Origin of the sequence: Haliea sp., assembly GCF_040222615.1 — a bacterium.
Classification (GTDB): Bacteria; Pseudomonadota; Gammaproteobacteria; order Pseudomonadales; family Halieaceae; genus Haliea.
Window position 1 is genome coordinate 1 of the sequence record NZ_JAVKCQ010000065.1, and the last position, 43,075, is coordinate 43,075.

General features: G+C 63.2%; 41 protein-coding genes. 21 read left to right on the forward strand and 20 right to left on the reverse strand.

Annotated elements, in window-relative coordinates; all coding sequences use genetic code 11:
- Positions 1 to 205 precede the first annotated feature (205 nt).
- The 6 genes from RJQ10_RS05595 to RJQ10_RS05620 are packed head-to-tail and all read left to right on the forward strand — an operon-like array spanning position 206 to position 6,279.
- Entirely contained in the window at positions 206 to 997 is a 792-nt protein-coding gene (locus RJQ10_RS05595; RefSeq protein WP_350144476.1) for an enoyl-CoA hydratase/isomerase family protein, read from the forward strand.
- Positions 998 to 1,000: 3 nt separating this feature from the next.
- Positions 1,001 to 3,004: an acetyl/propionyl/methylcrotonyl-CoA carboxylase subunit alpha gene (locus RJQ10_RS05600; protein ID WP_350144478.1), complete on the forward strand. Its 2,004-nt coding sequence runs from the start codon at positions 1,001 to 1,003 to the stop codon at positions 3,002 to 3,004.
- Entirely contained in the window at positions 3,001 to 3,912 is a 912-nt protein-coding gene (locus RJQ10_RS05605) for a hydroxymethylglutaryl-CoA lyase (protein WP_350144479.1), read from the forward strand. The genes RJQ10_RS05600 and RJQ10_RS05605 overlap by 4 nt, the downstream gene beginning before the upstream one ends.
- A 58-nt stretch (positions 3,913 to 3,970) precedes the next feature.
- A complete protein-coding gene (locus tag RJQ10_RS05610; protein ID WP_350144481.1) occupies positions 3,971 to 4,321 on the forward strand; it encodes a hypothetical protein in 351 nt (116 codons plus the stop codon).
- Between the two features lie 49 nt (positions 4,322 to 4,370).
- Positions 4,371 to 5,801, forward strand: a complete 1,431-nt coding sequence (locus RJQ10_RS05615; RefSeq protein ID WP_350144483.1) for an AlkA N-terminal domain-containing protein — start codon at positions 4,371 to 4,373, stop codon at positions 5,799 to 5,801.
- Positions 5,802 to 5,814: 13 nt separating this feature from the next.
- Complete coding sequence (locus RJQ10_RS05620; RefSeq protein ID WP_350144485.1) at positions 5,815 to 6,279, forward strand: methylated-DNA--[protein]-cysteine S-methyltransferase; 465 nt, start codon at positions 5,815 to 5,817, stop codon at positions 6,277 to 6,279.
- Between the two features lie 7 nt (positions 6,280 to 6,286).
- On the opposite strand, the gene RJQ10_RS05625 is transcribed toward RJQ10_RS05620, so the two are convergent.
- The 3 genes from RJQ10_RS05625 to RJQ10_RS05635 all read right to left on the reverse strand — a co-directional run bounded on the left by RJQ10_RS05625 (position 6,287) and on the right by RJQ10_RS05635 (position 8,459).
- Positions 6,287 to 7,225: an MBL fold metallo-hydrolase gene (locus RJQ10_RS05625; protein WP_350144487.1), complete on the reverse strand. Its 939-nt coding sequence runs from the start codon at positions 7,223 to 7,225 to the stop codon at positions 6,287 to 6,289.
- 16 nt (positions 7,226 to 7,241) lie between these two features.
- Positions 7,242 to 7,490: a YdcH family protein gene (locus tag RJQ10_RS05630; protein ID WP_350144489.1), complete on the reverse strand. Its 249-nt coding sequence runs from the start codon at positions 7,488 to 7,490 to the stop codon at positions 7,242 to 7,244.
- An 81-nt stretch (positions 7,491 to 7,571) separates the two neighbouring features.
- Positions 7,572 to 8,459 carry a 3'(2'),5'-bisphosphate nucleotidase CysQ family protein gene (locus tag RJQ10_RS05635; RefSeq protein WP_350144491.1) on the reverse strand — a complete coding sequence of 296 codons (888 nt, stop codon included), beginning with the start codon at positions 8,457 to 8,459 and terminating at the stop codon, positions 7,572 to 7,574.
- 230 nt (positions 8,460 to 8,689) lie between these two features.
- On the opposite strand from RJQ10_RS05635, the gene yrfG reads away from it, so the two are divergent.
- Together yrfG and RJQ10_RS05645 are read left to right on the forward strand one after the other, a co-directional pair.
- Positions 8,690 to 9,379 (forward strand): GMP/IMP nucleotidase, encoded by a 690-nt coding sequence (yrfG, locus tag RJQ10_RS05640; protein WP_350144493.1) that lies wholly within the window; start codon positions 8,690 to 8,692, stop codon positions 9,377 to 9,379.
- Positions 9,376 to 9,771, forward strand: a complete 396-nt coding sequence (locus tag RJQ10_RS05645) for an RNA-binding S4 domain-containing protein (protein ID WP_350144495.1) — start codon at positions 9,376 to 9,378, stop codon at positions 9,769 to 9,771. Before yrfG ends, RJQ10_RS05645 begins: the two co-directional genes overlap by 4 nt.
- A 9-nt stretch (positions 9,772 to 9,780) precedes the next feature.
- Here RJQ10_RS05645 and RJQ10_RS05650 read toward each other — a convergent pair whose 3' ends face one another.
- Positions 9,781 to 10,980 carry a GGDEF domain-containing protein gene (locus RJQ10_RS05650; RefSeq protein ID WP_350144497.1) on the reverse strand — a complete coding sequence of 400 codons (1,200 nt, stop codon included), beginning with the start codon at positions 10,978 to 10,980 and terminating at the stop codon, positions 9,781 to 9,783.
- A gap of 181 nt (positions 10,981 to 11,161) precedes the next feature.
- Here RJQ10_RS05650 and RJQ10_RS05655 point away from each other — a divergent pair, with 181 nt between their 5' ends.
- The 5 genes from RJQ10_RS05655 to RJQ10_RS05675 are packed head-to-tail and all read left to right on the forward strand — an operon-like array spanning position 11,162 to position 16,972.
- Entirely contained in the window at positions 11,162 to 11,899 is a 738-nt protein-coding gene (locus RJQ10_RS05655) for an SGNH/GDSL hydrolase family protein (RefSeq protein WP_350144499.1), read from the forward strand.
- 34 nt (positions 11,900 to 11,933) lie between these two features.
- On the forward strand, positions 11,934 to 13,892 hold the full coding sequence (gene dxs / locus RJQ10_RS05660) for a 1-deoxy-D-xylulose-5-phosphate synthase (RefSeq protein WP_350144501.1): 1,959 nt from the start codon (positions 11,934 to 11,936) through the stop codon (positions 13,890 to 13,892).
- 21 nt (positions 13,893 to 13,913) lie between these two features.
- Entirely contained in the window at positions 13,914 to 14,627 is a 714-nt protein-coding gene (locus RJQ10_RS05665) for a class I SAM-dependent methyltransferase (protein ID WP_350144503.1), read from the forward strand.
- Between the two features lie 9 nt (positions 14,628 to 14,636).
- Positions 14,637 to 15,803: a glycosyltransferase family 4 protein gene (locus RJQ10_RS05670; protein ID WP_350144505.1), complete on the forward strand. Its 1,167-nt coding sequence runs from the start codon at positions 14,637 to 14,639 to the stop codon at positions 15,801 to 15,803.
- The gene (locus tag RJQ10_RS05675; protein ID WP_350144507.1) at positions 15,800 to 16,972 is read left to right on the forward strand and encodes a CDP-glycerol glycerophosphotransferase family protein; all 1,173 of its coding nucleotides are present in this window, start codon (positions 15,800 to 15,802) and stop codon (positions 16,970 to 16,972) included. Before RJQ10_RS05670 ends, RJQ10_RS05675 begins: the two co-directional genes overlap by 4 nt.
- A 3-nt stretch (positions 16,973 to 16,975) precedes the next feature.
- On the opposite strand, the gene RJQ10_RS05680 is transcribed toward RJQ10_RS05675, so the two are convergent.
- The 5 genes from RJQ10_RS05680 to RJQ10_RS05700 form a co-directional block, all read right to left on the reverse strand.
- Positions 16,976 to 17,374, reverse strand: coding sequence for an FAD synthase family protein (locus tag RJQ10_RS05680; RefSeq protein ID WP_350144509.1), 399 nt, complete (start codon positions 17,372 to 17,374; stop codon positions 16,976 to 16,978).
- A 209-nt stretch (positions 17,375 to 17,583) separates the two neighbouring features.
- A complete protein-coding gene (locus tag RJQ10_RS05685; RefSeq protein WP_350144511.1) occupies positions 17,584 to 18,534 on the reverse strand; it encodes a glycosyltransferase family 2 protein in 951 nt (316 codons plus the stop codon).
- Between the two features lie 6 nt (positions 18,535 to 18,540).
- Positions 18,541 to 19,485 carry a hypothetical protein gene (locus RJQ10_RS05690; protein WP_350144513.1) on the reverse strand — a complete coding sequence of 315 codons (945 nt, stop codon included), beginning with the start codon at positions 19,483 to 19,485 and terminating at the stop codon, positions 18,541 to 18,543.
- Entirely contained in the window at positions 19,482 to 20,852 is a 1,371-nt protein-coding gene (locus tag RJQ10_RS05695) for an oligosaccharide flippase family protein (protein WP_350144515.1), read from the reverse strand. Before RJQ10_RS05695 ends, RJQ10_RS05690 begins: the two co-directional genes overlap by 4 nt.
- A gap of 10 nt (positions 20,853 to 20,862) precedes the next feature.
- Positions 20,863 to 22,017, reverse strand: a complete 1,155-nt coding sequence (locus tag RJQ10_RS05700; RefSeq protein WP_350144517.1) for a hypothetical protein — start codon at positions 22,015 to 22,017, stop codon at positions 20,863 to 20,865.
- Positions 22,018 to 23,564: 1,547 nt separating this feature from the next.
- Between RJQ10_RS05700 and RJQ10_RS05705 the strand changes: the two genes are divergently transcribed.
- From RJQ10_RS05705 to RJQ10_RS05730, 6 genes are all read left to right on the forward strand, one after another.
- Positions 23,565 to 25,763, forward strand: coding sequence for a molybdopterin-containing oxidoreductase family protein (locus RJQ10_RS05705; RefSeq protein WP_350144519.1), 2,199 nt, complete (start codon positions 23,565 to 23,567; stop codon positions 25,761 to 25,763).
- 373 nt (positions 25,764 to 26,136) lie between these two features.
- Positions 26,137 to 28,341, forward strand: coding sequence for a TonB-dependent receptor (locus tag RJQ10_RS05710; protein ID WP_350144521.1), 2,205 nt, complete (start codon positions 26,137 to 26,139; stop codon positions 28,339 to 28,341).
- Positions 28,338 to 29,288 (forward strand): Lrp/AsnC family transcriptional regulator, encoded by a 951-nt coding sequence (locus tag RJQ10_RS05715; protein ID WP_350144523.1) that lies wholly within the window; start codon positions 28,338 to 28,340, stop codon positions 29,286 to 29,288. The genes RJQ10_RS05710 and RJQ10_RS05715 overlap by 4 nt, the downstream gene beginning before the upstream one ends.
- Positions 29,289 to 29,406: 118 nt before the next feature.
- Positions 29,407 to 29,790: a CCDC90 family protein gene (locus RJQ10_RS05720; RefSeq protein ID WP_350144525.1), complete on the forward strand. Its 384-nt coding sequence runs from the start codon at positions 29,407 to 29,409 to the stop codon at positions 29,788 to 29,790.
- A 341-nt stretch (positions 29,791 to 30,131) separates the two neighbouring features.
- Complete coding sequence (locus RJQ10_RS05725; RefSeq protein WP_350144527.1) at positions 30,132 to 30,389, forward strand: exodeoxyribonuclease VII small subunit; 258 nt, start codon at positions 30,132 to 30,134, stop codon at positions 30,387 to 30,389.
- Positions 30,386 to 31,297: a polyprenyl synthetase family protein gene (locus RJQ10_RS05730; RefSeq protein WP_350144529.1), complete on the forward strand. Its 912-nt coding sequence runs from the start codon at positions 30,386 to 30,388 to the stop codon at positions 31,295 to 31,297. The genes RJQ10_RS05725 and RJQ10_RS05730 overlap by 4 nt, the downstream gene beginning before the upstream one ends.
- A gap of 6 nt (positions 31,298 to 31,303) precedes the next feature.
- Here RJQ10_RS05730 and ribA read toward each other — a convergent pair whose 3' ends face one another.
- The 10 genes from ribA to nrdR all read right to left on the reverse strand — a co-directional run bounded on the left by ribA (position 31,304) and on the right by nrdR (position 38,569).
- Positions 31,304 to 31,894: a GTP cyclohydrolase II gene (gene ribA, locus RJQ10_RS05735; protein ID WP_350144531.1), complete on the reverse strand. Its 591-nt coding sequence runs from the start codon at positions 31,892 to 31,894 to the stop codon at positions 31,304 to 31,306.
- A gap of 66 nt (positions 31,895 to 31,960) precedes the next feature.
- On the reverse strand, positions 31,961 to 32,617 hold the full coding sequence (locus tag RJQ10_RS05740; RefSeq protein WP_350144533.1) for a TIGR02281 family clan AA aspartic protease: 657 nt from the start codon (positions 32,615 to 32,617) through the stop codon (positions 31,961 to 31,963).
- Complete coding sequence (locus tag RJQ10_RS05745; RefSeq protein WP_350144535.1) at positions 32,614 to 33,156, reverse strand: phosphatidylglycerophosphatase A family protein; 543 nt, start codon at positions 33,154 to 33,156, stop codon at positions 32,614 to 32,616. The genes RJQ10_RS05740 and RJQ10_RS05745 overlap by 4 nt, the downstream gene beginning before the upstream one ends.
- Positions 33,157 to 33,221: 65 nt before the next feature.
- Complete coding sequence (gene thiL / locus RJQ10_RS05750; protein WP_350144537.1) at positions 33,222 to 34,142, reverse strand: thiamine-phosphate kinase; 921 nt, start codon at positions 34,140 to 34,142, stop codon at positions 33,222 to 33,224.
- Positions 34,142 to 34,594, reverse strand: coding sequence for a transcription antitermination factor NusB (nusB, locus tag RJQ10_RS05755; protein WP_350144539.1), 453 nt, complete (start codon positions 34,592 to 34,594; stop codon positions 34,142 to 34,144). Before nusB ends, thiL begins: the two co-directional genes overlap by 1 nt.
- Positions 34,595 to 34,602: 8 nt before the next feature.
- Entirely contained in the window at positions 34,603 to 35,079 is a 477-nt protein-coding gene (gene ribH, locus RJQ10_RS05760) for a 6,7-dimethyl-8-ribityllumazine synthase (protein ID WP_350144541.1), read from the reverse strand.
- A 30-nt stretch (positions 35,080 to 35,109) separates the two neighbouring features.
- On the reverse strand, positions 35,110 to 36,213 hold the full coding sequence (gene ribB / locus RJQ10_RS05765; protein WP_350144543.1) for a 3,4-dihydroxy-2-butanone-4-phosphate synthase: 1,104 nt from the start codon (positions 36,211 to 36,213) through the stop codon (positions 35,110 to 35,112).
- Between the two features lie 29 nt (positions 36,214 to 36,242).
- Positions 36,243 to 36,908: a riboflavin synthase gene (locus RJQ10_RS05770; RefSeq protein WP_350144545.1), complete on the reverse strand. Its 666-nt coding sequence runs from the start codon at positions 36,906 to 36,908 to the stop codon at positions 36,243 to 36,245.
- Positions 36,909 to 36,964: 56 nt separating this feature from the next.
- Positions 36,965 to 38,083 carry a bifunctional diaminohydroxyphosphoribosylaminopyrimidine deaminase/5-amino-6-(5-phosphoribosylamino)uracil reductase RibD gene (gene ribD, locus RJQ10_RS05775; RefSeq protein ID WP_350144546.1) on the reverse strand — a complete coding sequence of 373 codons (1,119 nt, stop codon included), beginning with the start codon at positions 38,081 to 38,083 and terminating at the stop codon, positions 36,965 to 36,967.
- 6 nt (positions 38,084 to 38,089) lie between these two features.
- The gene (gene nrdR, locus RJQ10_RS05780; RefSeq protein ID WP_304706962.1) at positions 38,090 to 38,569 is read right to left on the reverse strand and encodes a transcriptional regulator NrdR; all 480 of its coding nucleotides are present in this window, start codon (positions 38,567 to 38,569) and stop codon (positions 38,090 to 38,092) included.
- 181 nt (positions 38,570 to 38,750) lie between these two features.
- Between nrdR and RJQ10_RS05785 the strand changes: the two genes are divergently transcribed.
- The gene (locus RJQ10_RS05785) at positions 38,751 to 40,652 is read left to right on the forward strand and encodes a gamma-glutamyltransferase family protein (RefSeq protein WP_350144549.1); all 1,902 of its coding nucleotides are present in this window, start codon (positions 38,751 to 38,753) and stop codon (positions 40,650 to 40,652) included.
- A gap of 46 nt (positions 40,653 to 40,698) precedes the next feature.
- Here the strand turns inward: RJQ10_RS05785 and glyA are convergent, their stop codons facing one another.
- Positions 40,699 to 41,961: a serine hydroxymethyltransferase gene (gene glyA / locus RJQ10_RS05790; protein WP_350144551.1), complete on the reverse strand. Its 1,263-nt coding sequence runs from the start codon at positions 41,959 to 41,961 to the stop codon at positions 40,699 to 40,701.
- 187 nt (positions 41,962 to 42,148) lie between these two features.
- On the opposite strand from glyA, the gene RJQ10_RS05795 reads away from it, so the two are divergent.
- Positions 42,149 to 43,075 (forward strand): UDP-glucose dehydrogenase family protein (locus RJQ10_RS05795; RefSeq protein WP_350144553.1); only part of this gene is annotated, 927 nt, incomplete at its 3' end.

Below are 43,075 nucleotides of genomic sequence, written 5' to 3' on the forward strand. Positions count from 1 at the left end.
TGGTTCGCACGGGTGTGCGTATGGGGGGGGGGGGGGGGTAGGGCGTGGGGCCGGGGGGACCGTCGACGGCCATGGAAGGCCGTCGCCGAGCCTACATGGATGTACTTGTGGCGTGTCCCGCCTGCCCCTCTCCGTGCTCCCGGCGCCCGTGCAGCCCGTGAACGAGATCGCCAATTAGCTGAGCCAGATTTTGGAACTACTGACGATGAACAACGAACTAGTGACCACAGACATTGATCCCCGCGGCGTCGCCACGGTGACGATTGACAACCCGGACAAGCACAACGCCTTCGACGATGTGATCATCGCCAGGCTGCGATTGGCCTTCGATACGCTGGCCGAGCGCACGGATGTCCGTGCGGTGGTGCTGGCCTCGAATGGCAAGCACTTTTCCGCGGGCGCGGACCTGGAGTACATGAAGCGCATGGCGGGCTATGACTACGGCCACAACCTGCGCGATGCGGAGGCGCTGGCGGGCATGCTGAAGGCGCTGTTCGGACTGCCACAGCCCACCATTGCCCGGGTGCAGGGCGCTGCTTTCGGCGGCGCGGTGGGTCTGGTGAGTTGCTGCGACATGGCGGTGGCCACGCGGGGCGCCATGTTTGCCCTGTCGGAGGTCAGGATCGGGCTGGTGCCGGCGACGATCAGCCCCTATGTCATCCGCTCCATCGGCGAGCGGGCGGCGCGGCGCTATTTCCTGACTGCCGAGCGGTTTGACGCCCACCGGGCGCTGCAACTCGGTTTGATCAGCGAGATCGCCGACGAAGAGGCGCTGGACAGCGAAGTGGCACAGCTGCTGGATGCGATCCTCGGCAATGGCCCGGAGGCAGTGCGCGCGGCCAAGGACCTGATTGTCAACGTCGCCGGAGAGGACATCACGGCGGAGCTGGTGGAAGACACCTGCGCCCGCATCGCCCACATCCGGGTCTCTGAGGAGGGCCAGGAGGGCCTGGCGGCCTTCCTGGAAAAACGCACACCCAACTGGCTCGGGAGCTGAGGCATGTTCACCAAATTGCTGATTGCCAACCGCGGCGAAATCGCCTGTCGCATTATCCGCACGGCGCGCCGGCTGGGCATCGCCACGGTGGCGGTCTACTCCGACGCCGATCGCGATGCCCTGCATGTGCAACTGGCCGATGAGGCGGTACATATTGGCCCGGCGCCGGCGCGGGAGAGTTACCTGGTGGTCGATCACATCATCGACGCCGCGCGCAGCACCGGCGCACAGGCCATCCACCCCGGCTATGGCTTCCTGTCGGAAAACGCCGGTTTCGCCCGGGCCTGCGCCGACCACGGCATCTGCTTCGTGGGTCCACCCACCGGCGCCATCGAGGCCATGGGCTCGAAGTCCGCGGCCAAGGAGATCATGGGGGCGGCGGGGGTGCCGCTGGTGCCCGGATACCACGGCGCCGACCAGGATCCCGCCCTGCTGCAGGCGGAGGCGGACAGGATGGGCTACCCGGTGCTGCTCAAGGCCACCGCGGGCGGCGGCGGCAAAGGGATGCGCCAGGTGTGGTCCGCGGACGAGTTCGACGCCGCCCTGGCGGCGGCCCAGCGCGAGGCCAGCGCCAGCTTTGGTGACGCCACCATGCTGGTGGAAAAATACCTGACCAAGCCGCGCCACGTGGAGGTGCAGGTTTTTTGCGACAATCACGGCAACGGTATCTACCTGGCAGAACGGGACTGCTCGGTACAGCGCCGGCACCAGAAAGTGATCGAGGAGGCGCCAGCCCCGGGCATGACGCCAGCGCTGCGAGAGGCCATGGGCACCACAGCGCTGCAGGCGGCGCAGGCCATCGACTACCGCGGCGCGGGCACCGTGGAGTTCCTTCTCGACGAGGATGGCAGCTTCTATTTTATGGAGATGAATACCCGCCTGCAGGTGGAGCATCCGGTCACCGAGATGATCACTGGACAGGATCTGGTGGAGTGGCAGCTGCGGGTAGCCGCCGGCGAAACCCTGCCCCTGACCCAGGAACAACTGGTGCTGCGCGGACACGCGTTCGAGGCACGGGTGTACGCCGAGGACCCGGACAACGATTTCCTGCCGGTGACCGGCACCCTCGCCTATCTGCGCCCACCGGCGGAGTCCCCCCACGTGAGGGTGGACACCGGGGTCCAGCAGGGCGATGAGATCAGTGTGTTCTACGACCCGATGATCGCCAAGCTGATTGTTTGGGACGAATCCCGGGAACGGGCGCTGCAGCGCCTGGCCACGGCCCTGATGGACTACCGGATTGGCGGTACCGTTACCAACCTGGACTTCCTCTACAACCTGGCCACCGCCGGACCCTTCCAGCGCGCTGAGCTGGACACCGGCTTTATCGAACGCCACAGTGCGCTGATCTTCCATGAGCGGGAGCAGGATCTGCAGCGGGAGTTGCCGCTGGCGACGCTGGCCCTGCTCCTGTACCGGCAGCAGCAGGCTGCCCCGGGCAGCGACAGCGATCCCTGGTCCCCGTGGAACAGCGGCAACGCCTGGCGCCTGAACGAACCCCACGCCCACAACTTCGTGCTGCACTGTCACCAGCAGGACTTCCCGGTTGCCGTGACACAACAGCGGGACGGCAGCTACCACATCCGCAGCAATGGCCGCGAAGACGTCCTGCGCGGGCAGCTCGACAGCGACCTGCTGCAGGTGGAACATGCCGGCCACCGCCAGCGCGCGACCCTGGCCCCTACCGAGGATGGCTTTACCCTGTACCTGGCAGAAGGCGCCTGCCACTTCCGCGAGGTGCGCCCGGACACCGGTGAAACCGACAACAGCGGCGCCGGCAGCGGCCTGGTCGCCCCCATGAACGGTACGGTGGTCACCCTGCTGGTTGAACCCGGCACCCGGGTGGAGGCGAAAGCCCCGCTGTTGGTAATGGAGGCGATGAAAATGGAACATACCATCCGCGCACCCGCCGCCGGGGTGGTGGAACAGTTCTTTTTCGCCGCCGGTGACCTGGTGGACGGCGGCGCGGAGCTGCTGGCCTTCACCCCGGGGGAGGACACGGAATGACCCTGCCACAGCAGGTAACCCTGGTCGACGTCGGCCCCCGGGACGGGCTGCAGAACGAGCCCGGCCTCGTGGCCCTGCAGGACAAGCTGCGGCTGATCGACGACCTCGGCGCCGCCGGACTCCGGGTGATTGAGGCGGGCAGCTTCGTCAACCCGAAGTGGATCCCGCAAATGGCGGACAGCGAGGCAGTATTTGCCAATCTACAGCGCCGGCCCGGGGTTCGCTACAGCGCCCTGACACCCAACCTCAAGGGCTTCGAACGGGCGCTGGCGGCAGGCGCTGATGAAGTCGCGGTATTCGGCGCGGCCTCGGAGGCGTTTTCCCAGAAAAATATCAACTGCAGTATCGGCGAGAGCCTGCAGCGCTTCGAACCTGTAATGGCGGCGGCGCAGGCGGCAGGCCTGCCAGTGCGCGGCTACGTGTCCTGTGTGCTGGGCTGCCCCTATGAGGGTGATATCCCGCCGGCGGCGGTGCTCCAGGTCGCTGCTACGCTGCTGGAGATGGGCTGCTACGAAGTCTCCCTCGGCGACACCATCGGCACCGGCAACGCAGGCACTATGCAGCGCCTGTTGCAGACCCTGCTGGCGGACATTCCGGCGGCGCAACTCGCTCTGCACTGCCACGACACCTACGGCCAGGCGCTGGCCAATATCCTGGTCGGGTTACAGCACGGTATCGCCACGGTGGATGCCTCCGTCGCCGGCCTCGGTGGCTGCCCTTATGCCCGGGGAGCTTCGGGTAACGTCGCCACCGAGGACGTGCTGTACATGCTGGACGGCCTGGGGATAGCAACCGGCGTCGATCTGCAGACGCTGGTCGCCGCAGGCCAGCGTATCTCCGCCGCTCTGGGCCGCCCGAGTGGCTCCCGGGTGGCCCGGGCCCTGGGCGGGGCCGGGGAGAACGGCTGACATACCGGGGCGGTTCCCGGCGTGGTACAGTCCTGCCCGGGAAGATACGGAAACCTGCATGCCGCCTCCGCCAGTCACAGTCCAGCGCTACGCAGCGGCCACCATCGTCGCCACCAGCGGGCTGTTCCAGGTTGCCAGCCTGTGGCGTTTCCGGCTCAGTGAAGGGGTGCTGCTCACGGCCCTGATCGGCAGCGTCTACCTGCTCATCGCCATCGGCCTGTTTGGTCGGTCCCGTTTTACCCTGTTTCTCGCCGCGGGGGTCTGTGCGGCCTTCCCGGCCCAGCTTCTCGCCACCGGCCCACCCTGGCCGTGGCCGGCGGCGGACCTCCTGCGCTTTGCCTCGGATGTCGCCGTGGTCGCGCTGTGCGGCCGGGTGCTGTGGTCTGTGCGCAAGCTGCCCAGTATCTAGGGCCGATTCTGGCTAGCCACAGCGCCAGGGGCCGGCCTATAGTGCGGCTATGAAGAACAGCATCCTGCAGACAGAATCCATCCGCGACCTCGATCCCGAGGCCTGCCAGCGCGCCCGGATGGCCCGCGATGTGCGCTTCGACGGCGTTTTTTTCCTCGCCGTGCGCACCACCGGCATCTACTGCCGCCCGGTGTGCCCCGCCCGCCAGCCGGCGGAGCGCAACGTCGAGTATTTCCGCGCAGCCAGCCAGGCCGCGGCGGCCGGGTACCGGCCCTGCCTGCGCTGCCGGCCGGAAGCTGCTCCGGGAAGCCCCGCCTGGCTGGGGAGTTCGGTGACGGTCCAGCGCGCCCTGAAGCTGATCCACGCCGGCGCGCTCAACGAGGGCAGTCTCGCAGACCTGTGCGCAAGACTGGGCATAGGGGAACGCTACCTGCGCAAGTTGTTCCAGCGGGAGCTGGGCGTATCACCCGTCGCGGTCGCCCAGAACCAGCGCCTGCTGTTCGCCCGCCAGCTGCTGCAGGAGACCGCACTGCCGGTCGTCGACATCGCCTACGCCGCCGGATTCGGCAGCGTGCGGCGCTGCAACAGCGCGTTCCAGGACAGCTTTGGCAAGCCCCCCGGCGCCATGCGACGCCAGCGGCAGCACAGCTCCGCGAGCCCCCACATCCGCCTGCAGCTGCAGTATCGCCCTCCCTATGACTGGGACGGGGTACTGGACTTTTTTGCCCGCCATGCGGTGGAGGGGATCGAGATTGTCGAGGGCGAGAGCTACCGGCGCAGGATCCTGTGGCGGCAGCAAGCGGGGGAAATACGGGTCCGCCACCTGCCTGCGCGCCGGGCCCTTGAACTGGAACTGCGACTGCCGGATCTCGCCGGCATGATGCCGGTAGTGCAGAGGGTCCGGCGCATGTTCGACCTGGACGCCAATCCCGATGTGATAGCCACAGCGCTGGAGCGGGAGGCCGCGCTGGCAACCCTGCTGCAGCGGTTCCCCGGCATGCGCTCACCGGTGTGCTGGAGTGTTGCCGAGGCGACAGTGCGGGCCGTGGTCGGCCAGCAGGTCAGCATTGGGGCCGCGCGCACGGTGTGCTCGCGCCTGGCGGCCGCCGCAGCCCCGGGGAACGGGGAAGCACGCGTATTCCCGGCACCGGCGGCCATCACCGCGCTGGATGACTGCCACTTCCCCATGCCCGCTCGCCGGCGCGACACCCTGCGTGCGGCATGCGGCCTGCTCACCCGGGAGAGTGAGCCGGACGAAGAGCAGCTGCTGGCGTTGCCCGGAATCGGCCCCTGGACCGCGGCGATGGTCGGGATGCGGGGACACGGCCAGCCGGATGCCTTCCCGCCCCGCGATCTGGGACTGATGCGCGCCTGGGAGGCCCTGCCCCAGGCGACGGAATCGCTGCACACGGCCAGCGAACGCTGGCGACCCTGGCGGGCCTACGCTGCCAACCTGCTCTGGCGTAGCCTCGGCACCTGAAGGAGAAAACGATGTGAATACCCTGACGATCGACAGCCCCCTTGGGCCCCTGCAATTGCTCAGCGAGGAGAACCACCTGACCGCGATCAACTTCCCGGGGCAGCATAGCGGCACAGCGGACAGCGCCAACCCGGACAGTGTCCTGGGAGCGGCCAGACGCCAGCTTGAGGAGTATTTCGCCGGGCACCGCAAGCGCTTCGACCTGCCCCTCGCCGCTGGCGGCACCCCCTTCCAGCAGAGCGTATGGCAGGCGTTGGCCGCCATTCCCTGGGGGGAGGTGCGCAGCTATCGGGATATCGCGCTCACTATCGGCAAGCCCAGAGCAGTGCGTGCGGTGGGGGCGGCCAACGGCCGCAACCCGCTGCCGATCGTGGTGCCCTGCCATCGGGTGATTGGCGCCGATGGCTCGTTGACCGGCTTTGCCGGCGGCCTGCCGCGCAAGGTACAGCTTCTGACCCTGGAGGGCAGCTACCCCTGAGCTGTGCTCAGGGGCTGTTGGCAATAAAGCCGATCCAGGTGGCTTCGTTGATGAAACCGCCGCCCCAGCTGGCCCACTCCTCACCCAGGCCAGCCTCGACAATGCTGTCCAAGGACTGACCGGCGGCCAGCTGCGCGCGGACGGCGTCACTGGTGGCAACAAGCATGTCCCGGTAACGCTGCAGGTCTGCCCGGGTGGCAAGGCTGCCGTGACCGGGCACGATCACCGAGGCCTCATCCACTCGCGCCAGCACCGCCTCGACGGCGGCGATATAGCCTGCCACGGAGCCACCGGACCCCAGGTCGACGAAAGGAAAGCCGCCATTGAAAAAGAGATCGCCCATGTGGACCACATTCTCGCTGGTGAAGTACACCACGCTGTCGCCGTCGGTGTGCCCCGCGGCGTGGTGCTGAACCTCGATATCGTCGCCGTTGAAGTGCAGCGCCAGCGAGTCGCCGAAGGTAATCACCGGCAGGGCGCCCACAGGGCTGGGCTCGACCACGCGGTCAAAGAACTTCATGTCCTGGCGGGTGGACATGCGCTCACGGACATTGGTATGGGCGACCACGACGGCGCCACGATCGGCCCAGAACAGGTTGCCTCCCACGTGATCGGAGTGCCAGTGGGTGTTGACGATAAAGCGCGGGTTGGCGTCGGCGCCAACCAGATCGGTCAGGGCGGCCTCGTAGGCGGGCACCATTTCGACGTAGTCATCGTCGACGATCAGGACGCCGTCCTCGCCGATGGAGGCTACGACATTGCCGCCGCGCCCCTGCAGCAGGTGCAGGGTGCCGGTGAGTGAACTGGTGGATACCGTGCCGTCCTGAGCCACCGCGGTCGTCGCGAGGGCCAGGGCGCAGGCGGTGAAGAATGCCGCGGCCAACAGGACCGGGGCAGCAAAGGCCCCGCGGTGTAGTGTCAGGTGCTGTCTGTCGGGCTGGGGCATGGGACCTCCCTGGAAGTCAGGCGTTGAGATCCGGAATCAATTCGTCCTTCAGGCGCTCTATGCTGTCCTTCAGGCGCAGCTTTTCCTTCTTCAGGCGCTGCAGCAGGATCTGGTTTTTGTACGGAAATTCGTACAGCTCGGCGATCTTCTCGTCCAGCGCACGGTGCCGCGCCATAAGCTGCATCAGCAGCATGGCAGGGGTGAGCTCTTCGTTGGCGGCGTCTTCCTGACCGTTGCCAAACAGGCTGCGCGGTGGCTCATTCATTGTTCGACTGGCTCCTGCCCAAGCAGATTCCCGATGGGCCTCAACTCTATACCTTCTTGCTTTACCGACACAAGCATGCTGTTAGCGCCCGCTCACAGGAGTGGCGTACTGGCGCTGATTGGCCAGCAAGGCCGGCCACAGCGGGTTGCCCGCATCGCCCACCGCCAGGAAATCCGCGCTCAACAGGGTATCGCGGCAGTTGTAGCGCAGGGGATTGCCGTCCAGGCCCAGCACGCTGCCCCCGGCGGCCTCCAAAACAGCCTGACCGGCGGCGACATCCCATTCACAGCAGGGCGAGAACCGGGGGTAGACATCGCCACGCCCCTCGGCCAGGTGGCAGAACTTGAGCGCGCTACCGCTGTTTTCCCGCTGCAGGGGGCCGCGTTGCGCCTCCAGCCAGGCCAGGCAGGCATCGAGCTGGCGGTTGCGGTGACGACGGCTGGCGAGCACGGTCAGGCTGCGGGGGGCGGCAGTGCCACGGTCGTCTTCCAGCACCCGGGTTGCCAGTGGCCGGCGTTCCCAGGATTCTCCATCGACAGTGCTGAAGCGCGCGGCGAGACTGCCTGGAATCCCCGCGTAGGCGAGCTTTTGCAGGGGAATATACAGCAGCCCCAACACCGCGCGATGATCCTCGATCAGGGCAATATTGATGGTGAACTCGCCGTTGCCGGCGACAAACTCCTTGGTACCGTCGAGCGGATCCACCATCCAGAAGCGCCGCCAGGTATGGCGCTGGGCCTTGGTCTCCGCGGAAGATTCCTCGGACAGCAGCGGTACGCCGGGGGTCAGTTGCGCAAGCCCGTCCCGGAGATGAACGTGGGAGTCGAGATCGGCGTGGGTCAGCGGCGAATCATCCGCCTTGGCCCGCAGCCCGCTGTCGCCCGGAGCGTGGTAGTGCCCACAAATCAGCTCCCCGGCCTCGAAGCAGAGCCGCAGCAATGGCTGGATCAGGACGTTCAGATCGACCACGACAGCTATCCATGTGGAAAGCCCCGGATTATACCATCCCCCGGCCGCCCTGCGCCGTTGGTTGGGCACACTCGACGGGAACAGCTGCACGAGAGCCCAGACTGGCCGCACCTCGCCGGCCGCACCTCGCCGGCCGCACCTCGCCGGCAGCAGCTCGCCAGCAGCCCCGGCTGCGCGTCCTGCAAAAAAACGGCATAATGCTCCGCCACCCGCAACGGTCACCCGCGCACATGATTGACTGGGACAGCATCGACACGGTTCTGCTGGACATGGACGGCACCCTGCTGGACCTCCACTTCGACAACTACTTCTGGCTGGACCACCTGCCGCGCCTGTATGCCGCCAAGCACGGCATCCCCGAGGCCGACGCCACGACCAGCCTGCACGGGCGCTTTGGCGGCCAGCAGGGCACTCTGGACTGGTACTCCCTGGACTACTGGAGCACCCAGCTGGACATGGACATCCCGGCGCTGAAACGGGAAATCCAGCACATGGTCAGCTTGCGCCCGTTTGCGCTGGAGTTCCTGCAGCAGCTGCACGCCGGCCCCTGCGATGTCGTCCTGGTCACCAACGCCCACCGCAAGACCCTGGATATCAAGATGTCCCAGATCGACATCACCCCCTGGTTCGATCGCCTCGTGGTGTCCCACGACCTGCGGGCGCCGAAAGAGGACCAGGCGTTCTGGCACGCCCTGCAGCAGCTGCACCCTTTCAACCCAGCGCGTACCCTGCTGATTGACGACACCGAGAGTGTGCTGGAATCCGCCCGCCAGTACGGCATCGCCCATCTACTGACCCTGTTGCAGCCCGACAGCCAGCACCAGAAGCGTATCGAAACCCGCTTTCCCGGCATCCATCACTTCGATGAAATCATGCCCGGAACCCTGCCCCGAACCGGCGAGCCCCACAGCCCGACATGAGCGAGTCCGGCAAACTGCGTATCGACAAATGGCTGTGGGCGGCGCGCTTCTTCAAGACCCGCAGCCTGGCCAAGGCCGCCATCGAAGGTGGCAAGGTGCAGCTGGACGGGCAGCGGGTGAAGGTGTCGAAGGAGATCGCCGTTGGCGACCGGCTGCAGATTCGCCAGGGCTGGGACCAGCGTGAGGTGGTGGTCGAAGCGCTGTCAGACCAGCGCCGGGGCGCACCCGAAGCGCAGCAGCTGTACACCGAGACTCCCGCCAGCATCGCCAAACGGGAGACTGAGGCAGCGGCCCGCAAGGCGGCTGGTGGCATGATCGACCGGCCTGCGCACCGCCCCACCAAGAAGCAGCGGCGGCAGATTCACCGCTTCAAGGAGCAGCCCGGGGATTAACCACCCCGCCTACCCCACCACAATCGCATTGCGGCCCTCGTCCTTGGCCCGGTAAAGCGCCTGGTCCGCCAGGCGCACCAGATCACCGGAAACAAGGTCGCCATCGGGGGAAATCGACACCAGCCCCTGGCTCACGGTGATGCAGGGCGCCACCGGCGACTCGCCGTGGGGAATGTGCTCCTCTATCACCAGCTGACGCAGCCGCTCCGCGGTGCGGAGGGCGATTTCCTGGTCGGCGCCGGGCAGGATCAGGATGAACTCCTCGCCGCCGTAGCGCGCCACCACCTCGCCGGCCCGGGTCACCGCACGCTGCATCACGTCCGCCAGTTGCTGTAACACCTGGTCGCCAGCGAGGTGGCCATAGGTATCGTTGTAGGGCTTGAAGTAATCCACATCCAGCAGGATCAGCGACAGCATGCCGCCGTTGCGGCGGGCGCGGTTGATCTCCTCCTGCAGCACCCGGTTCACCAGACGCCGGTTACCGAGCCCGGTCAGCTCATCGACATTGGCGAGGTCCGTCAGCTGGCGGCGAGCATCCCGCAACTGACGGTTGCGGTCGCGCAGGCTGTTGGTGAGGTCGGCGAGTTCCCGCGACATGGTCTCGCGCTGCCAGTTGACGGATATCAGGCTGCGGATGGAGGCGTGCACCCGCTCACTCACTGGCAGCATCAGGGCGCAGATCACCAGCGTCACGAAACCGATCAGCAGGTTGAATGGCCCCTCCCAATAGTGCACGAGGTACCACCAGCCGATTGGCCAGAGCGCCGCATAGAGCTGGGCCAGGAAATACTCCCGCAGGGCCAGGGTCGCACCGAGGGAGAGCAGGGTGATCATGAAAATCAGCAACAGGAAAACCTGCTGCATGCTGTCCGGCACCCGCGGCGCCATCAGCACGAAGGCGGAAGACCACACCAGTCCGGTCAGCGTTGCGCCGAGCAGCAGCGCCCAGTACACCCGGGCCGGGTGCTGCTGGTAGTGTCGCGCCACCAGGGCGTTGCTCATGTAGTGCCATCGCACCAGCAGCAGGAGCGATACACCAAAGGCCCACAGCACTAGCCAGAGGATGGGAATGAATTGCCAGAACAGCGCCAGCGCTGCGGCCACACCCAGCACATTGGCGGCAATACTCGCGGCACGGCCGTTCTGCATCACCATTTCCAGTTGTGATGCGAACAACTCCTCGTTGGGTATGTGGCGCTGGTAGATCATGCGCGCATCCTGCCCCGAAGCGAGCGCCCGGGACAACCGAATTAGCACCGCCTGCGACTTCCGTCACACCACAGGCGACAGCGCGATCACAGCTGCGAACCAGCGCACATTCCGGCCGGGACCGCAATTGCCACCTGCACAGGATTGGGACAAACTCCCTTGCCTATCGTTGGAGCCCACTGTGTATTCCTGGACCGCCATTCGCAACTTCTGCCTGGCCCTGCTGCTGGTCCCGATCGGACACTTTGCCTGGCTCGCCGCCCGGGACGCTCTGCAAATCACCCACAGCTCTCCGACCGCCTGGCAGAAAGAGGTCGAGGCCTATACCCGTGCCGACCAGCGCACGGCGTTGCCGAACCTGCCCGTCCTGGTCGTCGGCGGCCGCCGGGTCACCCTGTGGCAGGACCTGCCTGACATGCTGGCGCCGCAACCCGTGCTGATGCGTGGCCTTGGCAGCGCCGTCATCGAGGATATCCTGCACTACTACGACCGGTTGATCGGCTTCTACCGCCCCTCCAGCGTCGTGCTACTGCCTGGCAACAGCGAGTTCCACCTGCGCGATGACAAGACTGCCACCGAGCTGGCAGCCGCTATCAAAGCGCTGGAACTGAAGGATGCGGGGCTGCGGGGGAACGGTCGCTTTATCGTCTTTGTCCCGGTGAAATCACCCGTTTTTCCCCGGGACTTTGCCGCCATCGACGAGACAGCGACGTTGCTGCACCGCTGGGCGAGGGGCCGGCCAAGAGTCACGGTGCTGGACCCCAATCCATTGCTGCAGGATCTGGCCGGCAACCCCAGCGGACGCTTTTTCTGGCCCGACGGCATGCACCTGAACAACGCCGGCTATACGCGCCTTGGAGCGCTGCTGCAGGACGCCCTGAGACACAGCGCGGGCCAGGCCAGGCGACAAGAGAAATAACCACATCCCGTCGGGAATGCGCTAGAATTCGGCGATGTTGAGCGAAATCCCCGTCACACTGCCGCACACCCCCCTGCTGAGCGCCATTGACCAGGGCCGGCCCCTGCGCGAGCTGAATGAGGAGGAGTTGCTGCTGCTGAGCGAGGAACTGCGTGCCTACCTGCTCTACACCGTGGGCCAGAGCGGCGGCCATTTCGGCGCAGGCCTCGGCGTGGTGGAGTTGACCATCGCCCTGCACACGATCTACAACACGCCCCACGACCGCGTCGTCTGGGACGTCGGCCACCAGACCTACCCGCACAAAATCCTCACCGGCCGCATGCAGCAGATGCAGAGCATCCGCCAGGCCGGCGGCCTGTCGGGCTTCCCCAAGCGCAGCGAGAGCGAGTACGACACCTTTGGCGTCGGCCACTCCTCCACCAGTATCTCCGCAGCGATGGGCATGGCACTGGCGGCGCAGCAGCAGGGCATCAAGCGCAAAGTGGTGGCGGTGATCGGCGATGGGGCCATCACCGGCGGCATGGCCATCGAAGCCCTGGCCCACGCCGGCCACGTGCGTCCCAATATGCTCTGTATCCTCAACGACAACCAGATGTCCATCGGCCACAACACCGGCGGCCTGGCGACCTACTTCGCCAAGATCTGGGCCAGCAAGACCTACATCGCCATGCGCGAGGGCTCGAAGAAGATTCTCAAGCGCATCAAACCGGCCTGGGATCTCGCCAAGCGCACGGAAGAGCACATGAAGGGCATGGTCGCCCCGGGCACCCTGTTCGAGGAGCTGGGCTGGCACTATATCGGCCCCCTCGATGGCCACGACCTGCCGCAGCTGCTGCAGACCCTGGAGAACATGAAGGATCTGGAGGGTCCCCAGTTCCTCCATATTCGCACCATGAAGGGCAAGGGCTTCGCGCCGGCCGAGCGAGATCCGGTGGGCTACCACGCCATCAACAAGATCGAGGCAGCGCCCAAACGGCCCCAGCCCGACGCGGCCGCGCCTTTCCCCGGACCGAAGAAGGTCAAATACCAGGATGTGTTCGGCCGCTGGCTCTGCGACACGGCGGCCATGGACCAGCGCCTGGTCGGCCTCACCCCCGCCATGTGCGAAGGGTCCGGCATGGTGGAATTCTCCCGCCAGTACCCCCGGCGCTACTATGACGTCGCCATCGCCGAACAGCACTGCGTGACCCTGGCGGCAGGCATGGCCTGCGACGGCCTGAAGCCGGTCGTGGCGATCTACTCTACTTTCCTCCAGCGCGGCTACGACCAGCTTATCCACGACGTGGCCCTGCAGAACCTGGACGTTACCTTCGCCATCGACCGCGCCGGCCTGGTGGGCCAGGACGGCCCCACCCACCACGGCGCCTTCGACCTGAGCTACATGCGCTGCATCCCGAACATGGTGATTGGCGCGCCCTCGGACGAAAACGAATGTCGGCAGATGCTATACACCGCCTATGACCACGCCGGTCCCGCGGCCATCCGCTACCCCCGCGGCAACGGTCCCGGCGCCGTGATCGCCCACGAGATGACCGTGCTGGAGATCGGCAAGGCCGTTACCGTGCGCAAAGGCCGGCAGGTCGCCATTCTCGCCTTCGGCACCCTGCTGACCTCGGCACTGCGGGCCGGCGAAGCCCTGGACGCCACCGTGGTAGACATGCGCTGGGTCAAACCTCTGGATGAAGCACTGATCATGGCCCTGGCCGACAGCTGCGAACTGCTGGTCACGGTGGAAGACAACGCAGTGGCCGGCGGCGCCGGCAGCGGCGTGCACGAACTGCTGGCACGACACCATGTGGATACGCCCTGCCTGCACCTCGGGCTGCCGGACAGCTTCGTCGAGCACGCGAGCCAGGAGGAACAGATGGCAGAACTTGGACTGGATGGGGAGGGGATTGTGGACAGTGTACGGCAGGCCCTGGCGCACAAGCAGCAGACCCCCGCCACCGCACTGACTACCGTCGAAGCGCTGGAAGTCGGCCGCACTCGCTAGCCCCCTGCAGGGAGTGTTGCATTGAAAACGATAGACCCGGAGCAGCAAAACAAGATCAAGGTGTTTTACGACACCGTCTACCACCAGCCCGACAGCGCACCGCAACAACCCTCCCGCCATGTCAGGCGACTCGCCCGGCAGCTGCAGACCTCTCCGAACCAGCGGGTTCTGGATGTGGCCTGCGGCACCGGCGGATTCCTGGCCGCTTGTGCAGCCCACGGCAACCATGTCGCAGGGGTCGACATCTCCGATACGGCGATTGATGTGTGCAAGACGCGGTTACCCGGCGGGGAGTTCCATGCCTGCCCAGCTGAAAAGCTGCCGTTTGCTGACCAGCAGTTTGACGCAGTGACCTGCCTCGGCTCCCTCGAACACTTCCTCGATCCCGTGGCCGCGCTGCGGGAAATGGTGCGGGTGGCGAAACCGCAGGCGCAGTTCGTGATTCTGGTGCCCAACAAGGATTTCCTGACCAGGAAGCTGGGCCTGTACGGCGGCACCTACCAGGTCGATGCGATGGAAGTCGTGCGCTCACTGGAAGAGTGGGACGCGCTGTTCAGGGAGGCCGGCCTCACGGTGCGCAAACGGTGGAAGGACACGCATGTCCTGTCCCGGAGCTGGATCATGACCAGTGGGCTGCTTGCCGCCCCACTGCGAGCGGCGCAGGCACTTGCGTTGCTGGCCTGGCCACTGCGCTGGCAGTACCAGGTGTATCACCTGGCAGAAGTCAGCCGTTGAGATTCAGGCATGCCTCCTGAGGGAACAGCACAGGCCACTGGCAACGAATCCGGGCTGAAAGTGCTGGTAATCACCCGCAACCTGCCGCCGCTGGTGGGGGGCATGGAGCGGTTGCTGTACAACCTCGTACTGGGAGTGGCGGAGTATGCGGACGTCACCGTGATCGGGCCCTCTGGTTGCCGCGCTTACCTTCCCGGCGCAGTGGCAACACAGGAGTGCAGCGACAAGCTGGCCGGGTTTCTGGTCGGATCAACGCTGGCGGCGCTGCGCATAGTCCGCCAAGGGCGCTTTGACGTGGTGATCGGCGGTAGTGGCCTGATGGCGCCTCTGCTACTACTGCTCAAGCTCCTGTTCCGCTGCCGCACCTTGATACTGGTCCACGGCCTGGACATTATCGTCGACCACTGGCTCTACCAGCGTCTGTTCATCCCCGCCCTGCGCAAAGCCGACCAGGTGGTCGCCAACAGCCGCAACACGCGGCGCCTGGCCGTGGAAAAGGGCGTGGCAGAAGACCGTATAACCATCATCCACCCGGGCACTCACATACCGGAACTTCCAGACGAAGAGCGGAAGCGAGAGTTTCTGCAGCGCTACCGGATTCCCCACAGCCGCTACATGCTTTTTGTGGGCCGGATTACCCGCCGCAAAGGCCTGTCACCTTTTATCCGCAATAGCCTGCCGGCTATCCTGCAGGCCTGTCCGGACGCAGGGCTGGTAGTGGTGGGTGACAACCCGGATGACAGCCTGAACAGGCAGGGGGAAAAGGCAGAGGTGCTGGCCGCAATTAAAGAGACCGGGCTAACCGATAAAGTGATGTTTCTGGGCCAGGTGAACGACCGTGACCTGGAAACGGCCTATGCCTGCGCAGCGGTGCATGTGTTTCCGCTGATAGCAGTGCCCGGGGATGTGGAGGGGTTCGGAATGGTGGCCATTGAGGCGGCGGCGATGGGAACACCCACTATCGGGTTTGATGTTGGGGGGGTGAGAGACGCTGTATTGCCAACCGGAGGCCATCTGGTTGAGGTTGGGCAGTACAACCTGCTCAGGGACGCAGCAACCACACAACTGCAACACATTGGCGACAAAAGCGGAGCATATAGAGAGCAAGCCAAGTGCTTCGACTGGACACGCTTCCACCAGTATGTGCGCCCACTTATTCACCAAGCCAATCCATGAAGGTTGACCCCAGAGAACTGCGCCATTGGCGACTACTTGCCCTACAGGGCCTGTACACTCTCCTGGCGATAGCCTTTCGCCCCTTCACTCCACGACCCGCCAGGCCGCTGGTTGTCCTGTATGGACACCAATTCAATGGCAATCTGAAAGCGCTCTATGACGAGTGGCAGCGGAGCGGCCCCCAGCATCTGGAACTTGCGTATCTGACACTCGACCCGACGCAGCACGGGGAACTCCAGGCCAAAGGCATTCATACCCTGGGCTGCTTCCGCTGGCGTGACATGCGCAATCTCAGCCGCTGCTCCGCAATCATCACCGACCATGGGCTGCACGCAATGCTGCCCCTGACATATCTGACCGATATACGCTTCGTGGATGTTTGGCACGGCATACCGTTCAAAGGATTCACCCCGACAGACTTCAAACTACAGCATCGCTACGACGAGGTTTGGGTTTCCTCTCCATTGCTGAAGCACCTTTACGTTCAGCGCTTCGGGTTTTCTCCCGACAGGGTTGTAAGCCTTGGTTACGCCAGAACCGACAAGCTGTTCCAGCGGCCCGCGCCACGTTCAAACTTCAGGGACTGGGCAAACATTCCCGATGGCCAGAAACTGGTTCTGTATGCGCCGACGTGGCGCCAGGACGACGCGGGCCGGGAACTGTTTCCCTTTGGCGCTTCGCAAGCTGAATTCACATCAACTTTGCTCAACACCTGCACGGCGATGGGGGCCCGCCTGGTGATTCGCGTCCACCTCAACTCAAGTATTGCCACGGAGAGTTCCAGCGACATTCTCTACTGCAGCCAAAAGGACTACCCGGATACCGAAGACCTGCTACTGGCAACCGACGTTTTGATATGTGACTGGTCCTCTATTGCCTTCGACTTCATTGCACTGGAACGGCCTACCCTATTCCTCGATGTGCCTGCCCCCTTCAAGAATGGCTTTTCGTTGGGGCCGGAGTATCGATTTGGTTGGGTCATTCTAAACCTGAAGGAGCTCAAGGTGAAACTGAATGAATGCTTGCTAGCCCCGGCTAACCATGAAGTGTCCAACGCATCGAGACAGCAAGACACAGTCGCAGCTCTCTATGGCGAATTCACTGATGGCGAGTCCGCTCAAAGACAGCTGCGAAGACTTGATGCGATAGCAAGGAATACCGCCCCATGAAAATCAATACCGAATCTTCTCAATGACTTCAGTCGTTGAGATAGCTGGTGTACGCGGTAAATACACCACTTCACAGAGCGAGCTAAACTTGTCAAAGCGCCCTTGCCAATCATCACCCATGACCAGCACATCGACATCAAATAGCCTGATGTATTCGGCTTTCAACTCCAGTGACTCCTCGAAGAACACCTCGTCAACGCAGCGCAAGGCAGCTACGATCGCTGCCCGCTCTTCCTGAGGGTACACCGGTGGGCGACCCTTTTTAGACTCATTTAATGAATCAGTAGACACACCCACAACCAATTGATCGCCTAAAACCCTCGCACGCTCAAGAATTCGTAGATGACCGACGTGAAAAACATCGAAAGTTCCGAAGGTTATTATTCGTCTTTTATTATTCATCCGGCATTTACCTTATTCGATCACTCGGAGATCTATACAAGAAAGAGCACCGCACTGATCTATTTTTCCGTTGACATATCCGCCTGACACGGTGGTAATCATTCACATTCAGCCTAAAGATTCTGGCGTAAGATGCGTCTTAGAGACAGCGCTGTGCGGCGACCCCACCCTTGCAGGTCTCGAATCAGTTTATTGTCCGCCACCACTCCTTAACGCATTGCTCCGCCGTGAATCAGTCGGTGAATATGATAGTAAAGCACCAGCACCACTCGCCGGGGGAGAATTGCCAGAACACCCGGCGTCGACAAAAGCAGTCGCAGTGCCTCCCGGGGCGCTCGCGACCGCAATGCACGATATAGCAAATACAGTGCTTCGTTCCGATGTAGACTGTGGATCTTATCAGCAAAGGCGATGCGGGTTTCCTGCGGCCAATCCGCCATCTCCAAGACATCCTGGATACACTTTCGCATTAGGGTCACGTCTGAGGCCCGCGCCGTGGTAGAGTCTGGCGTTATTCGATAGAAATACAATGGCTCTGGCACATAGCGCAGCTGCACACCCGCAGCAGCAAGACGAAAAACGAATTCAGCATCCTCAGCGAACTGGCGAGAGGATTGCCATATCCCGTTTGTGTGCACATAGCGTGCAGGGAAAAGCGGTTGGATCAACAGACGTTCTGAGCGAATGAAGGCAGATAGCGAAACATTACGAGCGCTCTTGCCGCTGCCCCCAAATGCATGTTCTCCGTGGACTCGCCTCCAAGGCACTAGACGCCTGTCCGGCCCGTCGTGGCAAGTCATGATGTCGTCAAAAATGAGCGTGTCATCTCGACCTTCGGCGGCGTTCAAAAGTATTTCCAGGCGCCTCGGATCCCAGCAATCATCGGCGTCAATTAGAGTAATCCACTGACCGCGGGCACGCTCCATGGCACCGTTCCTTGCGAGGCCAGGGCCAGCGTTGCATTTGCCGGCGAGCAGAACAAGCCGTGGCTCATCCATGACCTCGAGAAGGGCCAAGCCCTGATCGGTGGAAGCGTCGTCCCATACTATTAGCTCCCAATCCTCTACAGTCTGAGATTGTACGGATTGAAGCGCCGCTTCCACAGTGGACGCCGCATTGTACAGTGGCATGATAATCGAGACATACGGCAATGCTGACATACCGACTTATACCACCGCATCAGCATTTTCGGGCCCCGCGACATTTCTCCTGCCGTTCCAGGGAAACGGCTGACGTCCGGCGACGATACGGTCGAACACTTCTAGCGCTGAGCTAATTGTGAAGAGCCCAGATTGTACCTGGGGCCAATAGTCGACATGAGAACGCACTACAATTGGCGTCCGATTTGCGGCGAGCCGAACAGGAATTGAGCGATGGCCGATGGCGCCGGCGACCGCAGAGCGATGCTGCCCTCCACCGAGAACGCAAAAAGCCCAGCAACTGGAGTCTCGATCATCGAGTAAAAGCTGCCCTGTAACATCGCCCTCAAGACGCGGCGAACGCCGATATCCCTGCGTCTTCATTGCATGATACAAATCCACCAGTCGACGCCACTCCCTGCGTCCGGCTGCGGGTGACATCGGCCCAAAAAAGTGCCAGTCCGCTTCACTCACGACGCCTCCTTCAGCAATCCGCTTCTGGTCTTTCACCACTGACCTTCGGACAATCCGCCACCATTCATCAGGAGTCTCCTTCTGCCACGGCAGAACGGCCATCTCGGGCGGGAGCTCTTTCAATACTGAAACTTCGGGTAAGCAGTCAACACCAAGATGTTCTGACGCGGTGCGTGGTTGGCAGCAGCGGTAAAACGTCTCCAGCACGGAGCCCGAATACTCTGAGTACAGACCACTGCGGTAGTCGAGGAGTGCAAGCACATAGGGGTGGTTGGATTCCACATGACAAGCAAAGGCATTTGCTCCCAGACCGCGTAGACGCTCCAAGGGAGCGTCGAATGCGACGGGGCGACCGTTCGCTGCGTAATAGGCAGCCACAGGATGCATACCGCTGTCGATACAGTCAACGGGCCGGTCCCGTGAGATGCGTACGCCCAGCATGCCCGCCACCCGAGCCAACAGGTGGTCAAGCTGCCAGAACCAATCTCGAGTATTCATCCCGCATTACCCCTGAATCGGCTGCCAAGCACACCCGCGTAAACGCCCAAGCGTTTCTGAACAATACGACTCAAGGCCACGCGAGAGACGCCAAGTGTAAGTGCGGTTGCGATGGCCGCGCCAGTTGGCCCAAGAGGTGGAATGAGGATGTAATTCAGCGCGACATTGCCCACGGCTGCCGCACCGAGAATGACTGCTGAGCTACGCTCGTTGCCCGTCATCTTAAGTACGGTAAGCGTAACCCCAAACCATGCGACCACCAGCTGTCCGGCTGCGAGAATCAAAAGCGGCTGGATGCTCTCAGTGTATCGAACACCAAAAACGACAGTAAGCAGCCACTCGCCGGCGATAAGTAATACCAGGAACGAAAGGCCAGCGGCGACCATGCTCCATCGGCTGCCTTGCGTGACGAGTTTCTGCAAGGAAGCAGTATCTCCTTGTGCATGCAAACGTGCCAACCTCGGGCCGAATACTAGCATGATGACTGCGAGGGCAAACACGATTACGTCCGCCCCCTGTACCGCCACCCGGTAAAGGCCCACGTCGGCTGCCGTTCCCAAGGCGCCAAGCAAGAGGATATCCGTGTACTTTATCAATCGCTCTATCCCTACCAGCAGAGCCAAGGGAAACACGGCGCGCCACCATTCTCCCGCTTGGTATTCGGGGGTTGCCTGAAAGATTTCTTTCGGACTTCTCCACAGGACTAAAAAGTATCCAAACACGAAAGTGACAAGAACAGTCCCGAGGTACAAGGCAAGGGCAGAGACCGGCTCTAGTCGCGAGACCAACCAAAGCATCACCAGCCCTACCAAAAGCAGGGCTGGCTGAAGCAGGGCCTCCAACATTACCCCGGCCACTGGATCACCCAATCCCCGCATCATGGCGATCCGTGTGGCGCTCAATGCAAGAACAGGGGTAAGAAGAATGCCAAAAATAGTTGCGTGAACTTCGTCCGATGTAAGCTGACCGGAAACCAACCAAAGAGCCAGGGCAGCTATCCCCATAACGGCCACGCTGATAGTGGCTTGCGCTCGGATCGTCCAACGCCACATCCCAAGAACGAGACTATAAGCCCCTTTGACATATTCTGCGGAGGTGATTCGTAAAACAAGCGTACCGAGTCCCGCATGGGCAGGCAACGCAGCCAACGTTGCTGCAGCAAGAACAAGGCTGTAAAGCCCAAACTTGTCCGGCCCCAAGATGCGGGCCAGCAGCACAGTAGCCGCTATGCCCATGACCAAGCTCGCAACTCTCAGGGCAAAGACTGCAACGCTTTCTCTTGCTTCATCCGAGAAATGGTTGCCGACATGACGCGTGTATTCATTTTTCACGATGCAGGAAGCGCCATGAGCGAAACAATTTGACAATAAATACTCATTAGTGATTCAGTTTAGTCTTGATAGTAACTCTTAGCCGGTAGGGCACCACCTGATACACCCAATTCGGTAGCCATCGACGCATGAAACAGAGTACGCGCCGCTTTCGCAGAACACGAGGAGACACCATCTCAAAGCCACTGAGTAGCCGTTGGAATCGCCTATTCCAAAACACACCATAATCTACAGGGCGGGTAACTGGGTAAAGGCGACTCTTCATGAAGCCGGAAAGAATGCTCGCTGAACGAACGTCATCTCGAAGGGTCTCCTCCGCGACATCGTCAAAACGAATTTGTAGGGCCAGATCGGTCAAGACCGTTACGTAGCGATCCGACATTGATGGTTTCTGCAAGCGAGCATGGTACAAAAGGGAAAAGAAGTGATGAACAGGCTCCGGCTTGGGAATGGCGTTGTCGCACCAAGTCCGGGTCTCCAACAAATCTACCTCCCACAATGTTGGGTAATAGCCATCGCCGAGGCAACGCACATCAATGCTGATTTGTTCGCCAGAGATAGATGCCGTGTAGTGACCGAGACCCCCACTGCGCGGTACTAGTCCAGCGATCGCGGAGAACAATTCCATGTCGTCGGTCAAAACATCCAGATCGTTCTCTTCCGTCAGGCTATCCGGCAGATTTTCAAAATTCCTAAGCACTAACCAGCGGCACGTGCGGTTTAGATATCCCACCATCCGCTCGAAGCACTCCCAGCTCTCCGCGCCCTCAATATCCCCACGTAGCATTGAGACCGCACCATCCCAATCGCTGATGTGTTGGAGTCGGGAGGCTTCCTCAAGCCCAAGAAGCAATGTGGACTGCATCAAAAACTCAGAGCGGGATGAGGTTGAATGGCAGAAGTTCGCGCTCGCCTCCAAGCGCAAGTGGAACTTGAAATCAATTATGTTGCGGTTAGCAACGTCTACATTCCCACCCAAAGCCTGAACAGGGCCATAAATTGGAGCATCGTCTCTCACAATCACGGCGAGGAAGGGCGAGAAACCAATCTCACGCAATTTCGTGGTCCCCACCATGGACCGACCACCATAAAACCTGGCCAAGTTCCAGGCCCAGTTTTCAGGGGACCAATCGCAGGTGTACACCGCCAAAATTTGGAATCGACGCCCCACCTGTTCGATGAACTTGTCACGACAGGCCATTTCGGAACAGCGCCACCGGACCAAAAGGTGGAGGTCCGGGTCGGTATCGTGGCTCTCCCGATTTGCCTTTAAAGCTTTCGGTAGCGGCGCGGTCGCTGTGGGGAAAGTCATTCTTCGATTAGTCTAGACGTTTTTCTACAAGGTATTTGGATAGCGGTCACTGCTGAAAGCCTCATAAAAGCAGGTGAGCTCGACATATTGAATGCATCTGTCTCCCCGATCACTGCCTGCTCCTCTAATTATCCTACTTCGATACTACTTGGTTAAGTCCGAATGACGGAGCAACGTACATCGTGCTTTCACGAGGACCGCTGGATTTGCAATGGCGTCCTACATATTGACAACCACTTTCTGGATTCACTCGGGGGGCCTTAATACGGGTGCGACGCCATTGACCAAGCTCACGCCCATTTAGCGCCACTATTTGCCCCGTGCTCCGCAAGTCCATATTCACGATCTGCTCCTATTAAACACTGAAAAACCTCATCCAACTACTTTGTCGCCGATGACAGGGCACTAAGGCTCAAATCATCCGTCTACCGGACTCGGGAACCCAAATTGAGCATTCCATAATGGCCCCCAGCCAAGCTGTACAGCTTATCTACAGCACTCTTCTAGCGCTAATAGGAACTTTTCAAACAGACCAATCATTCTAAAGGCACTCGGCGCAGTACAAGCTCCTGCACTCGACGAACTGTACTCTTTACCCCGTACCGCACTCCACCAATCTCGTCAGGAACCTGGATTAGCCTACTCCACCTAAAATTTCAGCGCCTCTATAAAGGGCGCATGAAATGGTCGCCCCACGCCGTCCGTACCGTCCAAAACCGGGTCGGTTCGAGATAGCACGCCAGAACAAACACCAGAATACGCGCCAGACAGGGTGGCGCAGCGCCAGGCTGACTAACCGTCCACGGCCAAATCCTAAATGGAACTACCACTGATGTCGGCACACGACATCCTCAATCCCTGCATACCTGATGGCCATAACCGAGCGCACAGCTTAGCCGCGAGGCCCGGCGGGCGCTACAGCAAGGACGGCAAAACTTGTTGTTGCCAGCGGGAATAGGATTGACATGAGGGAGCGATTGGCGACAGTTGATGGCTGTCGGTTAATCTCTTCATGGCCGGGTGGGACTCCGATTCTCCGCGGAGACGTTCTTTGATTTTCAGAGGCGCCAGGTATTGAGTCAAGGAGAGAAAAGTAACGCCAGGCCCCAGAGCTCTGTTTCCGCGGTAACTTCTGTTTCGTCAAATTCGGCCACAGGTTTGGCAGATTTGCTGTCCCGCGCCATAATTAGCGGATATAAGGAAGTAAGTCTCACTGGCTGCCCTGTAAGGCGCCATCGTGGCCCCCGGCGGCTGGATGAGCTTCTTCGAACATTGGCAGGCAGAGGCCATCGCCAGGGGCGTGACGCTTATGGTTTCGCATCATGTTGAATCGCTGGTGACCAGGGGGCACTTTGATCGGACCATGGCGGAGAAGGTCCCACTCCTGCAGTCCATAGCTGCCAGTTAGTCATCGCTAACACCAACGCAGGCCCCCCATGACCAACACCCAGCCCACCATCTGCCGACTTTGCATCGCCCACTGCGGCATCCTCGCCACAGTCGAGGCGGGCAAGCTCATCCGCGTCACCGGCGACCCGGACAACCCGCTGTTCAAGGGCTACACCTGCCCCAAAGGTCGGGCCCTCCCGGAGCTACACAACCACCCTGATCGCCTGCTGCACAGCGTGAAACGGAGCGATCACGGTAATTTCGAGCCCATCCCGAGCGCCCAGGCTTCGCAGGAGATTGCCGAAAGATTGGCTGCACTTGTCGCCCAACACGGCCCTCGATCAGTCGCTGTCTACAGTGGCACCAACTCACTGCCCTATCCCGGCGGTCCCTTGGTGGCCTATGCCCTGCTGCGCGCACTGGGCTCACCGATGTTCTTCACCGCCAACACCATTGATCAACCCAACAAGCAAATTGCCCAGGCCCTGCACGGCATCTGGCAGGGTGGGGACCAGGATTTCGAACGCGCCGATACCTGGCTGCTGGTCGGCGTCAATCCAGTGATCTCCAAGGCTGCCGGTATCCCTTGCCAGAATCCGGCGCAGAAGCTGAAGGACGCGGTAAAAAGCGGCATGAAACTGATCGTGGTGGACCCCAGGGCGTCCGAGACCGCCAGCCGTGCGGCCATTCACCTGCAGCCGCGCCCGGGTGAAGACGCGGCTATTCTCGCTGGCCTCATCCGGGTCATTATCCAGGAGTGTCTATACGACCATGACTTCGTTGCCCGGCATGCGGAGGGTTTTGCGTCACTGGCCGCGGAGGTTGAACCTTTCACGCCAGAGATGGTAGCGGAACGCGCCGGTATCGAGGCAAAAATGCTGGTTAGCGCGGCCCGGCTGTTTGCCTCGGGGACATCGGGGGCGGTAAACACTGGCACTGGCGCCAGCTTTTCCATGAACAGCAATCTGACTGAGTACCTGGCGCTGGCCCTGACAACCTTGTGCGGCCGCTGGCCGCGTGCCGGTGACACTGTCACTCGCCCCAACGGACTGCTGCCGCCCTGGCAGCCCAGGGCGCAGGCAGTGGCGCCATTCCAGGCCTGGGGATTCGGGGAGCAAATGCGCGTTCGCGCCCTGGGCGACTCGGTAGCCGGCATGCCGACCGCGGCACTGGCCGAGGACATTCTATTGCCGGGGCCGGGCCAGGTGCGTGCGCTGATCTGCCTTGGTGGTAATCCCATGACCGCGTGGCCCGACCAGCGCAAGACCATGGCGGCCATGGAATCGCTGGAGCTGCTGGTGACCTTTGACCCCCTGCTGTCGGAAACCGCGCAGCTGGCGGATTATGTCATCGCCCCCAGGCTCACGCTGGAGACTCCCGGGATGAGCCAGCCGGCCGAGACTGGCAAATACTACGGTCTCGGCATGGGGATACCGGGCACCTACGCACAGGTCAGCCCTGCTGTCGTTGACCCGCCCCCCAATGCCGACCTCGTGGAGGAATGGCAGTTTTTGTGGGACATCGCCCGCCACCTGGGCTGTGACCTTGAACTGGCAATGGCCTACGGCTTTGGCAGTTACACGGAGTCGCCAATGGCCGGCTTCAAGCTCGGCCGCGACGAGACCCTGGACACGGAAGGTCTCTACCGACGCATGTGTGCCAACAGCCGGCTGGACTACGACCAGGTGGCGGCACATCCACATGGACTCCTTCAGGAGCAGGATGTGCCGATTGCACCGGCGGAGCCAAACTGCACAGCACGGCTTCGCCTCGACGACCCCACCATGATGGCAGAACTCCGGGCGTGGTCTGACCGCGCCCCCGCGGCAGCCGCCGAGGATGCGGAATTCCCCTTCCGGCTGATACCGCGACGCAGCAACAACTTCATGAACTCAACCGGAAGACACATCGCCAGGCTCAGGGCAGGCAAAACCTGGAATCCTGCCTTTATGCACCCCGACGATATTGCTCGACTCGGCTTGGAGTCCGGCGCGACGGTTTGCCTGCGATCTCCCTGGGACGCCATTCCGGCCATCGTGGAGGCTGACCCAACATTGCGCCCCGGAGTCATCGCGATGACACACGGTTTCGGCGGACTGCCGGGTCAAGAGGCGAATTTCCGTGAGCTCGGCAGTAACACGGGGCGCCTGCTCAATACCGAGGTGGATTTCGATCCCTACACGGGCATGCCGAGGATGGGCAATGTACCGGTGGCGGTGGAGTACTCGCCCTGCCCTGTTGGCTGACCCAAAGGTTCGGCGAACTGCCTGCCGGCTTGCCGGGAGACATCTCCGCGGAGACGTTTTTCGGTTAGTTGGGGCACCCGAAATAGAGGCGAGATGCTGGATCCCCGGCCGGACGAAACTCTGCTGGCCGAAGGTCTCGATGACTTGATCAGGCGTGAGGAGAATTGATGCTGTCTGGCTTGCGGGCCACTCTCGACATACATCCGCGCCGCCCCACAGATATTACGTTTTGCGTTTTTTTTCGCATTGTATTGACGCATAATTGCATTGCGACCACACTACCTTCTCCGAAGGCGCTAGACGCCAGGGTGCCTGACTAAGCCGGTTGGGGCGCCCACTCCAATAAAAAGACCCCAAACCAGAGGGATTCACCATGCACAAACACCGCCTGCTTAGCGTTATCGCCGCCCTGACTACCGCCCTGCCTGCAGCTACCCTGCCCCTCCCTTCTCTGGCTGCCGCCCTGGAAGAGGTCGTGGTCACCGCCCGCAAGCGCGCCGAGAGCCTCCAATCCACCCCCGTATCCATCACCGCCCTGAGTGGCGAGTCCCTGGCCCAGGCCGGCATCAACCAGCTGACTGCCATCGAACGGCAGACGCCCAACCTCAACTTCACCGTCGGTACTGGCGGCGGCAGCTCGACGGTCAATGCCTTCCTGCGCGGGGTGGGGGAGTTCGACTTCATTCTCACCACCGATCCCGCGGTAGGCTTGTATCTGGATGGTATCTATCTGTCGCGGGCCTTCGGGGCCAACCTGGAGTTATCAGATGTTGAGCGCATTGAGGTATTGCGAGGCCCTCAAGGCACATTGTTCGGCAAGAACAGCATCGGTGGCGCCATCAGCGTAATCACCCGCAAGCCCACCGGCGATACCGGGGCTGAGGTCAAACTGACAGCGGGCTCCCGGGACCTGCGCGGCATCTCCCTGTATGGCCAGACCGCCATCAGCGACACGCTGGCAGTAAGCGCTTCCTACCTCCAGCGCGAGGCGGATGGCTGGCAGAAGCGGCCGGGGGATGACGCTGGCGACGTGGACCTGGCTACCGCCCGGGTCATCCTGAACTGGACCCCCGGAGACAACTTCGAGTCCACCCTGTCCGTGGACTGGCACGAGCAGGACCAGACCGGCTACCCCAACGTGATGCTGACCTGGCAGGACGGCACAACCTTTGGTGACCTCTGGAATCTGTTGAACCCGGACAACCCCTGCTGCACCCCCAACGTCGACATTGACCGTTCCGGTGCCGGAGGCCCGCTGCCCAACGACGACGTCGAAGGCCTGGGGGTGAACTGGACCAACACCTGGCAGCTCAGCGACGCACTGGAACTGAAGTCCATCACCGGCTACCGGGAGGTCGAAGCCCTGTTCGGCCGCGACGGCGACAACAGCCTGGTGAACTACAACGGCGACGTCCACGACCAGGACCACGAGCAGTGGAGCCAGGAACTCCAGCTGGTGGGCACCCACGGTCCGCTGGAATGGGTAGGCGGCCTGTACTGGTTCGAGGAGGACACCCAGGACGATACCGACCTGATCATCATCCAGGGCCTGGGCACCTCGGTGTCCTTCGACAACCGCCAGGAAACCACCAGCTACGCCGTCTATGCCCATGCGAGCTATGCAGTCACCGACCAGCTCGACCTGTTCGCAGGCATCCGTTACACGGAGGAAGAAAAAGACTTCACCCAACAGATCAGCAATTTTGATTTCGGTGTACCGCACATGTTCTTCATTCCCGGCCTGCCGGTGGACAGCTGCAGCTTCGACGCGCCCACGGCTTACTTCGATTGCTCCCAGGATTGGTCCAATACCTCGCCCAAGGCGGGTCTGTCCTGGCAGTTCAGCGATGACGTCATGGCCTTCGCCCATGTCAGCCGCGGCTTCCGCAGCGGTGGCTACAATGGCCGGGCCTTTGGCAGCCCTGCGGACCTGCAGGAGTATGAACCGGAAATCCTCACCGGCTACGAGGTCGGTATCAAGGCGGACCTGCTCGACCGTACCCTGCGCCTGAACGGTGCGATGTTCTACAACGACTACGAAGACATCCAGGTCTTGATCACCCGGGCCGGGTCCGTGGCGGTGGAAAACGCCTCCAAGGCCAGCATTGAGGGCGTGGAGCTGGAAGCGACCTGGGTGCCAACAGACAGCTGGCAGATACAGGCGGGGCTGGGTTACCTCAATGACGATTCCGATGGCTGGGTGGATGTGACCGGCGACTTCACCGACACCGAGCTCAAGCACACACCGGAGTGGACCTTCAACCTGGGGCTGGACTACCTGTGGAACCTGGGTGACCGCGGCAATCTGTTGCTGCGCGGCGACATGCGCTACACCGACAGCTACTTCCTCAATGGGGTCAACAGCCCCACCCTGCAGGTGCCCGGGCACAGCCTGTTCGGCGCCGGGCTGATCTACAGCGCGCCCGGCGACCACTGGGAGCTGGCGCTGATAGGCACCAACCTGGGCGACAAGCGGGTGCTCAACTCGGGCTTCGACGGCAGCGGCTTCTTCGGCTACTTCGAGGGCAGCTATAACCGGCCCCGCACCGTGGAACTCAGTCTGACCATGCGCCTGTGAAAGCAGCCGCACGACCGGCGCCCTACCAGCCCGACGACCTGGACGCCGCCATCATGACGGCCCTGGATGGGGACCTGCGGCGCTCCACCCAGGATATCGCCGGCTGCGTGGATGCCACGCCGGTCACGGTTCGCCGCCGTATCGATCGGCTACTGGAAGCCGGCGTGATTGGCCTGGCGCCGCTGGTGGACCTGTACGCGGCGGGCTACCAATACCTGCTGCTTATTGGCATCGCCGTGGAACACTACTCGCCCTTCGAGGTAGCGGGGCGGATCGCGGCACTGCCCGCGGCGCTCACCGTGAACGTGGTGCTGGGGCGCTACGACATCGAGCTGGTAGCGGCGCTGGACTCGCGGGAGGCCGTGAGCACCTTCCTCACCGAAACCCTGTCGGCACTGCAGGGAGTAGCCCGGCTCGCGCCGGCACTGGCCCTGGATGTCTGGAAGTTCCGCCGCGGCTATCAGCCGCACTCCGCCACCGACGCCCCGGAGCAGCGCAAGCTGCTGGATGCGCTGGACCGGAAAATCGTCGCCAACCTGCGCCAGAACGCCCGCAAGAGCAATCGCGCAGTCGCCGCCGAGATCGGTGTGTCGGAATCCGCGGTGCGCAGCCGCATCCGCCGGATGCAACAGGAAAAGCAAATCAGCTTCGCCTACCTGCAGCTGCACCCGGGGGGGCCGATGAACGCAGCCTTCGTCGGTATTGACGTCCACGGCGGCAGCGGTCGCGCGGTCGCCAGGGCCCTGGCCGGAATTCAGGAAGTAAGCTTTGTCGCCACCACCCTGGGCCGCCACGACCTGATCTGCACTCTCAATGTCACCGAGCTGGAGCAGCTGACCCGTCTGTTGCACGAGCGAATCGTGCCCATCGAAGGCGTGAAGAGCACAGCGCCCTCACACTGCCTGCGGCAAATCACCCACCAGTCGGAGTTGGGGTTTATTCTGTAAATCCGTCACGCGCTCATCATGCCCTGGCCAGCTAACTTGGCCGCATTTGATGTTTGCCCGTCCGGGCTCCGGCTGCATAATAGGTCCGACAAAGTGATTCCGGCACAAGTGACTGGCCATGCCGCAACCCGCATTCGATGTGCTAACCTACTCGCGTGATCTTGAGTCTACGGGGCTCTCCCGCCAGCAGGCGGAGGCCATCGCGAGGAGCATGACGCTTATGGTTACGCAACAGGTTGAATCGCTGGTGACCAGAGAGCACTTCGATCTGAATAGGGCCCAGGTCGACCAGAGGTTTGATCAAGTCGACCAGAGGTTTGATCAGGTCGACCAGAGGTTTGATCAGGTCGACCGCCGTTTCGAGCAAGTCAACGGGCGCCTGGATCGCGTCGAGGCCCGTGTCTCGGGTGTAGAGAGGAGCCTGTCTGGACACACGGTCCTGCTCAGTATCATCACCCTGGCTGTGGTGGTTCCGCTGCTGCAGTCCATGGTTACCGGCTAGTGCGGTCCCCATGAGGTAAATACGCATCTCCGCGGAGACGCTTTTCGGTTATATACAGCACCACCCGATTAGCCACAAAGACATAAACTGCAGCATACCACTCTGGAACCAGCCTCCCAGCACCTCGTGCCACGTCAAATTTGGCCATTAGCTCGGCGCCATGCCTGCAAAGGCTTGCGACTGGATCAGATTCCTCGAGCAGTGCCAGGGGATTCCTGAAGGGACGGGATTCTGGTGGGGGAAGTCTCGATGCGCTGTGGCGACAGCACAGCCCTGCCCCGCACCCAAAGGCAGCGCTCCCTGCTATAGTGCACACAAACCATGCAACTCACTGAGACCCCATGCCCAAAAAGTCCACCGCCCCCACTTTTGCCGACACCCTCTCCCAGCTCGAGGCGCTCACCACTCGCCTGGAGGACCCGGAAACTTCCCTCGAGCAGTCCCTGCAGGACTTCGAACAAGGGGTACAGCTCATTCGCCAGGCCCAGCAGGCCCTGCAAACCGCGGAGCAGAAGGTGCAGTTGTTGCTGGAGAAGGACGGCAAGCCCGTCGCCCAGGCCTTTGCCGATCCGGGTGCCGGGGAGGATGACGGCGAGTGAGCGAGGCCCTCGACGAATTCATGGCCCAGTGCCGGACCCGCTGCGACACCGGCCTGCAGATCTACGGCGGGTTCGGCGGTGAGCTCCGGCAGGTAGCGGGCCTGGCGGGGCTCGAAACCGCGATAGACTATGCCCTGGAGACCAGCGGCAAGCGCATCCGTCCCTGCCTGTTGTATGCCGCGGGGCAGGCCGTCGGCGCCGACTCCCAGCTCGCGCGCGCTTTCGACCACCTGGCCTGCGCCCTGGAGCTCATCCACACCTATTCCCTCATCCACGACGACCTTCCGGCCATGGACGACGATGACCTGCGCCGCGGCCGTCCCACCCTGCACAAGGCCTTTGACGAGGCTACCGCGATTCTGGTGGGCGACGGCCTGCAGGCGCGGGCCTTCGAGCTCATTGCGGATGCACCGGGCCTGTCCGCTGTGCAAAAGGTCGCCATGCTCAAGGTCTTGGCCAGCTCTGCGGGGCTGGGCGGGATGGTCGGCGGGCAGTTCGTGGATATCGCCGGTACCGGCCGGGCGCTGCAGCTGGACGAGCTACAGGACATGCACGCCCTCAAGACCGGCGCCCTGATCCGCGCCGCGCTGAGCCTGGGCGCCATCGCTGCGGGCGCCAGTGCCAGCCAACAGGAAGCCCTGGAAGTCTATGGCGAGCATATCGGCCTCGCCTTCCAGGTGGTGGATGACATCCTCGATGTGGAGGGCAGTACCGCCACCCTGGGCAAGACAGGCGGCAAGGACGCGCTGGCCAACAAGACGACCTACGTCAGCCTGCTGGGACTGGCAGGTGCCCGGGAAACCGCGGAACACCTGCTGGACGGCGCCCTGGAGGCACTGGAGCACTTCGGGGAACCCGCGGATATGCTGCGGGAGTTGGCGCGATTTGTGGTGAGCCGGGAGAACTGAGTACCACTAATCCGCGGCGAAGTGCCCCATCTTCGCGCCCTTGGTCTGCAGGTACTTCTCGTTGTGGGGGTTGCTGTGGCAGTGCAGCGGCACCCGCTCGACCACCTCCACGCCATTTTCTTCCATGGCCACTACCTTGCGCGGATTGTTGGTCATCAGCCGCACCCGGGTGATCTTCAGGTGCCGCAGCATGGGGCCGAGGATGCTGTAGTCACGCATATCGGCGCCGAAGCCAAGCTGTTCGTTGGCTTCCACCGTGTCGGCGCCGGCGTCCTGCAGCTTGTAGGCCTTGATCTTGTTCAGCAGACCGATGCCGCGACCTTCCTGGCGCAGGTAGAAGATTGCCCCCCGGCCCTCCGCGGAGATCGCCTTCAGCGCCGCTTCGAGCTGGTTGCCGCAGTCGCAGCGCAGGCTGAACAGGGCGTCGCCGGTCAGGCATTCGGAGTGGATACGGGCCAGAACCGGCTCGCCGTCGCCCACATCGCCCATGGTCAACACCACATGTTCCTTGTTGGCGTCCGGATCCTCGAAACCGTGGATATCGAATACGCCCCAGGCGGTGGGCAGGCGGGAGGACTCTACATAACGTACTGACACTGGGAGCGGTCCGGCTGGAAAAAGGGGGCGTAGTTTAGCACTTTATGCGCGCCCGTGGGCGCCGCGTCACCAGGCCCTCGACAGTGACAACACGCCATCGCGCTCGCGCAGTTCGACATGCTGCAGATAGGTCATGCCGAGCAGGATGGTCGACGGAAAGTCCCCTTCTGCGACCGTGGCGCGCACGTTGTCCACCCGGATACCGCCCACCTCCACGCTCTCCAGAGTGACCATCCAGGCGTCAATGGTGGCGCTGGCGGTTTCCAGCTTGGACCGGGATCCCGCCTTGTAATCGACACCCAGCGCCGCTGCATGACGGGCGCTCATGGCCACCACGTTGGCGCCGGTATCGACGATGACCCGGGTACTGCGGCCATTGATCAGCGCGCTGGTGATGTATTGCATGCGCTCGTTGCGGGGAATATCGAGCTGGCGCTGGACAGGCGCCACGAAATTGGTGGTGATATTGCGGTTGAGGCCCAGCTGCTGGCGCTCGCCATTGATCTCCAGCACTGCCGCGGAGGCGTCCGCACTGATCAGCTTCACGCCCTGGAAACTGTCGCCGGCCTTCAGGGTCTTGCGCTGACCATTGACCATCAGCACCGCAGTGTTGGGCAACAGGGCTTCGACCTTGACCGAACCCGCCTGGGCGTGGACAACCGGCGGCGCCGGCAGCCACAGCAGCATCGACAAGGCCACCACCAGGCCTGCGCGCCGTTTCACGCCGCCACCACCCACGCCACGATGTGAATGCAGGCACAGGCCATCACCCCCGCCACGATGTCGTCGATCATGATCCCGAATCCACCCTCCACCTTGCGGTCCAACAGACCGATTGGCCAGGGCTTGAGGATATCGAAAATGCGAAAGGCCACGAACCCCGCCAGCAACCACGCCCACCCGGTCGGCAGCGCCCACATAGTGATCCAGAAACCGACAAATTCGTCCCAGACAATGCCGGGGTGGTCGTGCACCCCCAACTGGGCACTGGCGCGATCGCAGATCCACACGCCGGCGATGGCGGTGACCAGGATAAACACGCTGTACCAGAGCAGGGGGGAAGCGGTGTTGGCCAGCGCCGCGCTGACCAGCAGGAACAGGGGAATTGCAGCCACGGTACCGGCTGTACCGGGGGCCCTGGGTGACAGACCGCTGCCCAGGCCGAAGGCGAGCAACTGGACCGGGTAGTGCAGGATGTCCGGCGCCGGCGCGGGGTTGCCGTTGTTGTGGGCAGTGCTGGCGTTGTGGTCAGTGCTGGCCATGGCCCCGTCTCTTGCTGCGAAGACGCCAGTGTACTGCGCTTTGACGAACGCCAGAAGTGCGACTGTCAGAAGTGGCTATAGCCGCCCGCGAGATCATCGAATCCGGGGCACACCACACCCCCCCCGGCCAGCACCTCGCCGACGCGAGTACAATCGGCCGGAGCGGTGGCAGCGGGAGGCAGGCAGAAGCACAGTTCGTAGTCGTCACCGCCAGCCAGGGCCCAGCGCAGGGCCTGGTCCCGGTCCGGGTGAGACGCCAGGGCCGGAGACAGGGGCAGCCGCCCGGCGTCCAGCCGGATTCCAACCCCGCTGGCCGCCGCAATGTGTCCGGCATCTGCCAGCAGCCCGTCGGAAATATCGATGGCCGCATGCGCGTCATCCAGCAGGAGCATACCCAGCTGCAGCCGCGGCAGCGGACGAAAGAAGCGCTGCTCCAGATACTCCGCCGCTTCCGGCTCAGGCCGGTAGCGGCCTTCCAGCACCGCCAGCCCGCCCGCCGCGTCTCCCAGGGTACCCGACACGTAGACCGCATCACCGACCTGCGCGCCGGCCCGCAACAGGGCCTTGCCTGCAGGCAGGGCGCCAAACACCTGCACTGAAACGGTCAGCGGCCCGCGGGTAGTGTCGCCGCCCACCAGGGGCAGTGCCAGCGCGGACGCTGCCGCCCCCACGCCCTGGCTGAAGCTGTGCAGCCAGAGCTCGTCGGCATCCGGCAGGGTCAGGGCCAGGGTCATGCCCAGGGGCCGCGCGCCCATGGCGGCGAGGTCGGAGGCCGCCGCCGCGACTGCGCGGTAGCCAACGTCTTCGGGGAGGCTGTCCGGCGGGAAATGCACGCCCGCCACCACCGTGTCGACCGATGTCGCCAGGCGTTCCCCGGGCTCCAGCGCCAGGATGGCGCAATCGTCACCTACCCCCAGCGCCACGGCCGGGCCGGCGCCGAAGGCGGAGAAGTAGCGCGCAATCAGGGAGAATTCGTCGGCCGGCATCAGGCGTCGGCTTCGGTTTCGGCCTTGCGCAGCTGGCGGGCGGCCCTGTCGAGCACGCCGTTGATATACTTGTGGCTGTCGGTGGCGCCGAACTTGCGAGCCAGGGAGACGGCCTCGTTGATCACCACCTTCCAGGGCACGTCAATCCGGTGCACCAGTTCCCAGGTGCCGATGCGCAGCAGGCTGCGCTCGACGGGACCGAGGTCGTCGAGCTTGCGATCCAGCAGCGGCTCGAACACCGCTTCCAGTTCGGTCACGCTGCCGGGAACGCCGTGCAGGATAGCCTGGAAGTATTCCAGATCCACATGGCTGAAGTCGTAGTCGGTGCGGAACTCAGCCTCGATCTGGCTGATGGGCGCCTCGGCCATGTGCCACTGGTACAGGGCCTGCATGGCGTAGTGGCGGGCCTTGTGCCGCTCCGCGGCGAGGGTATTGCGGGCTTGCTTGCTCACGCGCCCGCTCAGCTCCCGATCCGGCCCAGCAGGCTGACCATTTCCAGTGCCGACAGGGCAGCTTCAGCACCCTTGTTGCCGGCCTTGGTGCCGGAGCGTTCGACAGCCTGCTCGATGGAATCCACGGTCAGTACACCGAAGGAGATGGGAATGCCGTGCTCCAGGCTGACCTGGGCAATGCCCTTGGTGCACTCGCCCGCCACGTATTCGAAGTGCGGGGTGCCGCCGCGGATGACCGCGCCCAGGGCGACAATGGCGTCGAAGCCGCCCTGCTTCGCCACCCGCTGGCACACCAGCGGGATCTCGAAGGCGCCGGGGGCGCGAACGATGGTGAGCTGCTCGTCCTTCACCCCGTGGCGACGCAGGGCGTCAATTGCACCGTCGAGCAGGTGCTCTACCACAAAGCTGTTCCAGCGGCCCACGACCAGCGCAAACTTGCCGCCGGTGCCGGTGAAATCCCCTTCGATCGTCTTGATATCAGTCATTGCCGATTCCTTGTTCGCTGGCGTCCTGTTTCAGGGCGCCAGATATTCGAGTACTTCCAGGTCAAAACCCGAAATCGCATTGTACTTGATGGGCGCGCCCATCAGGTGGATTTTTCCGACCCCCAGGTCCTTGAGGATCTGGGAGCCCAGGCCAACGGTGGTGTAGGTATCGGGCAGGGCGCCAGCGCTGGAGGGCGCCCGGCCCAGGGCCATGTCGATGCTGTCCAGCAGTTGCCCGTCGCTCTCTTTGCCCGCCAGCAACACAATGACACCGCGGCCTGCCTCCGCCACTTTGGCCAGGCAGGCACCAATATTCCATGAGCCCCGGCCCGGGACCTGGCTGGTCACCAGATCGCGCAGGGTGGAAGCCACGTGCACACGCACCAGGGTCGGCTCCGCAGCGACAATCTCGCCCCGGGACAGGGCCAGGTGCAGCCGGCCGCCGGTGTCATCGCGGTACACGGTCAACCTGAAGGGACCATGGCTGGTTTCGATCTCGCCCTCACGGACCCGCTCGATAGTCCGCTCGTTCACCATGCGGAAGTGGATCAGGTCGGCGATGGTGCCGATCTTCAGGCCGTGGCGGGCGGCAAACTCCACCAGCGCGGGGCCGTCGGCGAGGATGCCGTCGGGAGTCAGGATGTCGGCGATCACCGCCGCCGGCAACAGCCCGGCCAGGCCCGCATAGTCACTGGCGGCCTCGGTGTGACCGGCGCGGGTCAGCACACCGCCGGGGGTGACGGTGAGCGGAAAGATATGTCCGGGCTGGACGATATCCGCGGGTACCGCGTGCGGCGCGACCGCGGCGAGCACTGTGCGGGCGCGGTCGGCGGCGGAGATTCCGGTATCAATGCCGACGGCGGCCTCGATGGAAAGCGTGAAGTTGGACTTCTCGCCGTTGGCCGCGGGCACCATGGGAGGCAGGTCCAGCTGTCGGCAACGCTCCCGGGTCAGGGTCAGGCAGACCAGCCCCCGGGCCTGCCGGGCCATGAAATTCACGTGCTGGGCGGTGACATGCTCCGCCGCCACCATCACCACGCCCTCGTTATGGCTGTCGTCGTCATCGTCAACCAGCACCACCATGTGGCCCTGGCGGATATCGCTGATCAGTTCGTCTACGGTGTTTACTTGCATGCCAATCGAATCCTTGTGGGCTGGGCGGCCTAACCGCGCAGGTAGCCGTTGTCGGCCAGGGTTGCCAGGGAAATACCACCCTGGTGCCCGGGTTTGGCCGCGTCCTCGCCCAGCACCAGGCGCTCCAGGTAGCGGGCAATGACATCCACTTCCAGGTTCACCCGACTGCCGGGGCGGTACTCGGCGAACACCGTCTCGGCCCAGGTCTGGGGGATGATGTTGAGCTCGAACTCAGCGCCATTGACCGCGTTTACGGTCAGGCTGGTGCCGTCGACGCAGATGCTCCCCTTGTGGGCGATATATTTCGCCAGCCCGTCCGGGGCCCGCATCACATAGCGGTAGGAACGGCCATCCGCAACCACGCTGACCACCTCGCCAACACCGTCGACATGGCCACTGACAATGTGGCCACCCAGGCGACTGGCGGGGGTAAGCGCTCGCTCCAGATTCACCCGACTGCCGGTCTTGAGACCGCCCAGGGTGGTGAAGTCCAGGGTTTCACGCGACACATCCGCCCAGTAGCCATCCCCGGGCAATTCGGTAACCGTGAGGCAGACGCCATTGGTGGCGATGCTGTCGCCGAGCCCCACATCGTCCAGCGGCAACTTGCCGCTGTGCACCCGCAGGCGCAGGTCGCCGCCAGCGGGCTGCAGCGCAGCAATGGTGCCGACGGCCTCGATGATTCCTGTGAACATGCAGTATTCCTGTTTCCTGGTGGGCCGTGCTGGCTGCCGCTCCGGCCCGGCTACCCTCAGGGCCCGGGTATGGCCGTGAAGCGCCAGTCCGCACCCACCCTGCGCACGTCGCTCAGGGTCAGCGGCACCTTGTCCGCCATCTGCGCCAGGGGCAGCTCCAGCAAGGGCCGGGCCGAACTCCCCATCAGGGTGGGAGCCATGTATACGATCAATTCATCCAACAGGCCCAGTCGCAGCAAGGCCCCCGCCAAACGGGGGCCAGATTCTACCAGAATTTCGTTGCATTGCCGCCTGTTGAGCTCGACCAACAGGGCCTGCAGGTCGAGGCCGTTGGCACCGCGGTCCAGGGCCAGCAGCTCGGTGGTGCCACCGGGGGCCGCGGTGGGCGGCGACATATCGGTGCCGTGGCACCACAGGGTCGGCGCATCGGTGCTGAAAATACGGGCCTCCGCTGGCAGCTGCAGGTGGGAATCCAGCACCACGCGCAGGGGCTGGCGGGCGCTGGCCCGGGCGGCTTCGGCGCCTTCCATGCCCAGCTCGGCGGCACGGACGGTGAGGGCGCAGTCATCCGCCAGGGCAGTGCCGCCACCGGTGAGGATTGCGCAGCTCATGGCCCGCAGCCGCTGCACATCCTGCCGCGCCGCGGCGCCGGTAATCCACTGGCTCTCGCCCGATGCCATGGCGGTGCGGCCGTCCAGGGACATGGCCAGCTTGGCCCGCACCCGACCGCGGCCGCGGCGCATGCGGGCAATAAAGCCGGGGATAAGCTGCTCCGCCTCCGCCGCGAGCAGGCCGCAGCTCACCGCCACTCCCGCCGCCCGCAGCCGCTCCAGACCACTGCCGGCGACCTGCGGATTGGGGTCCTCCAGTGCAGCGACCACCCTGCTAACCCCCGCAGCCACCAGGGCATCCGCACAGGGGCCGGTCTTGCCGTGGTGGCTGCAGGGTTCCAGGGTGACATAGGCGGTGGCGCCGCGGGCATCGCCGGCCACTCTCAGCGCCTCGATCTCCGCATGGTTGCCACCAGCGGGCTGGGTGAAACCCTCGCCGATCACCTGGCCATCCCGCACCAGCACACAGCCGACGTGGGGATTGGGCATGGCGGAGTAGCGCCCGCGACGAGCCAGCTGCAGTGCCCGCGCCATCATGCGCGTATCGATGTGGGTGTCAGTCATGCGGCCTCAGACGGCGCCGTTGCGCTCGCGCTTGGGTTCCGCCTCCAGCCGTTCGATGGCATCGCGAAACTCGGAGATATCCTGGAAGCTGCGGTACACGGATGCGAAACGCACGTAGGCTACCTGATCCAGTTGCTTGAGATGGTCCATCACCAGCTCGCCCAGCACCCGGGAGCCCACCTCGCGCTCGCCGGTGGCGCGCAGGGCATGCTTGATATGGTTGATGGTGGCCTCGATGTCCTCCACCGACACCGGCCGTTTCTCCAGCGCGCGCTGGAAGCCAGCGCGCAGCTTGTTCTCGTCGAAAGGCTCGCGGTTGCCGTTCTGCTTGATAACGCGGGGCATGACCAGTTCCGCCACCTCGTAGGTGGTGAAACGTTCCTTGCAGCTGAGGCACTCGCGACGGCGGCGGATCTGGTCGCCCTCGGCGACCAGCCGCGAATCTATCACCTTGGTGTCATCGGCGGCACAAAAGGGGCAATGCATGGGTGGTTACCCTATGGACAAGTGCCTGAAGCGTAACATATTTCCGGTGTTGGCAGGGTGACGAAAGCACAGTGCGCAAAGCGTGCACATTCATCAAATGCGCCCATGTTCGGTCATCGGCGTTCGCGAACCATTCCCGCCGATCTTTGTTATGCTCTGTTTTCGCTACCCGGAGACAATCATGGTCGAACCCACAGTTATGCGCCTGCTCCGCCGGGCTGTTCTCGCCACAGTGATCTGTGCCCTCTCGCTGCCCGCCACCAGCCTGGCGCAGAAAACCGCCCGCCCTGTGCTGCTGGGCAAGCACTGGGTTGCTGTCACCGGCAAGCCCCAGGGCGCCACCGCCGGGGCGATGATGTTCCAGCAGGGCGGCAACGCCATCGACGCCGCGGCGGCCATGCTGGCGGTCACCTCGACCATGTGGGATGTACTGGGCTGGGGCGGTGAAACCCAGGCCCTTATCTACAACCCGCACACCGGAGAAGTGAAAGGCATCAATGCGCTGGGGGTCGCGCCCACCGGCGCCACTCCCCAATTCTTCCGCGAACAAGGCATGCTCTATCCGCCGGAATACGGACCGCTGGCCGCGGTCACACCCGGCACCCCGGGTGGGCTGATGGTGATGCTGGCGGAATATGGCCGGCTCAGCCTGAAGGAGGTGCTGGCGCCGGCCATGGAAATGGCCCGGGGCTATCCCATCGAGGAAACCCAGGCCCGGTTCATCGAGAGCCGCCGCGATATCCTGGCGCAGTGGCCGGATTCGCGACGGGTGTTCCTGCCCCATTACGATGCCGACCAGCCGGAGCAGCGCGCGGCGCCGGCCCCCGGGGAAATCTTCCGCCAGCCCGACCTGCTGGCAACCCTGGAAAAGCTGGTGGCAGCCGAGGCCGCAGCGCTGGCGGCCGGCAGCGACCGCAAGGCCGCGATCATGGCCGCCTACGAGCGTTTTTACCGCGGTGACATCGCCGCCGAGATTGTCCGTGCCACCCGGGAACAGGGCGGGCTGATCACCGCGGAGGACCTGGCCAGCTGGAAAGTCATCATTGAGGAGCCGGTAAGCGTCAACTACCGCGGCATCGAGGTCTACAAGCTCACCACCTGGACCCAGGGCCCGGCCATGCTGCAGGCCCTGAACCTGCTAGAGGGCTTTGACCTCAAGGCGATGGGCTACAACAGCACCCGCTATATCCACACCCTGTACCAGGCCATGAACCTCGCCTTCGCCGATCGCGACTTCTACTACGGCGACCCCTATGTGCCGCCGGCAGAGCCCGTGGCGGGCCTGCTGTCGAAAAAGTATGCGGAGCAGCGCCGCGCGCTGATGCCCGCTGACCGCAACCTTGTCGACCTCAAGCCGGGCGACCCCTACCCCTTCCAGGGCGGCAAGAATCCCTTCGAAGCCTTGCGCCAGGCCTGGACCCCCATCCCCCCCGCCGCCGATGCCCAGGGCGCGGACAGCTTCCAGCAGGCGGGCATCATGACCGCCGACGAGGCCTTCCTCGCCGGTACCACGTCGATTCAGGCTGCGGACGCCGAGGGCTGGGTGATCTCCGTGACCCCCTCCGGCGGCTGGATCCCCGCCTTTGTGGCCGGCACTACCGGCGTGGGCTTAAGCCAGCGGATGCAGAGTTTCGTGCTGGACGAAGCGCTGAATCCCTACAACGTGGTGCAGCCGGGGCAGCGCCCGCGGGTCACCCTCACCCCCTCCCTGGCACTCAAGGACGGCGCACCGCTGCTGGCCTTTTCCGTGCAGGGCGGGGACACCCAGGACCAGAACCTGCTGCAGTTCTTCCTCAACATGGTCGAATTCGGCATGAATGTGCAGCAGGCGGCGGAGTCCCACAACATCCTCAGCTACCAGATGCAGAGCTCATTCGGTGCCCACCAGGCCGAGCCGGGGCGGCTGCAGGTAACGCCGCTGGTTTCCCCGTTTACCCGTGCCGAGCTTTCCCGCATGGGATACCAGGTGGAGGTGGTCGAGCGCACGTACAACCCGACCACGGCGATCTGGTTCGACCGCGAGCACGGCACCATGCACGGGGGCGCCTCGGATTATGGCGATGATTACGGAATAGCGTGGTGACAAAAAAGGGGCCGCGGCCCCTTTTCATGCGCTTTCGGCTCGCCTCTCAGCGATACACCGGGAAGCGCTTGCAGATCTCCAGCACCTTGCCCTTTACCTCCGCGATAGCGGCATCAGCTGAACCCTGCTCCAGGGCCTCCAGCACATCACACATCCAGCCCGCCAGTTCAACGGTTTCCGCTTCCTTGAAACCGCGGGTAGTGATAGCCGGCGTACCCACCCGCAGGCCGGAGGTAATGAACGGCGAGCGCGGGTCATTGGGCACCGCGTTCTTGTTCACCGTGATGTTGGCCAGGCCCAGGGCCTCATCCGCGTCCTTGCCGGTATAGGGCTTGCCAATCAGGTCCACCAGCATCAGGTGATTGTCGGTACCGCCGGAAACAATATTGATTCCGCGCTCGATAAAGGTCCTGGCCATGGCCCGGGCGTTCGCCACCACCTGCTTCTGATAGGCAATGAACTCAGGGCTGGCGGCTTCCTTGAAGCTCACCGCCTTGGCGGCGATGACGTGCATCAAAGGGCCACCCTGGCCACCGGGGAACACGGCGGACTGGAATTTCTTCTCCAGCGCCTCGTTGGCGCGCGCCAGGATAATGCCGCCCCGGGGGCCACGCAGGGTCTTGTGGGTGGTAGAGGTCACCACGTCCGCATGCGGTACCGGGTTGGGGTAAACGCCCGCCGCGACCAGCCCGGCCACGTGGGCCATGTCCACCAGCAGGTAGGCGCCAACCTTGTCGGCGATGGTACGGAAGCGGGCCCAGTCCATGACCCGGGAGTAGGCGGAAAAACCGGCCACGATCATCTTGGGCTTGTGCTCCAGGGCCAGCGCCTCCACCTGGTCGTAATCGACCTCGCCGGTGTCCGCTTTCAGGCCGTACTGGATGGCGTTATACATTTTGCCGGAAAAGTTGGGCTTGGCGCCGTGGGTCAGGTGGCCGCCGTCCGCCAGGCTCATGCCCAACACAGTGTCTCCGGCGTTGCACAGAGCCTGGTAGACCGCCGAATTGGCCTGGGAGCCTGAGTGGGGCTGGACGTTGGCGTAATCCGCGCCAAACAGGGCCTTGGCCCGCTCGATGGCCAGCTGCTCGGCCTTGTCCACGAACTCACAGCCACCGTAGTAGCGCTTGCCCGGGTAGCCTTCCGCGTACTTGTTGGTCAGGACCGTGCCCTGGGCCTCCATCACCCGGGGGCTGGCGTAGTTTTCCGAGGCGATGAGCTCGATGTGCTCTTCCTGCCGACGCTCTTCCTCCTTGATGGCGGCAAATATCTCGTCGTCGAAACCTGCAATGGTCATGCTCTGGTCAAACATCGGAATCCCCTGGCTGGCGGGGGGCGCGAACGCCCGGTTGGATAAAGGCGCGCATTTTACCCAAATTCATGCCGCCATATAAGTAGTGGGTCACAGCCTGTCCAATCCTGTATTACTTCTGTCACCTTTGTGACATATAGTGTTGCGATAGGAATTGCCATAACGACACAGGAAATCCTGACCAACCATGAATATCAGCTTTTTTGGCAGCGGCTACGTGGGCCTGGTGCAGGCCGCAATCTTCGCGGATGTGGGCCACAGGGTCACGTGCATGGATATCGACCCCGCCCGCGTCGACCGCCTGCGCGACGGCGCTGTGCCCTTTTTCGAGCCGGGCCTGGAACAATTGATCCGCAACGGCATCGCCAGCGGCCTGCTGTCCTTTACCACAGACGCCAAGGAGGCGGTGCAGGCCAGCGACTACCTGTTTGTCTGCGTCGGCACCCCGGCTGGCAGCGATGGCTCGGCGGACATGAGCTATGTAATGCAGGTGGCCACCTCCATCGCCCGCTACATGAGCAGCCGCAAGGTGGTGATCACCAAGTCCACGGTGCCTGTGGGCACCACCGACAAGGTGCGCGAGCATATTGCCGCTGCGCTGGAAGCGCAGGGCCGCAATATCCCCATCGAGGTGGCCTCCAATCCCGAGTTCCTGAAGGAGGGCTCGGCGGTGGCGGACTGCCAAAGCCCCGACCGCATTATCATCGGCACCGAGTCAGCCAGGGTACTGGAAGAGCTGCGACGCATGTACCAGGCGTTCAACCGCAACCATGAAAAGATCATGCACATGGACCCGCGCAGCGCGGAGATGACCAAGCTCGCGGCCAACGCCATGCTCGCCACCAAGATCAGCTTCATGAACGAGATGGCCACCATTGCCGAGGCGGTGGGGGCGGATATCGAGCTGGTGCGCCGGGGCATGGGCTCCGACCCGCGCATCGGCTACCACTTCATCTACCCCGGCTGCGGTTACGGCGGCTCCTGCTTCCCCAAGGACGTACGCGCCCTGAAACACCTGGCGGAGCAGCACGGCCACCGCGCCAATATCCTGACTGCGGTGCACGACACCAACCAGCGGCAAAAGAACAAGCTGGCGGAGCGGGTCATGGCGCGG

Bases quoted from the DNA above. Each gene is read 5' to 3' on its own strand.
- RJQ10_RS05595 (WP_350144476.1), top strand. From the start codon at position 206: ATGAACAACGAACTAGTGACCACAGACATTGATCCCCGCGGCGTCGCC.
- RJQ10_RS05600 (WP_350144478.1), top strand. From the start codon at position 1,001: ATGTTCACCAAATTGCTGATTGCCAACCGCGGCGAAATCGCCTGTCGC.
- RJQ10_RS05605 (WP_350144479.1), top strand. From the start codon at position 3,001: ATGACCCTGCCACAGCAGGTAACCCTGGTCGACGTCGGCCCCCGGGAC.
- RJQ10_RS05610 (WP_350144481.1), top strand. From the start codon at position 3,971: ATGCCGCCTCCGCCAGTCACAGTCCAGCGCTACGCAGCGGCCACCATC.
- RJQ10_RS05615 (WP_350144483.1), top strand. From the start codon at position 4,371: ATGAAGAACAGCATCCTGCAGACAGAATCCATCCGCGACCTCGATCCC.
- RJQ10_RS05625 (WP_350144487.1), bottom strand. From the start codon at position 7,225: ATGCCCCAGCCCGACAGACAGCACCTGACACTACACCGCGGGGCCTTT.
- RJQ10_RS05630 (WP_350144489.1), bottom strand. From the start codon at position 7,490: ATGAATGAGCCACCGCGCAGCCTGTTTGGCAACGGTCAGGAAGACGCC.
- yrfG (WP_350144493.1), top strand. From the start codon at position 8,690: ATGATTGACTGGGACAGCATCGACACGGTTCTGCTGGACATGGACGGC.
- RJQ10_RS05645 (WP_350144495.1), top strand. From the start codon at position 9,376: ATGAGCGAGTCCGGCAAACTGCGTATCGACAAATGGCTGTGGGCGGCG.
- RJQ10_RS05650 (WP_350144497.1), bottom strand. From the start codon at position 10,980: ATGATCTACCAGCGCCACATACCCAACGAGGAGTTGTTCGCATCACAA.
- dxs (WP_350144501.1), top strand. From the start codon at position 11,934: ATGTTGAGCGAAATCCCCGTCACACTGCCGCACACCCCCCTGCTGAGC.
- RJQ10_RS05670 (WP_350144505.1), top strand. From the start codon at position 14,637: ATGCCTCCTGAGGGAACAGCACAGGCCACTGGCAACGAATCCGGGCTG.
- RJQ10_RS05675 (WP_350144507.1), top strand. From the start codon at position 15,800: ATGAAGGTTGACCCCAGAGAACTGCGCCATTGGCGACTACTTGCCCTA.
- RJQ10_RS05680 (WP_350144509.1), bottom strand. From the start codon at position 17,374: ATGAATAATAAAAGACGAATAATAACCTTCGGAACTTTCGATGTTTTT.
- RJQ10_RS05685 (WP_350144511.1), bottom strand. From the start codon at position 18,534: ATGTCAGCATTGCCGTATGTCTCGATTATCATGCCACTGTACAATGCG.
- RJQ10_RS05690 (WP_350144513.1), bottom strand. From the start codon at position 19,485: ATGAATACTCGAGATTGGTTCTGGCAGCTTGACCACCTGTTGGCTCGG.
- RJQ10_RS05700 (WP_350144517.1), bottom strand. From the start codon at position 22,017: ATGGCCTGTCGTGACAAGTTCATCGAACAGGTGGGGCGTCGATTCCAA.
- RJQ10_RS05705 (WP_350144519.1), top strand. From the start codon at position 23,565: ATGACCAACACCCAGCCCACCATCTGCCGACTTTGCATCGCCCACTGC.
- RJQ10_RS05710 (WP_350144521.1), top strand. From the start codon at position 26,137: ATGCACAAACACCGCCTGCTTAGCGTTATCGCCGCCCTGACTACCGCC.
- RJQ10_RS05720 (WP_350144525.1), top strand. From the start codon at position 29,407: ATGCCGCAACCCGCATTCGATGTGCTAACCTACTCGCGTGATCTTGAG.
- RJQ10_RS05725 (WP_350144527.1), top strand. From the start codon at position 30,132: ATGCCCAAAAAGTCCACCGCCCCCACTTTTGCCGACACCCTCTCCCAG.
- RJQ10_RS05745 (WP_350144535.1), bottom strand. From the start codon at position 33,156: ATGGCCAGCACTGACCACAACGCCAGCACTGCCCACAACAACGGCAAC.
- thiL (WP_350144537.1), bottom strand. From the start codon at position 34,142: ATGCCGGCCGACGAATTCTCCCTGATTGCGCGCTACTTCTCCGCCTTC.
- ribH (WP_350144541.1), bottom strand. From the start codon at position 35,079: ATGACTGATATCAAGACGATCGAAGGGGATTTCACCGGCACCGGCGGC.
- ribB (WP_350144543.1), bottom strand. From the start codon at position 36,213: ATGCAAGTAAACACCGTAGACGAACTGATCAGCGATATCCGCCAGGGC.
- RJQ10_RS05770 (WP_350144545.1), bottom strand. From the start codon at position 36,908: ATGTTCACAGGAATCATCGAGGCCGTCGGCACCATTGCTGCGCTGCAG.
- ribD (WP_350144546.1), bottom strand. From the start codon at position 38,083: ATGACTGACACCCACATCGATACGCGCATGATGGCGCGGGCACTGCAG.
- nrdR (WP_304706962.1), bottom strand. From the start codon at position 38,569: ATGCATTGCCCCTTTTGTGCCGCCGATGACACCAAGGTGATAGATTCG.
- RJQ10_RS05785 (WP_350144549.1), top strand. From the start codon at position 38,751: ATGGTCGAACCCACAGTTATGCGCCTGCTCCGCCGGGCTGTTCTCGCC.
- glyA (WP_350144551.1), bottom strand. From the start codon at position 41,961: ATGTTTGACCAGAGCATGACCATTGCAGGTTTCGACGACGAGATATTT.